We start from the raw sequence: 46,520 nt of genomic DNA on the forward strand, positions 1-46,520 counted from the left end.
CATTTACGTCATTTTCAAAAATACAGCATTTACGAGTGCACCTGCGGAATGTGGGTTACAGGCTTTTACGCGGGCCGGAAGGCGCACGCCTTCGTGCGATTGCAATGCAGGGTTGTCAAAGCAACAGGACAGCCAAGGCAATCGCATGGATCAGGGCGAATTACATGAAGCCATTACGGGTTGAAGAACTCGCCCAACTGGCTGGAATGGGGCTGTCCACATTCCACCATCATTTCAAGGCGCTAACAACACTCAGCCCGCTTCAATTTCAAAAAGGGGTTCGGCTCCATATTGCGCGCAACCGTATGCTGATAGATGGACTGGATGCGGCAAGCGCGGCCTTCGAGGTTGGATATGAAAGCGCCAGCCAGTTTAACCGCGAATATAGCCGTTACTTTGGCCAGCCACCAAAGCGGGATATTCAAAATCTGCGCTCTACGGTATAATTGAAAACGGTCTTCATGGGGTCACGGATACAAAAACTGCCCTACGTACCAGTTCGTCCGTGCAAAATTTCCTCTTGCAAGATGTGTATTTTGTCCAAATTAGCTTTGGTAAGCAAGAGTGAATTCAGCTTTTGGCTCACTTTCTCTAAAATCTCCTTGTAAAAGAACCCAGTGAGTAACTCTAGTGACTGTGAACTTTTCTGTTTGAGAATAGACGTTTTGATTTGCATAAATCTCTAGAGATTCGCCAATATTAGGTACTCTGCTCGCTCATTTGAACAACTGTCACAGATTCTTTATTAAAATCAGGTCTAATATTTAAAACAGAATCATCCAACATTAACGCAACTGGAATCATTGTTATTACCTTATAGTATTACAAATACAATGAATAAGAGGTAAGCCTTGAGGCATTGAAGAAAAATAGATAATTGAGTGCAAGGCGTAAGTAAAATACTGCTAATTTCGGTTGGGAACTCAAGAAGCAAGATGGAGAGCAATACGATAATGTGATGGATATATGGATTGCTTTCGGGTATTTTGCATTATTGACAACACAACAAAGACCTAGCACATATGTGTTGTGTATATCGTGCTAGTTAAATCTTGGGTATTTTAGTTAACAAGGAGTAGGTAAAGAATGATTGTGTACAACAGGGTCAGAGCTACATGGTGTAGTCTGTTCAGACGCTGACATCTCGGTTATTGTCAGAGAGCGAATCAACTCCCGAATCACATCAGTTGCTGGTCTACCTGTGTTGGCACAATATTTTTCAAGTTTTTCGCTTTCAACTGATGCGAGATTTATTGTGATTCGTTTGACAGCCCATTTTTTGTTCATGACTTGTTGTAATAATTAAATTTGAGAAATTATGTAGGCTTATAACGTCAGATGTAATGGTTAACATTTAACAGTTTCAGCCAGATGTTAACCACAGCATACTTGCCGTAAAACTATTTTTAGCACATCATTAGCCAGGGTATTCACCTGTAATTCAAACTTCACTGATAAATTATTTATATAAATTTTAGATTTATTTGATAAAAGGCTATCTCTTTTGCAGATATTGTTATACCAATTCTTTATGAGTCTGCATATAATAAAGCTTGGTGAAACAGAGCTTCAAGGATAAAGTCATACTAAACTGTAAACTGTCTTGTATTTGATTTGTACTTTCCATTCTTGCTCCAGCCATTGGACAATTTGTCTATAACTGCTAAATCCTTCTGGAGATTCTAATCTCGACACTAGCTGTGTCAGCATTTCTCCTTGAATTAAAGGACTTGCCCCTGGTGCAGTTTTTACCTCTAAAAGTTTAGATAGTCCTCCTTGTTTATACCTTTGCAGCCATCTCGTGATTGTTGATCCATCTCTTGCCCAACCTTCGGCTCAATTCTTAATGCTGCGTCACTTGCTCTGTTTTGAGCCACCAGAGCATCTGCAAACGCTCTTTTTCATCTGCTGTTCGCGCATTTTTCAGGCTTTTTGACAAATACTCAGCACTTTCTTGAACTTCTAGGTTGAAAGGGCGTGCCATTGCTTCCTCAAGAGTTTTTTCTTTTATGCTCTCTATTCTACAGTTCTATGCACCTTCACTTAGACTTGGTATAAGTTTTAAACGGACTATTTGGTTGGACGCTTTTCGGAGTGGGTATCAACTTCTCTTTTTAACTGTGCCAAACCCAAGACAGCGCAATTGAATTGTTTAGAGATCGCACTGAGTTGTTTCAAGATGGAGTCGATTTCTTGTACGCGGTTTTCGGCACTCCGCAAATATGCAACGCCTAAATTCTTTTTTAAAACTTGAGTATTTCCCAATTATAATTGTCGGGAAAAGGTTCTATTTCCCAAACTATGCTTTCTCCAGCTTCTAAGGCAACTTCTACGTAGAGTTGTTCTACAGCCGTTGCAGCTACATCTTCATTATTGGGAAAAGGCTGTAAATCTTCGGTAAGTAATCGGAGTTTAAAACCACCGGGAATAGCTGCACCGATTGCGGCATTACGTAATTCAAATCGCCAAATAGTTGCATCTGGCTCACCTTGTGGTCTAATCAAAAGTTCGTAAATTTGACCTGCGATCGCCAACCGACGAGAGAGAATGGTACTTGGTTGTGTGTCTTCCACACCCCGCGCCCCAGCAGCACTAAGTTGTAAATCAAAGCTTCCCCAACCAACAGCCTCAGCAACTTGAGAAACACCGCTTTGCAACCATTGGAGAACTGACCACTGTTCTGGTAATTCTAAGCGTCGTTGATATAAATTTTGTCGCCAACCGCCATGTTGAATTAATCCACCCCACAGTTGAAAAGGGATTTCTTGGCGAGGTGTAAGTATTTCCGGGTTTCCCAGACGGGCAATTAAATTTTGTGCCTGTTGTGATGATAAGCTTGGAATCTCTTGGATAGGGCTACGGGTGGGTTCTTCTGGGCACAATTGACGCGCCATCGCTAAAACGCTGATGTCGTTGATTATATCAGTAGCATCGAGGGAATAAGTGCGATCGCTGGCATCATAACTGCCTTGAGTTTTTAGTTTTTCATGGCTACAATAACCCCAAACCTTAACATAGCCTTCGTCTGGTTCAACTTGCACAGCTAAATAATAATCACCTACCCAACTAGGAATATCCACCCATTCTTGGGGGACTCGCAATTCACTCAAATCAATTGCTTCACTGGGAACTAAGACTAATCTTGTTGTATCAAGCGTGAGTGCAATTCCATTAACCAGTTCCCAGAAACTGGGTAAAGCAGTGGTAGTTGGCCAAACCTTTGTCTGTGATGTCCAGTCTTCTTGCAACCATAGCAAGATAGCACCCAGGCAAAGTTGATTAATATAAGCTTGATAGCGAGAACTAGCATTAGAAAAAGCTTGGCTGTGTAAATCCGCTTGGTTTTGGGTAGTTGTAGGGATTTCCAAAACCATATCTGTTGGGTTAGCGAAAGTAAATACAGTGGTGTCAGTAGTCATAGGGATTGGGGTTGAGGTTCTAGGCTAAATTAACGGAGCTTTGAGGTGGATTAACGAAGCTTTGAGATGGATGAACAAGGTTCTAATATCATGTCCGGATAAATTAGTTATGATTTCCACAATCATTGCACCCCACCCCCAACCCCTCCCCGCTTGCGGGGCTACAGTGTACACACAAGTCGAATTACCCCCCTCAATCCCCCCTTGGAAAGGGGGGAAGCCGGAAATGTAGTTCCCTCCCCTTTCCAAGGGGAGGGTTAGGGTGGGGTAAAACCTTGGTTAATCAGCTATTTCAGACTTATGTATACACCGTAGGCTTGCGGGGAGGGGAGACAAAGCATAGCTTTGGCGGGGTGGGGTGATTCGGGTTTAATAAGTAATCAAGCGGACATGATATAACTCGCCTTGTCCCCAATCCCCACTCCCTTGTCATACACCATAGTAATTTTTCAACCATTCCTCCATTAGTATGTTTATATTCTTGAGTAGGTCTGAAGTAACGGAAATATGCAAACTATCTTTACTCCAATTAGCTAAAAAGCGTAACAAAGTTTCTTGGGCTTTTTTTAGTCGCCGTGAGACAGTATATTGCTGTATTTGTAATTGTTTGGCAATTTTGTCTTGAGTTAATTCTTTAGCATAATAAAGTTGCAAAATTTCTTGTACTTGCGGTTCAAGTTGAGCGATCGCAGCCACTAAAACTTTGTTAATCTCAGTTTGTTGAAAGTTTCTTGTTTGTTCTTCTTCTTGAGCAAGAATTTCATTAATTAGAGATTCTTGTTGTGTTCCAGGAATATTATCAAGCCACTCCCACGAATCATCGCTCCCTTTAGGGATATTGAGAGAGTCAACGGGAAAATAGCGATAGCGGCGTGCGGCTTTAGCAGCAGTTAAAAGCCACTTTTCTAGGGTTTGGGAATTGACTTGCTGACCACTTTGTGAATTATAAGCTTTCGCGATCGCCTCCCAAATCTCATTATCTGGTTGAGAAATTTGGCGAGAAGTACCTTTTTGCGTTGGGATATATATACTTTTGAAACAGTTCCAAGCGAGGACGTAACTGTTAATATCTTCTAGCAATAAACCTGCATTTTGTAAAGACTCCACCAAAAACTTTTTAGTAATTTTTCGTAATAATCCCCAATCGGTACAAATATCAATTTCACGATTTTGGCGTAAATTTTCCCGAATAGCACTGCTAAAGAGGGCAGTAGCGTAGTTTTTTAAAATAAAGCCTCGATCTGGATTAAATCCTTTGAGGACTTTATGAACTTGAGCGATCGCAATCTGAAAACAGTCTGATAGCTTGTACTGAGTACTCGCAAAACTGTTAACTGTTTTTTGGGATGCCCAATAACAGGATTCTTGCAAGTAAGCTGCCAGATGCTCTTTAGCCAGTAGCTTCGTTTCAGATATCAGCCAAAATTTATACCAATACAAAACCCAAAAATGTTCCGAAGTTTCTTGAGACGTGCGGTTGAGATAACTTTGCATACTGCGACGTAATTTTGGTTCCGTCGCCCAACCACTGAAGCGATCGGCGTCAAATTGCACAAAAGTTGAAAAAATTTCAATGATGCTTTGTCGAGGATGCATAAAAAATTGTCACCCAACCTATAGAAAGACTGAAAGCGTTAAAGGACGCCTACACAAACTTTACTACAAGGTGTGAGGATTATATTTCGACTTAAATGAAATATTTTATACTTAGCCAACTGGTAATCGTGTCTACTTATCAATAAGTTACAAAAACAATTACGAATAATGGAGTGTGACTAAAATGTTGAAACGTTCTTTGAGTATTATTGCTGCTAGTAGCATCTTAACTACTGCTTTAATCAATCCTGCTTTAGCTGTACCTGCTGACTTTATTGGTACTTGGGTAAATAAAGATGCCAATACTTCTAATATTACTCGTTTAGTAATTACCTCAGGTGGTAGCAATAAATTAAATATTCAGGTGTTTGGCAAATGTCATCCTAGTAATTGTGATTGGGGAACTGCACCATTAGTTACCTATGGTATTAATGTCCAAGATACTAATCATAAATATGCAACAGCCAACTATAATAAAGGGTTCGCAAATTCCTTGCTAACCTTGGGATATGCTCGTCAAGAATTACTGTTGCAAGGCTATACGCAGTTTTTAGATAATAGCGGCAGACAAAATTACTATTCTCGTGAATACTTTCAAAAGCAAACAAGAGTGAGATAAATAATCACTAAAAATCAGCATCAATTATTACTCTAACAACAATAGAGAAGTTTGCAAGTAAGTGAAGCAGCGCGGTCTTCTCCCAAAGGGAGAGGCTAGCGCCTTTCCTTATCACCAGTAATTAATCGTCCAACTGCAAATAGTCTTTGGGGTAATTTATCATATTCTTCTAACTTGACTAAATTAAAAGCTGGTTATACTAGCAATCTAGAAATATTCTCTTCACAAGTTCCACCATCGCCGCAAGCATTACTCAATAAACAATGGTATCTCCAAGATTTAACTACTTATAATACTGCTGCGTATCCAGAAATCCCTGAAGGGGTGGGGCCATTTCGCGCAAGTTGGGTTTCGACTAACCTTGAATATGAAATTGTTGTTGTTTTAGAAGATAAAGCATGGCGTTGCACCAATACATCTCTAGAACATTTGCAGCTAGAAGAAAAAAGTATTTCGCTGCTGAGAAATTTAGATTTGGTATTTGGCACTGTAACTTGGAGTATTGATAGTAACTTAGAGAGTGCCAATATTGCTCGTATTAACCCTTATCCATCGCTGGAAGAAATACAGTTTGTTTGGTCAGATTTTGCTCCCGCACTTTTGGAGACTATTTTCTCATGATTTATGCAATTGGTCTCGATTCAGATCGCACTTTTTGTCATTTTGTTAACTATGCTGAATCTCATGGTGCCGAAGTCCAAATAATTAATTTACGCGAAGTAATTCAAAATGGAGATTGGAGGCTAGCATTACCCAATGATAATCAAAGCTGGATAAGTTGTTCTAGCCAAAAATATGTATTAAATCCTCATGGTTCTTATTATTGTCGCTTGATTGACCTTTCAACCGTACAATCAGATGTACAAGATGCGATGCGATGGAAAAGTCTTCTTGCTGCACTTTGCTGTTGGCTAGAACATATTCCCGGTAACGTAATTAATCGTCCTGGTGCTGGCGCAAATAATTTCTCAAAACCGCTTCATGAATTTCATCTAAAGTCTTTAGGTTTTCAAGTTGCTGATAGCCTTACTAGTTCCAATCCAGAAGTTCTAGCTGAGTTTGCTAACGCTGGATTGACAATTGTTAAGACAACATCGGGTGTTCGTGCCGATAGTAGACTGGTAAAATCAGAGGAGTTTCTCGATTTTCACCCAGACGCTGGCCCAGTTCATTTGCAAAGATATATAAAGGGCGCTGATGTGCGGGCGCATGTAGTGGGTGATAGAGTTCACGCAGAATTAATAAAATGTCCACAGGTAGACTATCGCCATTTTCATGAAGAAGCTGAGTATATCGAGTGGGAATTACCAGAAGCTTTACACCAAAAAATTATTAATGCAACTGCTGCATTGGGGTTAAAGTTTGCAGGTTGGGATTTTAAAGTTACTGACTCTCTAGAGTACTGGTGTTTAGAAGTTAATCCAATGCCCGGATACGATGGATATGATATTCGGGCAGATGGGAAAATAACCGACTCGCTATTAGCTTTGCTTACAGAAGATATTGCAGGAAATAGTATTAGTTGGTATACAGATTCGCGTAATGAAATTTTCTCAGAACAAATTGTGACATCTGAACAGTGTTATGATATTTGTTCTGTAATTCATAGTTTAAGAGAATTCTGGATAAAACGAGGAAACTCCCCAAAGTTTTTCTATACTTTAGGTACAGCTAGTTACTTAGATTTCTTAAATCAACCTAATTTTTCTAAGGATTATTATACTATAGCTCATGAATATAATTTACTTCTAGAACTACACTTAGGTTGGCTTTATAAGTTAATCAAAAAGTATTTAGAGCAGACGCTTATCAACCCTGTAATGTATAAACCAGATGCAGCGCTGCCCGGTTTTCATATTTGGCAAAATTCTAATCTTATCACTAAACCCAATGCTACCACACACTTCGATTTGCAATACCGAAATCTCAAATGGGATGAAGGTAAACTCGATACTATAAACACAATATCGTTTACTTTACCAATTAAACTGCCGAAAAGTGGGGGTGGGTTGAATGTTTGGGATTTCAACTATATTAATGATTATAGTCAAGCGATCGCAGGTGATGTAGAGATTCTTAAACGATTTAGAACCAAAACTTTTCATGATTACAAAGTTGGTGAAATTGTCTTGCACAGTGGACACACACTTCATCAGATTGCACCAACTACTTGTATTTATCCTGACGATGAAAGAATAACTCTGCAAGGTCATGGATTGTTTTGCGATGGTCAATGGTTACTTTACTGGTAATTACAATCTCCCTAACCTATGACCAGTCTTTGCATATAAAATTTATCGGCTTGGGACTGCAATTCAGTTATTATTAATTCTGTATAGCAATCTTATCTGAGTTGTAATTTTATCCTAAAGTATAAGTCACAGAGCGTTAGGAATGAAGGACTTTTGAGAAAATCTTGGCATCTTTGCAAATATTTTGCTGTTGTTAAGCGGTTATTTAACTTCTTGAATAATCATCAACAATTTGATTTTCCTAAGTTACAACAGTATCTACCTTGTTTACCTGACTTTTCACGGTATCTGGAAAACCTCTCTCTAAATCTCTCTCCTAAAAGGAGAGAGACTTTGAATTTTCCCCCTTCCCGCGTCGGGAAGGGGGTTAGGGGGTTAGGTTAATCGTTAGCTTTTCCACATAACGTGAAAAGTCAGCCTTGTTTACAACGCATTTAGGACTACTGTAATGCCACCAATTGGGATCGCTAGTCGCTCAACTTCAGTCAAACAAGCTGCAACTCCTAAGCTATGGCTAATGTTGGTGGGAGTCAATCAATATCAAGATGACGGACTACCCAGCCTTAGTTATTCAACAGTAGATTGTCAGGGTTTAGCAGAAGCATTGGTAGATGCATCTGCACAATTTACTCAAACAGAGGTAACAATACACCATGATTTTGCATCGCAACCACCATCTTTAGAAAACATCCGTGCTAGTCTCCGGCAAATTACCACTGCGGCTCAACCTATTGATACTATTCTATTTTATTTTTCTGGACATGGGATTGTAGAACCAAACACGCAGCAAGCATTTTTGTGTTTGGCAGATACTCAAAAATCTCATCTCCAAAACACAGCTTTAGCTTTACAAGAACTTTTGCTATTTTTGGGTAATAGCGGAGCGCAAAATCAGCTTGTTTGGTTAGATGCTTGTCATAGTGGCGGGATGACACTTAGAGGTACAACAATAGAATCATTGCTGAATGCTACACCAAAAATGGTTGAAGTATTACAGCAGCGGGCTGCTAAAAGTAAAGGTTTTTATGCTTTGCTTTCCTGTGATGCTAACCAGCAATCTTGGGAGTTTCCCGAATTGGGACATGGAGTGTTTACTTATTATTTAATGAAAGGATTGCAAGGTGAGGCAGCAGATAGCCAAGGCTTAATTTATGTGGATAATTTATATCGATACGTGTATCATCAAACTCTTCAATATATAGATAAAAGTAATCAACAATTGCGGCTGATTAATCAGCAGAAAAAAACTAAAGGAGAAACTCAACTCTTTCGAGAATATCCGTTGCAAACTCCTAAACGAATTGTTGAGGGAGTTGGGGAACTAATTGTAGGAAAAAGATTAACCCAGGCAACTTTTGGAGTGCATCGCCGGATAGGAATAGTAGTAGAGGGATTATCAGTCAGCAAAACAACACTAGATATTAGCAAATTTCTCGGAAGTGCTGGAGATTTTGCACTAGAGTATTTGCCAGCAACAAAAGTATCTGCCGATCGGATCAAAGAAGCGATCGCTCGTCATTTACAACAACCAGCATCAGAAGTTATTCTGCTTTATCTGCGGGGACGAATTGAAGAAACCGATGCAGGCGAATGGTTATTGCTGGCAGAAAATATCCGCATCAAGCGTTCTTGGTTGAAACAACAGCTACGCCTCTGTACCGCTCAACAAATTATTATCCTCGATTGTCCTGTAGCTAATACATCCTTGCAAGATTGGGTAGAAGATTTGCAAATTGACTCCCACCAAGGACAATGTTTAATCGCCTACGCCTCACCTGCTGAGGAACCAGAACGCTTTGCCCAAAAATTTCTCGATACTTTGATGGCGGCAACCCATACAGATGGACTCTCAGCCGCCGGAGCGATCGCTCAACTACAATTATCCTTGGTAGGTAGCGGTGTGACTCTTTACATCTGGTTATCAGGTACGCAAGGCATTATAGAAATTCTCCAAGCAAAAAGTTACACAAATACAGCAGAAACAACCACAGGATTGGATTTGGGAGTATGCCCTTACATGGGGTTAAGTGCTTTTTTGGAAGAAGATAGTCAGTATTTTTACGGCAGAGAAGCTTTAACTCAGCAGTTAATTCACCAACTACGCGATCGCTCTTTTCTAGCCGTTATCGGTGCTTCTGGAAGCGGCAAATCTTCAATTGTGCAAGCTGGTGTAATTCCCCAACTGCGATTGGGTAAACAAATACCTAGTAGCGAACAATGGTGGATTAGAAGCATTCGTCCAGGGGCAAATCCTCTTGAAGCTTTAGCGCGGCGGCTTGGGGGAGTAGGGGAGCAGGGGGCAGGGAGCAGGGGGCAGGGGACAGGGGGCAGGGGGCAGGGGACAGGGGGCAGGGGGCAGGGGGGGCAGGGGGAGAATTATTTTTCATCTTCCTATCTCTTGTTAGAGGGAATATTTCACCAAGGAGTAGAGGGATTTGTTTACTGGATACGTAACCAACCCCATAGAGTTGTAGTGCTAGTGGTAGATCAGTTTGAGGAAATCTTTACCCTGGCTCCAACTTCTGACAGAGAGCTATTTTTAGAATTATTGCTGGGAGCGGTGCAATATGCTGGCGATCGCTTCAAATTAATTATTACTTTACGGGCAGACTTTATTGCCTCCTGTTTAGAAGTACCAGCACTGGCTAAAGCTTTGCAGGATTTGAGCGTGTTAGTTCCACCGAAATTAAGTTTGGATGATTATCGGCGGGTGATTCTCAACCCGGCTCAACAAGTCGGATTAAAAGTAGAACCAGAACTGGTGGAAGTATTGTTGCGGGAGCTAAATCACTCGCCAGGAGATTTGCCGTTACTAGAATTTGTTTTAGAGCAATTATGGCAACATCGAGTTGCTGGTGAGTTGACTTTACAAACCTATCAAGAGCAACTAGGCGGAATTCAAGGAGCATTAGAGCGCTCGTCTCAAGCTGTTTACGAAAGTTTAGATGCCCAAATGCGAGAGTGTGCTAAATGGATTTTTTTATCTTTGACGCAACTAGGTGAGGGTACAGAAGATACTCGCAGACGGGTACATAAATCAGAGTTGATAGTCAAAAAATATCCCGCCGCATTGGTAGAAAAAACCCTCAACGCCTTAACTGCTGCCAAGTTAGTGGTGATGAATTTAGAAGAAGATACAAATATTGCCGAGGGTAGTAAAGGAGACAACAAAACAAGTACCCTTCCGTCTCCCTTGTCCCCTTCGCCGATAACAGTAGAAGTCGCCCATGAAATCCTCATCCGTCATTGGTCAACTTTACGCTGGTGGTTAGAAGAAAATCGCGATCGCTTGCGAAAACAAAGGCAAATTGAACAGGCTTCCCAATTGTGGCTGCAACGTAGTCAGCAAGCTGATTTTTTGTTGCAAGGAGTGCGACTAGCAGAGGCAGAAGATATCTATATTAAATATACCGACGAACTTTCTGCTGATGTACAACGGTTTATTGAAGCTTGTTTAGTACAAAGAAAACAACAGCAACAACAAGAGAAAAGAAGACTCAAGCAAGCCCAAAGGGCTGTAGTTGCATTCAGTGTTTTGGGATTAGCGGCAGTCTGTTTTGGCTCTTTAGCCTATTGGAAATCCCAAGCAGCCCAATTGCGAGAAATTGAAGCATTAAATGCCTCATCTCAAGCTAATCTTTTATCACATCAGCAGCTAGAAGCGTTAATTGCCAGCGTCAAAGCAGGTAAACAGCTAAAAAACACTTTTGGCGCACCAGCCGAGTTGCAAACTCAGACTCTCAATGTTTTACAACAAGTAATTTCTGGAACTCAAGAGCGCAACCGTTTGGAAGGGCATAGTGCTGAAGTATCGAGCGTGAGTTTCAGTCCTGACGGCAAAACAATTGTATCGGCTAGCAACGACAAAACGGCCATAATTTGGGGACAGGATGGCACAAAGCTACGAACATTAACAGGGCATACTGATATAGTGCGGAGTGTCAGTTTTAGCCCAGATGGTCAAATGATTGCAACTGCTAGTTTTGATCGTACTGTGAAGTTGTGGAGAACTAGCGACGGTGGTTTAATTAGAACACTAAAAGGTCATACTGCGGAAGTTCTGAGTTTATCTTGGTCTGCCAACGGTGAGACGATCGCCACTGGTAGCGCCGATCGCACTGCTAAAATTTGGCAAGTTAGCGATGGTCATTTGCTGAGAACTTTTAGTGGTTATAAAGATTTTGTTAATAGTGTCAGTTTTAGCCCTGATGGTGAAATTTTGGCGATCGCTAGTGCAGATAAGACTGTTAAACTTTGGAGGGTTAGCGATGGATTGTTGCAAAAAACCCTACTTGGGCATAGCGCCGCAGTTTCCAGTGTCGCTTTTAGCCCCGATGGTCAAATAGCTTCAGCCAGTGAAGATAAAACCGTGAGACTCTGGCGCAGAGATGGCACACTGCTAAGAAGTATTCCAGCGCACAATGCAGGAGTTCTCAGCGTCAACTTCAGCCATGATGGTCAAACCTTAGCTTCCACCAGCGCTGATAGCACAATCAAACTTTGGAGTTCTAAGGACGGCTTTTTACACCAAACTTTACTAGGACATAGTATTGCAGTCTATAGCGTCAGTTTTAGCCCAGATGACCAGACTTTAGTTTCGGCTGGCGCTGATAAAACTGTTAGACTTTGGCAGCGAGATAATCCTCTATTCAAAACTCTGACAGGATCTCAAGGTCAACTCTATAGTGTGAGTTTTAGCCCCGATGGGCAAACTCTAGCCACCGCAGGCCTTGACACTACGATCAAACTTTGGCGAACTCGTGACGGAACTTTGCGCCAAACTCTGGAAGGTCATAGTACTTCAGTTTATGGACACAGCGATGAAGTCTACGGTTTAGCCTTCAGCCCTGATGGTCAAGTATTAGCCTCAGCGAGTCTTGACCATTACATTAAACTTTGGCGGACTCGTGACGGCTATATGATTAAAACCCTCCTAGGTCATCGCAGCAATGTCAATAGTCTCAGCTTTAGCCCTAATAGTCAAATTCTGGCAAGCGCCAGTGCTGATATGACCATTAAACTTTGGAATATTCAAAGAAAAGCTTTAATTAAAACTCTCCAAGGACACACGGCTGAAGTTTTGAGCGTTAGTTTCAGCCCTGATGGTCAAGTATTAGCCTCAGCTGGTAGAGATAACAAAGTTTTGCTTTGGAGAGTTAAGGATGGCAAGTTACTGTATAATTTGCCAGGACATACTAATGCTGTCAACGCCATCAGTTTTAGTCGTGATGGTCAAGTACTCGCCTCGGCTAGTGCTGATAAAACTATCAAACTCTGGCAAGTCAGCAATGGAACTTTACTACAAACTCTTACAGGACATACTGATGGCGTCTACAGCGTCAGCTTTAGTCCTGATGGCAAGATAATAGCCTCAGCGAGCGGTGATGGAAGCATTAAACTTTGGAACCGTGATGGCAGAGAACTCAAAACTCTCCCAGGTCATACTGATGCAGTATTGAGCGTCAGTTTTAGCCCTGATGGGAAATTTTTGGCTTCTGCCAGTTTTGATGGTACAGCTAAACTTTGGCGTCTTTTTAGCACAGAACTGCAAACCCAAGATTTAGACAATCTACTGATTCGCAGTTGTAAATTGCTAAAGGATTACCTCAAAACTAACCCGAATATTAGCGACCAAGAACGGGGTTGGCTATGTTCTGATTGACGGAGCTAGAATTGATCGTATCTTGTAAACCTGTACCCAGCTTTTGCAACAATGTATCTCTGCGAGGAGGTCTGGGCCCTGGTCCTTTCACCGGCGAGTTACCACCGGTTGGCCCCGGTGATTGTTCATCTCCTGGGTTCCTGAGTTGATTCTCAATTACAGGAGTTTGAAACTCCCCTTTTACCACAACTTGTTGTAAATTACCAACTTTGGGTGTAATAAGTTGTACGGGATTTGCCAAAGTAGGTAAGGCAGTGAATAATATCGTTGGTAATGCGATCGCTAAACCCAAAATTTGCTTTTGCATATCAAGCCTTTTTCCTGTTTAATATATACTTTCAGCTGAACTACTAGGGAGCGTGTACCTCTGTAGATACTTAGCTACAAAGGCAAGCAACAGTATTCCAGATTTTGGGTTTAAAACCCTTCACTGACTTAATAGATCCAGTTGAGTTTTTTTATGCAGTTTTCTGAGTAGTGTTTCCAGAACTTATGTCTATTAAATAATTAAAGCGATCGCCGCCAAACAATTATAGCGAAATCGTCCCAATGTCCCTATGCACATTTGGGTTGCACCGCGCGTTACGCGCCAAATCAAGCGGGAGCGCAGTGATTCTAAATGTCAAGTTTTACGGTACTCAACTGTTTCACCATCTCCGGATCACGATGGTCGAAGAAGCTGCTAACCTTCATATCTAGCGAGATAATTGCATCCATATCTTCAGGGCTAAGTTCAAAATCGAAAATGTTGAAGTTCTCAACAATCCTTTCCTTACGAACTGACTTTGGAATCACCACGATTCCTCTCTGGGTCAGCCAGCGCAGGATCACTTGAGCAACGGTTTTCTTGTATTTCTCAGCGATCGCAAGCAGCAGTTCATTTTTGAAAATGTTGTTCTTGCCTTCAGCAAACGGTCCCCAGGATTCAATCTGAACATTGTTTTCCTCTAAAAACTTCTGGGTTTCAATTTGCTGATGGAAGGGATGGGTCTCAATTTGATTGACCGCAGGAACGACTTCGTTATGAACCATCAGATCCATTAAGCGATCGGGTTGGAAATTGCTAACACCGATGGCTCTAATCTTGCCTTCTCGATAAAGTTCTTCCATTGCTCGCCACGAGCCATAGATATCGCCGTAGGGTTGATGAATCAGATAAAGATCCAGATAATTCAATTGCAATCTTTTGAGCGATCGCTCAAACGCCTTCTTTGTATTTTCGTAGCCAGTATCCTGAATCCAAAGTTTGGTGGTGACAAAGATATCTTCTCTTGGCACACCACTTTTTTCAATGGCTTTGCCAACGGCTCCTTCGTTTTGATAAGCAGCGGCGGTATCAATTAAACGATAGCCCGCACGTATTGCTTCATATACGCTTCTTTCACACTCTTCGAGGTCAGTTACCTGGTAGACACCGAACCCTAAAATGGGCATCTCGACACCATTATTCAGTACAACCTTTTGCATTATTTCTCTCCAAATTGTGCTTTTTCCTTCAATGAGCGGTCAGTAGCCTTGTGATGATTCGTGGTTGACCTCTGCCACTTGATCGCAACCAGCCATAATGGTTTGGGTCTGGTCTAAGGGATAGTTATGCCAGACCCAAAAACTGCAATCAATGTTTAGCGACCAGTCATTTGCTCCAGCTTTTCGGGGTATCTCGCCCCTTGCACCGTAATTTGGGAGGCGGCATCATCGATGTCACGCAGATCGTCGGGCGTGAGTTCGACGGAGACTGCCCCAATGTTTTCGTCCAAGCGATGCAGCTTCGTGGTGCCTGGGATCGGAACAATCCACGGCTTTTGGGCCAGCAGCCAGGCAAGTGCAATCTGAGCAGGTGTCACCTGTTTCTGTTCGGCAATGCTACCGAGCAGATTAATCAGGGCTTGATTCGCCTTGAGAGCTTCCGGCGTAAAGCGAGGCAAGGTGCTGCGGAAGTCGGAACTGTCGAAAGTGGCGTTTTCGTCGATCTTACCAGTGAGAAAGCCCTTGCCCAACGGGCTGTAAGGGACAAAGCCGATTCCGAGTTCCTCAAGGGTCGGTATCACTTCTTTCTCAGGAGTCCTCGTCCACAGCGAGTATTCGCTCTGGAGAGCAGTGACTGGCTGAACTGCATGCGCGCGACGAATCGTTTGCACTCCTGCTTCCGAGAGTCCAAAGTGCTTCACCTTACCTGCCTGAATCAGTTCCTTTACCGCTCCTGCCACGTCTTCGATCGGCACGTTCGGGTCAACCCGGTGCTGATAGAGTAGGTCGATTGTCTCGACCTTGAGTCGCTTGAGCGAACCCTCAACGGCCTGCTTGATTTGCTCCGGCCGGCTATTCAGGCTGGGCGAACCCTTCATCCCGCGAGGATCGGAATTAGGACTCAGGTCGAATCCGAATTTGGTGGCAATGATCACTTGCCCCCGAAAGGGAGCGAGGGCTTCGCCCACAAGCTCTTCGTTGGTGAACGGGCCGTAGACCTCGGCGGTGTCAAAGAATGTAACGCCACGTTCGACGGCGGCCCCCAGAAGAGCGGTCATCTCCTGCGTGTCTTTGGGTGGGCCATAAGAAAAGCTCATTCCCATGCAGCCCAGCCCGATAGCCGAGACTTCCAGATTACTGTTTCCAAGTGTGCGCTTTTGCATTATTTGAACTCCTGTCTTTGATTTAAAGGTCGAACTGTCTTAACCTAAGATCGGGTCTGGTATTGCCGCAGCAGTCGTTTATCTCGCGTATGTAGTCTTCTACAGCGGCCGAAATGTCAATGAGAGAACATATTCTTCGTTAGTCAATCGCGATCGTCACCATTACTCCGTCGCCACTTCCTGAAGGCATTTCAACGCGTTCAGTGTTCGGGGATATCCCACCCAAGGCAACAATTGTGTAATCAGATCCAGCAGTATATCTTTGCCGTTGCCGACATTCAGGTTGCCTTGAATGTGCCCCTTTATCTGTGATTCCACCCCGCCCAGAGCAATGAGGATAGACAGTGTGATCAGCTCCCTGACTCTTATGTCTACACCATTGCGGGTGTAATAATCGCCAAAGCAATTGGCAGACAGAAACCTTTGAATGTGCAGCTGCTCTTTGGGCGATCGCTGATACATTTGATCGATCGTTTCGCCGAATACAGCTTTCTGTATTGCCAGCCCTTTGTCGTAGCGTGTTTCCGGGCTGGTGGTAGATTGCCCTTCTAAAGGTAATTGAATACCTCTGCTGGACATCACTTCATTCGTGGCATGAACGAAGTCAAATGCTTTCGCCATACCCACGTAGGGTACCGACTGATACAGGATCTCCTTGATTTCAATCGGCGTTACTCCGACATTGAGCGCAGCGCCCACCATAACCCTGTATTCGTTGACTGCCTGGCTGCCGATGATAGATGCCAGAATCAGCACGACTCTTGTCTTTGTATCCAGCTTGCTCTCAGCAATTACTTCGTCGAAGGCGAAGTTGTCAAAGACTTCGATCAGTTCAGGGTCGGTTACTATCAGGGTCGATTTGTGGTTTGGAAAGAGTTCCTCATGGTTTTTATCTGCCGCTTCACTTATCCTTACAGAGTCCTGCTGCTGTGTATTTGTCATCCGCACCTCCTTATTGGGGTTAAAATTCTATGGTCAGCGATTCCGTCTACAATCCCGTTCGCTTTTCCAACTCTTCTGGATAGCGATCGCCTTCGACTGTAATTTGCGCCAATGCCGCGTCGATGCTTTGCAATTCGTCCTGCGTCAGTTCGATGTCTGCTGCGCCAATGTTTTCTTCCAACCGATACAGTTTAGTCGTACCAGGAATGGGCACAATCCACGGTTTTTGCGCCAGTATTCAGGACAGGGCGATTTGCGCTGCTGTAGCTTTCTTCTGGTTCGCCACCTCTTTCAACAAATCCACCAAGAACTGGTTGGCATCGAGAGCCTCCGGCGTAAACCGGGGAACAATGCTGCGAAAGTCGGATTTGTCGAATTTCGCGTCCTTGCTGATACTGCCTGTCAAGAAACCTTTACCCAAAGGACTAAATGGCACAAAACCGATTCCCAACTCTTCCAGGGTAGGCAACAAGGCTTCTTCCGGACGCCGCCACCACAGGGAGTACTCGCTCTGAACGGCAGTTAACGGTTGGACTGCGTGTGCCCGACGCACGGTCTGTACACCTGCTTCTGAAAGCCCCCAATGTTTGATTTTGCCTTCACCGATCAAATCCTTGATGGTTCCGGCTACGTCTTCGATCGGCACTTGGGTATCCACGCGGTGCTGGTAGTACAAGTCAATTACATCGGTCTTTAAGCGCTTCAGCGAACCTTCTACGGATTCCCTGATTCCTGATGGATGACTGTCCTGCACCTGCTTGCCGTCGTGTAACTTGATGCCGAACTTCGTGGCAATGACGACGCGATCGCGGTAAGGTTTGAGCGCTTCGCCCACCAATTCTTCATTGGTGAATGGCCCATACATTTCGGCTGTATCAAAGAGGGTGACGCCACGCTCCACCGCGGCTTGGAGCAGGGAGATGCTTTCTTTCTTGTCGAGGGTATGGCTGTAGGCATAGTTCAACCCCATACAGCCTAGCCCGATCGCCGAGACTTCTAAGTTACTGTTTCCAAGTTTGCGCTTTTGCATTGTTACTCCTTTGAGGTTCTACCTCGGTTATGCAGATTTAAGGGATGCCATATCGATACAGAAGCGGTATTTCACATCGGACTTGAGCAGGCGATCGTAGGCTTGGTTGACCTTTTGGATCGGGATAACTTCGACATCTGCGGTGATGTTATGTTCGCCACAAAAGTCGAGCATTTCTTGGGTTTCGGGAATGCCACCGATGTTTGAGCCAGAGAGATTGCGGCGCGCCATAATCAGGCTAAATGCCGAAACATCCAGGGGAATCGGGGAAGCGCCAACCAAAGTGAGGTTGCCATCGAGGCGGAGCAGGTTGAGATAGGCGTTGATGTCGTGCTTGGCGGAAACGGTGTCGAGGATGAAATCGAAGCTGCCAGCGTGCTTTTGCATCTCTTCGGCATTGCGGGAGACGACCACTTCGTCGGCACCCAGGCGGAGCGCGTCTTCCGTCTTGTCGGGTGAGGTGGTGAAGACGACAACGTGGGCACCAAACGCACGGGCAAACTTCACGCCCATGTGTCCCAGCCCCCCAAGACCGACTATACCAACTTTCTTACCCTTGGTGACACCCCAGTGACGCATGGGTGAATAGGTTGTGATTCCAGCACACAGAAGTGGTGCAACCCCGGCGAGATCGAGGTTGGAGGGAACGCGCAGCACGAAGCGTTCATCAACGACAATGCTATCGGAGTAGCCCCCATAAGTAACGCCACCAAGATGCTTGTCTGGAGAGTTGAAGGTGAGGATCTGATTCGGGCAGAAATTCTCAAGGCCAGCTTTGCAATTAGGACAGGTACCATCCGAATCGACTAAGCAACCGACCGCCGCGAGGTCGCCGGGCTTATACTTGGTAACTGCCGAGCCGACCTGGGTGACACGTCCCACGATCTCATGACCGGGGACAATCGGGTAGTTCGTGGACATGAAATCGCTCCACTCGTTACGCACTGAATGGAGGTCGGAGTGGCAGATGCCACAGAAGAGGATTTCGATCTGAACATCGCGTTCGGTTGGATCGCGCCGGGCGATCGTGTCGGAAGCGAGCGGTGCAGTTGCACTGGCTGCGGAGTAAGCTTTGGCGTTGTACATAAATTGATGCTCCAATCTGGAAGATAAGCTGGTTTCCTTCTACTCGGTCTTGAATCTGTCCTGGTATTGTCGCTGAACTTTTTCATTCAATCCACGGGCTTGCCGTCGAGTAACTCCTGAGTGGCGATACGCGACAATGCTTTGTTGTCGTGCGTTTAGGGTTTGATCGAGTTGGCGACGAACATTACTGCACCGTTTGGCCGCCGTCGATGACCATAGCGTGCCCAACGACGAAGGCAGCCGCGTCCGAGCAAAGCCAGACGACGGCCGCAGCGATCTCCTCGGGCTTGCCCATCCGTCCGACCGGCTCCTCCGCAATCACCTTTGCGCGTCCTTCGTCCGTACCGCCAGTGAAACGACCCATCATCGGGGTGTCGATGTAGCCAGGACAGACGGCGTTGACGCGGATGTTCTGTGCGGCGTAGTCGAGGGCCGCTGCCTTGGTCAGTCCGATCACGCCATGTTTGGCGGCGGTGTACGCAGGGCTGCCCTTGATGCCGATGATTCCTGCGCCCGAAGACGTATTGACGATCGCACCGCGTCCCTGCTTGAGGATCAGTGGGATCTCGTGTTTCATGCACAGGAAAACGCTGCGGAGGTTGATGTCGATAATCCGGTTCCACTCTTCCTCCTCGTACTCCGCAGTCGGAGCCGCCTTCTTCGGCTCGATGCCCGCGTTGTTGAAGGCGAAGTCCAGCCGCCCGAAAGCTTCAACGGTCTTGTCCAGCGCAGCCTTCACGTCCTCAGCCCGCGTTACATCACACCTGACGGCGATCGCCCGACCGCCGAGTTCCTCGATCATGCGTGCTGTTTCTTGATTGCTCGGTTCTGAAACATCAGCAACCACCACGCTGGCACCCTCACGGGCAAACGCCAGCGCTGTAGCTCGACCGATACCGCTCGCTGCTCCGGTCACAAACGCAACCTTTTCTCTGTAGTTTCCATTCTCGTTCGTCGCCACTATTTTCCTCCTTCGATTCTTCGCTTAACAAGGTCTTAAAACCACCGGATGTGGTGATTAGCTGGAGTACTGCTTGTCGCTGACCTTTTCCATCCAGTCCACGGTCTTGCCGTCGAGCTGTTCCTGAATGGCGATGTGTGTCATTGCCGTGGTTGAGGTAGCACCGTGCCAATGCTTCTCACCTGGCGAGAACCAGATCGTGTCCCCCGGTCGGATTTGCTCGATCGCGCCGCCCCAGCGCTGTGCGAGACCGCAGCCAGCCGTCACGATCAGGGTCTGTCCCAACGGGTGGGTGTGCCATGCTGTCCGAGCACCAGGCTCGAACGTGACACTGGCACTAAGTGTGCGTGCTGGATCGTGCGCCTCGAACAGGGGGTCAATGCGGACAGTGCCTGTAAAATACTCAGCCGCTCCTTTGGCGGAAGGCTGTGAGCCACTTCTTTTGATGTCCATTTCCTTAATTCTTTTACTTGATGCCATTTGGGTGGCTGCCCCAATCGTAGAGATTGAGCATTTATCGCTTCTCTATCAATAGGGATGGATTTTTTAAGAAGCAAGGTTAGCCTTGATGCCGTTTTGGTTGTCAGTAGGTGAATCTCTTACCCAATCAAAACTGAGTTTTCTCTTGAATAAAAATCCAGACGCTTGCAAGAAGCCGGAATCGTTTTTCATTGCTTTAGCTTCATCTTAGGCATTTTGGAGGACAAGCAATAAAACGATCGTCTAAGATCGTTGTACAATCCTGCAAACTTAGAAATGAACGCTGCCAAAACGAGTGAAAAGTCCAATATCGATTTAATGAACGATCCGCAGGCAAAGCGCGAGGCAGACAGAGCGCAAGCCAACAGAGACGAACTGAAAGAGCGTATTGCACAAGCTATTCGTCATGATGGGACGATTGAGCCGCTCAAAGGTTTGCACTTCAACCGCTCCTCCTCGCCTTCGGAATGCCTTCATAGTGTCTCTGTTCCTGCCTTTTGTGCGATCGCTCAGGGCAGCAAAGAAGTTTTTCTGGGTAGCGATCGCTATCATTACGACCCGATGCATTATCTGCTTGCTACGGTTGAACTACCGATTGTCAGCCAAATTCTGGAAGCGTCTAAGGAGCAACCGTATCTTAGCGTTCGCCTCGATCTTGACCCCACCCTCGTTGGCTCAGTGATGGTCGAGGCAGGGTATCCCTCATCGCGCAACCGTGCTGATGTGAAAGCGATCGACGTAAGTCCGTTGAATACAAATCTGTTGGATGCTGTGGTGCGGCTCGTCAGGCTTCTAGATTCCCCTGCTGAAGCTCATGTTCTCGCACCACTGATTAAGCGGGAAATTATTTACCGACTCTTGATGGGAGAGCAAGGTAATCGGCTCCGTCATATTGCAGTTCTGGGTGGCTATACCTACCATATCGCCAGAGCAGTCGCGCGACTTCGTAAAGACTTTAACGAGCCGATCAAGATTGAAAGCATTGCACGAGAGATGGGAATGAGTGTATCGGGCTTTCACCATCACTTCAAGTCTGTCACTGCAATGAGTCCCTTGCAGTTCCAGAAGCAACTGCGGCTCCAAGAGGCTCGCCGTCTGATGCTAGGGGAAAGCCTTGACGCTAGCAGTGCTGCCTACCGAGTGGGGTATGACGATGCCTCGCACTTCAACCGGGAGTACAAGCGGCTCTTTGGTGCCCCACCGATGCGCGATGTGGAGCGGCTGCGAGAAGCTGCTAGGGAGACTGCTAGTTCAATATGATCGGAACCAGCCCTTTCAAGGTCTTGTAATTTTCCTCAAATTATAGTTAGTTGAAAAAATCGGCTCTCCTAGACTAGTTATAGAAAATTAATACTTGATATCAGATTAAGTCCTTATATAGTAAGGGATTCAAGAATCAGAAAGCATATTTTATTAAATCTTTGATTCTGTTTTAGCTAAACCTAGTTACATCAGGTGTTTTAACTGTTTTTTATTATTAATTTATCAAACGAAGTCTGGGAGAGCCAAAAAATCTAGTATTTTGTGAGTTATTTAATCTACTTTATTTACAAATTTTTTGACTGCAAAAATAATAAATTCTGTTGTCTTTATAAAAGAATACGCTTGGGTTAGCGCCAAAAATCTTAAACTAGACATCTTGGAAAAGTAACTTTTGCAAGATGTTGGCGTGCATGTTAAAAGTTACTGGGTTTGGGAAAATTCCATACCTTTACCCATTACCCTTTTCCCCATAATACCAAGAAGTCTACTGTGTAGGTTACGGAGCCACTGCGCCCTTGCGGTTTCCCGACTTGTCCGCGCAGCGCGTCTCTCCTTCTCCTTTTGGAAGAGGCTAGCGCTAAGGGACAAGCAAGTGGCGTTTGAGGAACGGAACCCAACATTTTCATAGCTTTGTTGGGTTGCGCTTTGCTTAACCTGAACTGGATTGCTTTATCAAACAATAGTTTGAAATACTTTTATCAAATTCCCAAAAGTATCTAACTGCACATATTTGTTATTATAAATAATTTTATAACCTAACAACTAGTGAGGACGTAACGTATGACTATTAAAGGGTCCAAGGATAATCTTCTATTAAATAGATAAATAATTTGAGATTCGGCAAATTAATTAGTGAGATGTATGTTATGGTTTTTATAGGAATCAAACAAGTGAAAACACAAAAAGACTTCAAAACAAGTTTGAGGCAAGCTCAATAAAGTTTTTTTGCTCTGGTAAGTCCCCTTCAATTAGCTACATCTTTTTTTAACGAAAATCTAAAACTAGATTGAGTAGGATAGTAGCCTTTGTAACAACTTGAAGTCAATCAAAATTTATCTGGGTATGAGCCAATAAGAGTTGGCTAACCTAGCTAGAGCATTACCCGCCAAAGGCAATTACTCTTGGAGTCTGGGAAGAAAGACTCTTAGTACAGCCTGACAATTCAATAGAAATACAGAATATTTACTGACTTAGTCTTGTGGGAGTAAACATTTCCAACCGGGAACTAAGTTGAAGCAGTTACCGACTTTTGGAACGAAAACTTCAAGCAGAATGGTGTCGTTCCATAATTTCTAGGAATTTAGCCATACTGTCAAAAGTCACCAAGATATTATTTAAGCCAGAGTATCAGATGTTGCCTGTGTAGGTATTATATTACTGCATCGGTAACTATCACTTTTAGGCTAGAATTTATCTTGCTGCATCAATCACGAAACGAGAAGCGCTATAGATTTTCTTGGTTACTTGACATCAGCAAAATCAGAAAAGTTGTAGCGACCATTTAAGAGTGGATTGCAATTTGGTTGGTTGTGTGGTTCAAGGAACAAATCTGCGTTCATTTGAATTCCTGCTGCAACCACTCTTGAGGCTTGAGCAACCATTTGGAATTCATTACAACAACTGATAATGCTGAAGTCATAGTTTCAAAGGCTTTGTTATTAGGAGATTAGATTTCTCTATCTCTTAAGCCATCGGTTCGTGGGTAAATATGTTCTGATTTTAACTGTTTTTGCCAGGGTGCGATTGCCAACAGGCTCTACTTCCCTACGACACCAAGGGCGAATATTTTACATCAAGCTTCCGACTCATCAACTAAATCATTGTAGGAAAACACAACCATGACTGAGCAAAAGATTAGACAAATAGCTTTCTATGGTAAAGGCGGTATTGGTAAATCTACCACTTCTCAAAACACCTTAGCAGCAATGGCTGAAATGGGTCAACGCATTCTAATTGTCGGTTGCGACCCTAAAGCTGACTCTACTCGTTTGATGCTACACAGTAAAGCTCAAACAAGCGTTCTTCAATTGGCTGCTGAACGTGGCGCTGTAGAAGATATTGAACTCGAAGAAGTAATGCTGACCGGTTTCCGCGATGTACGTTGCGTAGAATCTGGTGGTCCTGAACCTGGTGTGGGTTGCGCTGGTCGTGGTATTATCACCGCTATCAACTTCTTAGAAGAAAACGGTGCTTACAAAGATGTTGATTTTGTAAGTTACGACGTTTTGGGTGACGTTGTATGCGGTGGTTTCGCTATGCCTATCCGTGAAGGTAAGGCACAAGAAATCTACATCGTTACCTCTGGTGAAATGATGGCAATGTATGCAGCTAACAACATTGCTCGTGGTGTTCTCAAATATGCTCACACAGGCGGCGTGCGCTTGGGTGGTCTGATTTGTAACAGCCGTAACGTTGACCGAGAAATCGATTTAATCGAAACCTTGGCGAAACGTTTGAACACCCAAATGATTCACTACGTACCTCGTGACAACATTGTTCAACACGCAGAATTGCGCCGGATGACTGTTAACGAGTACGCACCTGACAGCAATCAAAGTAACGAATATCGGACATTGGCTACCAAGATTATCGACAACAGGAACCTCACTGTCCCCACCCCTATTGAGATGGAAGAGTTAGAAGAATTGTTGATTGAATTCGGTATCCTGGAAAGCGACGAAAATACCGCAATGCTAGTTGGTAAGTCTGCAACTGAAGCACCTGTTTAAAGTATTGCTAAGTAAATAATGGTTTAGGGTGGGCAGCAGCCCACCTTTTTCCCAATGTTTGCATTTCTTTGTTTGAATCCTTAATAGAAATATATAGCGATTAGTTATTTTTAATCAGAAGCTAGTAAAGGATTTGTTAACAACAATGACAGCTATACATCCTTACTCCCAAGTAGAAACATCTCGCAGCAAATTAGGAATTTCTCCTTGAGATAAGGGAAACTCTAGTAAAGTTTCTCTAATACCCAAATATCCAGATTCAGCAAACGATAAAAGCATTCGTGAAAGCGCTAGCCAAACCTCTGGTTCGTATTCCCAATCACGATAACGCGAAGCTTGACCAGCAATTGAACGTAGTGCCCAAAAATAAGAATTTCTCACCACCGAACCACCCTTCTTAAACTCTGGTAAATCTTCGTGGTGGATCAAAAGTATTTTATTTTCAATTCTGGCTCTCATAGCAATTTTAGATTTTAGATTTTAGATTAAAAATAAATTTTAAGTAGGGCTATTATGGTTTTAGTTTAACGCACTATGTTGTATGGCGGAGCGTCGTCTTTACCAAAAAAATGCTGTAAAATATCACTTTCCTATAAGGGAAGGAAAGTGAGGTTTTCCAAATCATGTGAAAAGACATAAGAATGTAGAGACTTTGCAATGAAAAAATACTCTACATTCAATACCTAAAAATTGGCGCTTAAACCCACACGAAAAGTAAATCCAGGGCTATATATGCGATTAACTCGCTCATATTGTTCACCAAGTAGATTTTCTAAGTAAACTGTTAGTCCTAAGTTGCTAGTTAGAGGTATACGTCCGCTCAAATCTAAATTCACAAAAGACGGTGCAAAATCTGTAGGCTTGTCAGTAGGGTTAGCGAATATGGATCTGCGAGCGCCACTATTGTAGGTAACATACAAGTTAGCTTGCCAACCTGAATTTTGATAACCCACACCAGTTTGCAGTACAGAGTAGGGAATCAAACCTAATTGTAAACCTTTCTCTGTCCCTGTTTTTATTTGAGAATCTGTATAAGTATAGTTGAGGAAAGTTGACCAGCCAGTGGCAATTTTGAATTGCAATGCAGCCTCTAAACCATTGGTATCTACTAATCCAATGTTTGCCCATTTTCCGGCGATGACTCCCAAGCGATCGCCTATACTACTACCAAAGTAAGTAAACTGTCCAATCAGATTTTGAGAAAAATTAACATCGACTCCCGCAGTCCAAGTTGAGCCAATTTCTGGGCTTAAATCAGAATTAGGTTCCCAACCATGAACTGTATCATAAACATACAACTGATCTAATCCAGGATTACGTTGTCCCCCTGCCCAACTTCCACGCACTGCTACTATTGGTGTGACAGCATAACGTAAGCCAACACTAGGGTTGAGATAATTTCCAAATTGGCTGTCAAAACTTTGTCTTAGCCCTAAATCTATCAGAAAATTATCGCTAATATTCCAAGTATTGACAGCGAATAAAGCTGCATTGAACAAACTCCGATCTTCAGTTTCGTTATTGGAAATCCTACTAGGATTTGTACTCAAAACATCACCGATTAAGTCGGTGTTTTTCAAATCTAATCCCCAGCGCAATTTATTATTGGCAGTAATTTTCCACTCATGATCTACCCTGGCTGTAAGTTGTTGAGTATCTAAAGCTCCTGTACGGTAAAATGATCCTGTAGGCCCATAAGTGCTGAAATAATCTTGGTTATAACCAATTGAGGTTGTCAGGTTAGAGCTTTCGCCATTACCTAACCGAGTTTTCCAAGATAAGCCAAGATTTAAACCATCGTGGTCTAATCTATCTCTTTGGAGAGGAAACCCAAAATAAATTAAGCCGCGACGACTGCTGAGTGTAGTAACATCTAAATTCAATGAATTTTTCTGATCTAAATCTACTCCAATGCTACCAAAGTATGTACTTGTCGCTGTGTCTGCATTTGATAAAAACCCCTTTTCATCACGATTTGCTGCACCTACAGGAACGGGATAACGGTTATCTGTAAAGAATCTTTCAAAGCTAAAGTTGTACTTTACCTTATCAGATGAACCACCATAAGTTACTTGTTGATTATTTAAATTCAATGAGCCAAATTCTGCACTACCACTCAATTTAGGTTTGCCATAACCTTCTTTGGTGATGATATTGACAACTCCTCCAAAGGCTGAGGAACCAAATAAAGCGGAGGCGGTGCCGCTATATAATTCCACTCGTTCAATCGCCTCTACAGGAATACTATTTAAATCAGTGCCACCATGATAAGTGTTGACATTAGTGTTAATTTGTCTACCATTAATCAAAAATACAGACTGATTAATTGAGGCTCCCCGGTAGTATGTACCTGTGTGAGTATCTGCACCATGACCTACATCATTGATTGCAAAACCAGGCATTCTTTTCAAAATATCGGCTAAACTTGCAGCACCCTGCTTTTTAATTTCTTCTCGATCAATTACGTAAGTTGGAGTAGATTGAGGTCGGTTATCTGGTTCTGCGATCGCTTCTATAGAAATGTCTGCATCATCGCTCGGAGTTTGCTCTGTTTCTGGCTGAGTTTCTTCTGGATTAACTTGAATCGGTACAGATTCTTGAGTTAATAATTCGGCATTAGTAGCGGGTAGCTCAACTTCACTCAAACTCGGAATATCTAAAATGACTTCGGTTGATTTATTAGTATTTCTCTGCTCAATTTCACTCTCAGCAGCATAACTAGGAGACGCTATCAGTAAACTCGGTAAAGCAACTGTTAGCAACAAAAAATCCTTTTTCACGTTCTCTTTCACACCAAGTAAAAACAGTCACTACGTAGCATTGTTGCTGTAATAGTAAAATCGTGTCAAAAGACACGCTGTCATATTTCCCCAGTTCAGATGAGACTATTTGTTAATTCAGTATGTGTTAAACTCTAGACGCGATCGTATTTAAATAAGGCAGAAGGGGATTAGACCCCGGATGATTTGGAGCTATGTGAAAAGCCATACCTTGCGAGAAACTGAGGCAACAGTGACGGTTTAAAACCCTTGCTTTTTAGCGTTATTGCATCCTGCCGTAGGCAGCGCTTTACTTAAGCAGCTCGCGTAATGTGTCGCAGACAGGGCAGTTTTCCTTCAGCCTGTTGCCCTCAACATTAATTTTTCAAACTTAAGGAATAGAGATTTCTATTACTAATGATAGAGCAAATAATATTATTTAGAACTTAAATTGTAACGTTAGGGATTGTAACGAATTATTAGGAATTTTTTTAAATTTTAACTAATCATTCAAAAAAGTAAAAGTCAATAATATTATTTGCTGAAAAACTAAATTATTCCAGATTTGCTTATGTATGTAGCTTTATGGCCGGGGAATGTATATCCTTTAGGTGCAACTTGGGATGGGAAAGGGACAAACTTTGCTTTATTTTCGGAAAATGCAACAGGGGTAGATCTTTGTTTATTTGATAACGATGACGAAGAGATTCGTATACCTTTGACAGAAAAAAACAATTTTGTTTGGCATGGTTACTTACCAGGAGTTGGCCCAGGTCAAAAGTATGGGTTTAGAGTACATGGGATGTGGGCACCGGAGGTAGGTCATCGATTTAATCCAAATAAACTATTAATTGACCCCTACGCTAAAGCAATTGACGGTGAATTTAGTAATGATCCTTCTGTCTTTGGCTACTCTCTAGACGCTGAGGAAAAAGACTTAGTTTTTTCTGAACTAGATGATGCCAAAATAATGCCCAAGTGTGTTGTGGTCGATCAATCTTTTGATTGGGAAGGCGATCAACTTCTTGGTACACCTTGGTATAGAACTGTTATTTATGAAACTCACGTCAAAGGTTTTACTAAACTACATCCAGCTATTCCAGAAGAGTTGCGCGGCACTTATGCCGGGTTAGCGCATCCTGCTGCAATTCAACATTTACTGCAATTAGGAATTACAGCAGTTGAGTTGATGCCAGTACATCATTTTCTATCTCATCCGGGACATTTAGAAGGAAAAGGATTAAGCAATTACTGGGGCTACGATTCCATCAATTATTTTGCTCCCTATTCTAGTTACAGTGCTAGTGGGACGGTGGGACAACAAGTCACTGAATTCAAGCAAATGGTCAAGGCACTACATTTTGCTGGAATTGAAGTGATCTTAGATGTAGTCTACAATCACACTGGCGAAGGAAATCATTTCGGGCCAACGTTATCTTTACGAGGTATTGATAATTCTGTATATTACCGTTTGGTAAAGGACGATCCTCGTTACTACATGGACTTTACAGGCTGTGGTAACTCTCTGAATGTGCGTCATGCTCAAGTTCTGAAGTTAATCATGGATAGCCTGCGCTATTGGGTAATAGAAATGCATGTAGATGGCTTCCGCTTTGATTTGGCCTCGGCGCTGGCACGAGAATTATATGAGGTAGATAACCTATCAGCTTTCTTTGATATTATTCATCAAGACCCAATCTTGGCAGATGTAAAACTCATTGCTGAACCTTGGGACTTAGGAGAAGGCGGCTATCAAGTCGGTAATTTTCCACTGCGTTGGTCTGAGTGGAATGGTAGATATCGGGATACAGTCAGAGATTTTTGGCGTGGTGTAGATGATAGTTTAGGACAATTTGCTTACTGTTTTACCGGTAGCCCTGACCTATATCAAACCAACGGGCGCAACCCAAATGCAAGTATTAATTTCATAACTGCTCATGATGGTTTCACGTTAAATGATTTGGTCAGTTATAACGAAAAGCATAACGAGGCAAACGGGGAAGATAATAGAGATGGTGAAAGCCATAATAGATCCTGGAATTGTGGTGTAGAAGGTGAAACCGACGATCCAGAAGTAATGCGTTTGCGCGAACGGCAACGACGAAACTTTTTAGCAACCCTAATGTTATCTCAAGGTGTCCCAATGCTATTAGAAGGGGATGAAATTGGCTGTAGTCAAAAGGGAAATAATAATGTCTACTGCCAAGATAATGAGATTTCCTGGCGGCATTGGGATTTGCATAAAGCAAACTCGGATTTACTAGACTTTACACGCGAACTAATTAATTTTCGCCATCAGCATCCAGTATTCCGACGACGTAAATGGTTTCAAGGTCGCCCCATTCACGGTTCAGGCATTAATGATATTGCTTGGTTTAATGCTGATGGCAGTGAAATGACTGAGAAGCAGTGGCTAGTTAGTTATGCCAAAGTAATGGAGATTTTTTTGAATGGCCAGGGAATTGCTACTCCAGGCGATCGTGGTGAGCGGATTATTGATGAAAGTTTTCTGCTATTTTTTAACGCTCACTACGAGTTAATTGACTTTGCTTTGCCCAATGAATTTAAAGAGAAGGTCTGGGAGATAGTAATTGACACTAATGAACCTCGCTTTTTAGAGCGGGGAAAATTAGTTTCAGGCTCTCAAACTTTACCAGTTACAGATCGCTCTCTGATGGTGTTACGCCTTATTAGTTAGTCATAAGAGAAGAAAAGATGCTCAACTTTATAGAAAAATATATTTTTCTATAAAGTTGCTAAAATGCTTCAACAATTTTTACTTGTAACTCTAATTAGAAAACGCAGAGCTTCATTTACAGCTTCCGAATTGGGAAACATTTTGGCAATATCAGGTTCTAAAAAAACTGTCAATTTTTCAATATTATTAAAATTATATTCACCATTTATCATATTGGTGTTTGTCAAACTCTGATTTGATTGAGGTTGATTCTGCATGATGCTTGTTTGGCAAGATGCAGTATTTAATTTATTAGCCAGTGATTCCCAACTAGTAACTTTTGATTAGGGAAAGCTATAACAGCGCAAACCGACCATAATTACCAGACGAATAGAAAGTGCAATCGAGTTTTTCATTCTTCCTGTTTTCCTAGATATACTTCAATTACACGAGAGTCATTTTGCACTTCTTCAAAATTTCCTTCGCACAGCACCGAACCTTCATGTAATACTGTTACTTTCTTAGCAATTTGGCGCACAAATTCCATATCATGTTCAATTACTAAAATTGAATGGCTCTGCGCTAGTGCTAAAAGTAGTTCGCCAATATTATAGGTTTCTTCATCTGTTAAACCAGCAACGGGTTCATCAACAAGTAATAAATCAGGTGACTGTGCTACTAACATCCCAATTTCTAAACGTTGCTTTTCTCCGTGAGAAAGTAAAGCTGCTCTGATATCGGCTTTTGGCGTTAAACCGATGGTTTCTAATAATCCTTTAATATTATTCTTTTCAACAGACTTGGAATGTTCAAACAAAGTAGAAAAGACATTTTTTTTCTTGTTACTAGTAATTTCTAAATTTTCACGGGGCGTTAGATTCAGGTAAATTCGGGGTGTTTGAAACTTGCGTCCAATTCCCAATCGGGCAATTTTATATTCAGGTAAAGAACGCAGATTTCTTCCTTTGAATAAAACTCGCCCCACAGTTGGCTGAACTTTCCCCGTAATCACATCCAAAAACGTTGTCTTTCCCGCACCATTGGGGCCAATTACTACTCGTAATTCACCCACATCCATACTAAAATTAAGCTGATTTAAAGCCTTAAAACCGTCAAAACTAACAGTTACGTTTTCAGTTTCCAATATTTTCGCGTTCATGTTGCACTTCCGGGTCTTCTTCCAAGGTGGGATATGTAGAAATTTCTTGACGGCGGTTGAAAAGAGAAATATTCTGGCTACGCAACCATCCCACGATACCGTCAGGAAGCACTGTGACGACTATCAAAAATAGTGCGCCTTGGAAAAATAGCCAGATTTCAGCAAATTGTTCACTTAAAAAAGTGCGGGCATAATTTACTAACAAAGTTCCGACAATTGCGCCAATTAAAGTAGCGCGTCCGCCTACTGCTACCCAAATCACCATTTCAATGGAAAAGGCAATATCCATTGCTCTGGGTGATACTGAACCACTTTGAATAGTGTAAAATGCTCCTGCTATACCTGCGATCGCACCTGAAACTGCGAACACCAACACCTTAAAATCTGTAGGGTCATAGCCAGAAAATCTTACCCGACTTTCATCATCACGAATCGCTATCAACAATCTCCCAAAGCGTCCAGTTGTCAACCAGCGACAAATGCCGTAGGTGGCTGCGAGAAATATTACCGTCAGCGTGTAGAAAACAAACTGCGTCTTGGCATTGCTGACCGTTGCGCCAAACAAAGTTGTAAAATCTATCAGTCCGTTCGTGCCGTTGAAAAATTGTTGTTGACCATTAAAAAAGTTGAAAAATACAATAGTTCCGGCTTGAGTCAAGATAGAAAAATAAACTCCCTTGAGGCGATTTCGGAAAACTAAATATCCCAACAAACCCGCCAATAACCCCGGAATTAGTACCACCAAAGCTATTGTCAAAGGAAAAGAATAAAAAGGTTGCCAAAAACTGGGAAGTTCTGTAACCCCATAAAGCCCCATGAAATCAGGCAATTCTCCACTAGGGACTTGCAGTTTCAGGTACATTGCGATCGCATATCCACCCAAACCAAAGAAAATACCATGTCCCAAACTTAGTAAACCAGTATAACCCCAAATCAGATCGATACCCAAAGCTGCGATCGCCAGCGACAAAAATCGCCCCAACAAATTCAGGCGAAACTCCGACAGCAACAGTGGCATAATGATAATGAGGAAAAGTGCGATCGCAACCACCACCCCCACCTCAATTAATAACCCTCCTCCCCTCTTCCTCATTCTCTGCGTCCTCTGCGTCTCTGCGGTTCGTTAAACATCAACAGTACGTCCCTTCTGCGGAAAAATCCCCCCAGGCTTCCACTGTAAAAACACAATAATCAGCGCAAACACCATCACCTTAGCCATACTCGTCGTCGCAAAAAAAGTAAACAAATCAGCCAAAGGCTTAACAGGACTCAACAACAAAGCCAGAGTCCCAGAACCAATTAAAAAATTAGCCGTACCAATACCCAAAGCAGCCACAATCGTCCCGGCTAAATTGCCCACACCTCCAACGACAACCACCATAAAAGTATCAATAATATAGTTTTGTCCCGTATTTGGCCCTACAGAACCAAGCAAACTAATCGCACATCCAGCCACACCAGCTAAACCAGAACCCAGTGCAAAAGTAATCGCATCAACCTTTTGAGTTGGGATACCCAAACAAGCACTCATACTCCGGTTTTGCGTCACAGCCCGAATTCTTAAACCCCAGCTAGAACGTTGTAAAAATAAATAAATTCCTGCCACACAGATTATTGTTAAAGCAATAATAAATAACCTGGCAAAGGGCAATTGCACACCACCTAAAGAGATTCCTGCTTGTAACCAAGTCGGTGCTGTAACATCGACATTTTGAGCGCCAAACCAAGGTTGAGTTACTGCTAACTGATAAGTTTGACTCAATAAATTTCCTGTTGTGATTGTCACCCCCAGCGATAATAAAAATATCACCGCCACAATCCAGTTACGAACCCTTCCCAAATCTGTGCGGGAATTTAAAATCCATAAACCTCCAAAAAACAACACAGAAAATAGGCCTAGACCAATTATCAATACCCAATTCACACTACGGACAAACTGCTGAAAAATTAAACTTACTCCCCAAGTTGCCAATAGAGTTTCTAATGGGCGTCCATAGAGATAACGAATCACGCCTTTTTCTAGAATTAATCCCACAGCAGCCGTGAAGATAAAAGCAATAATCAAAGCCAAAAATATATAGACTTCAAACCACACCCCACCCAATTGTTTGCAAACATTTTGCACAACATAAGTTGTATAAGCACCGAACATCATCAATTCACCATGCGCCATATTGATGACGCCCATCAATCCAAATATAATCGCTAGTCCCAACGCAGCAATTAATAATACTGCGCCAATACTAATACCATTAAATACAGCTTCTAAGAATCCTGCTAACACTTATTTCTCCACAACAGCTATCAGCTTTTTTAGTCATTAGTCCTTTGTCCTTTGTTGCTTGTAACTATTAACCGATGACTAATGATTAATGACTAATGACTAATGACTAATGATTAATGACTAATGACTAATGATTAATGACTAATGACTAATGACTAATGACTAATGAGTTAAACTTTCTTGAACTTACCACCCTTAGCAGGGTCACTCCAATCACAAGCAAATCCTTTAGTTTCTTTCACAAATTGATTCCAAGGAACTGGCTCAACTGCTGTTGGAGTAGCATAGACAATATCAAACAAACCATCTTGTCTAACTTGACCAATCCGCACAATTTTGGATATGTGATGATTGGCATCCATTGTCACTTTACCTTCAGGTGCATCTAGAGTTTGACCATAAGCCGCAGCACTTACTTTAGCTATGTCTGTAGTACCAGCTTTTTGTACTGCTTGTTTCCACAAATAAACTGCAATATACGCTGCTTCCATTGGGTCATTTGTCACCCGATTTTCACCGTATTCTTTTTTGAAAGCTGCTACAAACTTCTTATTAGCAGGTGTGTCTACTGTTTGGAAATAGTTCCAAGCTGCATAATGGCCTTTGAGATACTCTACACCAATTGCTTTTACTTCTTCTTCAGCAATGCTTACAGACATAGAGGGATATTTATCTGGTGTCAATCCAGCCCCTTTTAATTGTTTGAAGAAAGCAACGTTGCTATCACCATTTAAGGTGTTGTAAATCACGCCACCATTGGGCAAATTTTGTTTGATTTTAGTGATAATTGGTGTAACTTCTGTGTTACCAAGAGGTAAATAATCCTCACCAACTGTTTTTCCGCCTAAAGCTTCTAGTTGAGCTTTAATGATGGTATTAGCTGTCCGGGGAAAAACGTAGTCAGAGCCGACTAAGAAGAATTCTTTGCCCTTATTTTTTAACAGCCAATCAACAGATGGTTCAATTTGTTGGTTTGGTGCAGCGCCAGTGTAGAAAATATTTTTAGAACACTCTTGACCTTCATATTGCACAGGATACCAGAGCATGTGGTTTTTGCTCTCGAATACTGGCTTAACGTTCTTGCGGCTAGCAGAAGTCCAACAACCAAAGACGACAGCGACTTTATCTTGATCGATTAGCTTGGTTGCTTTTTCTCTAAAAGTATCCCAGTTAGAAGCACCATCTTCGGTAATTGCTTCAATTTGTTTACCTAGAACACCACCAGCAGCGTTAATTTCTTTGATTGCTAATTTCTCAGCATCAACAACGCTTTTTTCACTAATAGACATCGTACCACTCAGAGAGTGCAAAATACCTACTTTTATGGTGTCACCAGCAGTCGCCGCCGCTGGTGAAGCCGTGGGAGGTGCGGCTGGACTCTGTGTCGCAGTTGGAGAATTATTCGCGCAAGCTTTCAAAAAAAAGCTGCTTCCAAAAGTTAAAGAACCGTAAATTATAAACTTGCGTCGGTTAAATTGTCTTCTCATCTTTTTATGAATTTTCCTCTTGATGAATCAGCCAACTTATAGAAAGCTGACAATATCAATCTTTAAAATGTGATATTAGTGCGATAGTTTACTAGTAAAAAGTGACGCCTTATACAAAAAAGTTTGTTTTTGTAATAAAAAACAAACTTTATAAGATTAAGCTTTGTGAACTTTATAAAGATTCTCGTATCTATGCAAATACTTATGAAACAACAAAACCCTTCTCTTCCACGAACATCTGAGATTATAGACAGTTAAAAACTGCTAAGTATCTAGGCATAAATAAATTTCAAGTTTGTAGTAAGGACTTTAGTCCTGAGAATCCTTGCTCTGAGCGATAAATCGCTCAGTACAAACTAGGAGTTTATTTTATGTTTAATTATGTCTACCTACTTATCTCTTTTCAAAATTCTGGTCTGTGCTGAACAGATAGCTGGTTAACACAGCAATAGTTTTAATCGTTAAGTCAGGTTAAAATATTCTACGTACACTGCTATTATTCAGATACTCCTGGTTCAATCCGTGCCCCAAGCTGGAGAACCCGTCCAAGATCGTCAGCGTTTCGCCAGGTTTCAATTATCTTACCGTCGGCAATATAATGAATGAAGGTAGCAGTGAATGTCTGTTGACGTCCGTGACTTGGTATGCCAAGAAAACTCTCCTGGATGCAGGTATTAGTCGCACGCACAACAACTTTGTCACCTTCGGCGATTACGTCTTCAATTCTCCATTTCTGCTGGATAGGCCCAAATGAACCAAAGAGTTTGCGTACCCCTTCAGGGCCAAGGGGTAGTCCTGGTAAACCACCGTGCATTTTCCAAGTTGGGGCGGTTATCTCGCAAATTTCTTCGATTTTATGCTCGCTAATAAGTTCAATCCACCGTTGAGCAATTATTTTGTTGTCCTCAATGGAAGACATTGCTACTATTCCTTTACTGAAAATTAGGCGAACTCTAATTATTTATTTAGACAGACAAGATGCACTATTGTCAATTAACCAAGTTTGAGATTTAATTAAAATTCAGTGCAACGCTTAATGTGTCAGCATCATTAATATTTATGTCTTTAACTACGGGGCTTTTAGATTAGCATTTGTGTAATAATTTCTTCTTCCTGACCAGTTGCAAAACTAGCAAAGCGCTTTGCCAAAGGTGGTATCAGTACTAGGGGATTGCTAAATCCAGAGAAAACATGAACCCCTTCAAATCCTGGGATAGCACCAATTAAGGGAAGTTGATTGCTACTAAATGCCACTAAGCAGTGATACCAAGTTCCTGGTAAATCCTTCAATGCTGGTAAAATTTGACCAACACTTTTTCGCAACCATTTTTCGCTTACGTCTGAGTTTACCTTGGCTTGAGGATCTGCGATCGCACGGCTAATCTGCCCAATGCGGATACTACCATCTTGAAACTGAATTGCACCCACATCTAAAATCGGCGGTACTAACTCATTACCAAGTTCATCCCATAATTCATCAACTTGAGTAGATTCAGCTTCTAGTTGAAACCGTTGCTGATTCGCTGGCATAACTAAGGTGCGTAACCTGACATCAACGGCTGGGGTTTCAATTATTTCTGCGTGGGTAAAATACAGCTTGATGGAAATACCAGCAGATTTTAAAAGCTGGCGGCTGAGTCCACCCGCACAGATGACAACATTAGCGCTGTGAAAAGTTGCAGTGGTGGTTTGGACACCATCTTGCAATACTTGCAATACTTGGGTAATCTGCATTTCACCCCCAGCCCGCTCAAAAGCTTGGATGTAAGCTTGTGCCGTTTTTTCTGGGTGAATATGACCGTGTTTGACAGTTAAAGCACCAGATATCGCCTCTCGATTTAGCTGCGGTTCCAACTCACAAGCTTCTTGAATACTGAGTAAACGGGGTGGAATGGCACAATGATTATATGATGCTGCAGTTGTTTCTGGGTCGTTATGGGCTGAAATAGTCAGTAATAAATCTAATTCCCGAAATTGGATATCAGCATCTAACTCTTGAGATAGGTTATGATAACGTGCGATCGCTTCTTTGCACAATAGCCGAGTTAGTGGTGTAGTACCCGACCAATAGGCAAGCCCACCATAACTATAGCGAGTTGCATTCTGTGGTCTGCTGTGTTGCTCCAACAAAAGTACAGAAAAGCCAGTTTTAACCAGTTCATAAGCGAGTGCAGCACCCGTAATTCCGCCACCAACCACAATCCAGTCGTAGGTTTTCATATTAAATATCTTTCTTAATTACGAATTACGTTAGCGTAGCGGTAGCGAGTCCGCGTTCGCTTTTAGCGTCTCGTAGAGAGCGTCATTACGAATTACTATAAGTTGCTTGTAAACGTTGTAAAAGATATTCTCCCGCCAGGATAGGGGGATAGATAGGTGATTGTTCTTTCTGGCAACTCTCCAAACAAGCAATTTCTGTATCATCATTAGGATGACAGAAAAAAGCCATAGAATACCGCGACTGATTCATCCTATTATCACTGGGAATCATCACTCGATGCTTAGTTGAGCAAAACTGATGATTTGTCCACCGTTGCATTAAATCGCCAGTATTGACTATTACAGTATCAGGAATTGTAGGTGCGACAATCCACTCTCCAGATGCTGTCTGTACTTCTAACCCGCCAATGTCATCTTGGAAAAGTAAGGTAATACTGCCATAATCGGAATGCTCACCAGCACGCACTTGTCCGGGTTGTGGTGGTGTCTGCAATGGCGGATAGTGTAATAGTCGCAAGGTATGATTTTGTTGATTATGTTTTATAGTAAAAAAATCTTCTGGCAATTCCAACGCCAACGCATAAGCTTGTAATATCGTGTTAGCAAGTCCTGTACAATTATCATAAAAGGTGACAAGAGAAGCATCTATCCCTACCGCTTGTTTGTTTACATTAAATGCCTCTTTTAAGTCGCCTGGTTGATTGGGGTTAAGACGTTCTCTCTCAATGCCAACGTAACCCATATTACTAAATTCATCAATCCAAGCTTGCTTTTGCTTAACTTCTAAAGGTAAATTGAAAAAAAATTTGCTGTGAGTGAATACTTCCTTGATTAGGTCTTTTGATATTCCTAAATTTTGCAAGTACATGAAGCCAATTTCATGACAAGCTTCATAGATTTGTTTGATGACAACTTGCCGATTTGCTGCGTTGCCCTTAGTAAAATTAGTGAAATCAATTACTGGAATTCTGACCATTGATTTAAAACACCACATCTTTACGCAACTTCAGATTTTGAATGCGAGTATCTTCGGTAGCTGGTACATCCTCCTGAGCAAATGGAATCTGCTTAAAGTTAGCAGCCAGATATTCTGCTAATGCATCTTGTTCAGAACCATCAGCAGCAAAGGTAGCTAAACCTGTACGTTTAGCATCTTTTGATGTCAAATCAACCCGTTCAGTTTTGGGAAAAGGATAACCATCACCACCATTTGCTAGGAAGTTTAAGGTGACAGCGCGGAAGATGCGAGTAGAGTCACCCACTAACTCTGCATTTTTCACCACTACATCAATAATTTTGCCTTTTCCATCTTTGATAGCCAGGGATTTAACACGCTTACCTGCTGGCAAGTCTGGGTCAAAGCTAAAGGCTAATCCCGCTACTTGGGGAAAACTGCCAGGGGTCGCACCAGGTGCGATCGTTGCTACACTGTGTTCAATCACTGCCATTAGTTCTTTAGCATTCAAAGTCACTAAAGTCAAACCATTGTTGAACCGTAAAGCATTGGCGATATCAAGTTGGGAAATGTCTTTTTCTTTCTTACCTGCTACAGGATTTGCTTGGGGTGGCAGTTTGATAACATCTTGTGAGCGAGTCGAACCTGGGGGAAAGGTATAGATACCAATATTGTCACGGATACCACCACCATTTTTGATGGAAATGACAGTTTTAGGATCGTATCGTTTCGCGATCGCTAAATTAGCTTCAGCTGTCAAATTCCCTAAATTGGTTTCTTGAGTGCGGACATCACCCCGCCAGCCGTTGAGGAAAACATTGGTTTTTCCAAAAATCTGACCATCTTGGGCAATAATCACTTTTTTGAGTGCTTCTGTAATGGCAACAATTTTGGCATCGGGTTTCCCGCCTACAGCTGCTACACCTTGGGAATCAGTCGCATAAGCACCGCTAATTTTGGGGTCAATACTATTAGGAATAATTACTCCCTTGGCATCAAAGTTAACTACTAAACGACCAACATAACGATAGTTTCCATCGGTATTAACTACCGCTATCGGATTACCATCTGCGGCTTTTTTGATGATTGGATAAATTCCAGCAGATTTATCACCCACTCGCAGACGGTCTGTTTTGTCGGCTAATAAGGTATTGGAACCGCCAGCAATAATAATGTCTACTCCCTTAAGTGATTGTGCTAGCTTTTGCTCAATGGTAATTTGCTGCATGTGTGCTAACAGAATTACTTTATTAATCTCCGGGTTTTTTGTTAGCAGTGTATCAACAGAAGTTTGAATTTCAGCAGCTAAGGCGGCAATATCTGCGGCATCACGGTTATTAAATTTTTTAGGCAACACAGTCACACCACCGGGAGAAGAAATAGTCCGCAGTGTGGGAGTTGTCGCCCCAACTACAGCAATTTTTTCACCATTGACGGTAATTATGGTGCTACGGGCAATTTTATTCGGAATTTTACTTGCCTCTTGTCCCTCAGCAGTAACTAATTTTGCCAGGTCTTTATCAGTGCTGAAGTCCAGATTCGCTCTGAGATAAGGAAATTTTGTACCTGGGTAATCTTCTTTAGCACGGAGTAAGTCGGCAACAACACCCGTACCTAAATCAAATTCGTGATTGCCAAATGCGATCGCATCAAAACCAAGAGCATTTAAAATTAAAATATCTCCTCGTCCCTGACCACCAAAAACTGTGTCACTGGCAAATAAAAAGGGGCTGGGAATATAAGCATCTCCAGATGAAAGGATTAAGGTATTAGGATAATCAGGTTTACCGTCATGATTAACATCCTGCTTTTTGAGTGCATTCAACACTGCCGAAAAGTTCGGTGCATCCTTCAGCGCTGGGACACCTGCTTCTTGGTCGGAAGTATGTAAAAGTTGTAGTGTAAACCCTGACTTCTGTGCTGTTTTGACTTGCGCTACACCAACAGTAGTTCCTAACAATAAAAAGATGCTAGATATAATTAGCCAACTTAACTGGCTAGCGTTTAAATCTCGGCGATTAAACTTACTGAAAAATTGACTTTTACGATCTAAAAAAGACATAATAATAAATTTTAGATTTCACCAGTAGTGAATAATTTTCTAGTGTCTATAATTTAGGTATACCCATTTAAGTTTTGGCAAGCGCTCACTAATGCGATCGCTACCTTCAATCATGAACCGTAGCATCGGGCATGATTGCTCCCTGGAAATCAACGTTAGTGAGAATAGCTCCGGTTAAGTCTGCTCCTTGTAGATTAGCCTTGCGCAGAATCGCACCATTGAGGTCTGCATAGCTCAAGTCTGCTCTTTGCAAACTGGCTCCACTCAGGTCTGTCGCCAAATTTCCCCACTGGATGCTTCGACTCAGGTCTGCCCGACATAGCTTCGCTCCATCTAAGTTGGCATGATGTATACAAGCTGCTCTCAGGTCAGCATAGCTCAAGTCTGCCCCAGTTAAAACCGCATATCCCAAATCTGTGCGTTGATTGGAACTGGGACGTAAGTCTGCTTGAATTAGTAGAGAAGCAGAAAGTTTTGCACCATTCAAATTAGCACCACATAAACTAGTTTTTAGTAAGTTAGCTTTGTCTAGGCGTGTATTAACCAGCTTTGCCCCAGTCAAATCAGCCTCACGCAAAATGGCACAATACAAGTCTGCTTCACTTAAGTCTATTCCCCAAAGGATCGCTTCACTCAGGTTGGCCCCTCGCAAACATGCTTGGTTGAAGTTGGTTTTACCCAGCCGTGTTTGACGTAAATCGGCATCGCTAAAATCTGCGCCTCTGAGGTTTGCATTCGTTAACTCTGCTTCTTGCAAATTTACTCGCTGAAAGTTTCTTTCTCCAGCAGCATAGCGTTTGAGAATTTCATCCACGTCCATTATAGTTACAACCTTTAATTTACAATTGCTGCTTGGTGTGACTTAAAGCACACTAAGTCAATGAGTTTCCCTTGTGGTGAGAAAAACATTGTCATTTTTCAAGCAAATGGGCTTTGATATTTCAGACAAGTAAGCCGAGTCAATCAGTCCTTGCATTGATGATTTTGTGACTTCTTTAACGCTTCTTCAAAGCTTTGCTGCTTTCTTTATCAACGTAGTATCGAAGGTTTTTTCAGCATAGGGGAAATTTCCCATATTTCCAATACTTCTGTTTAAAATCGCTTAACCTGGCGGGGCTGCTTCTTCAAAGGGACGGATAATCGCCGGGGCTGGTGTAACTTCTGGTTTAAAGATTCCCTGCAATGCTTGTTCTAAGGTTTGTGCCATGACAATCCGGTTTTCGTAAGCCACTACTACCCGTACCAAGGTTGGCAGACTATTCTGTGTTGCTTCTAGATAGATTGGCTCGACATACAGCAGCGATTGCTCAATCGGAATTACTAGTAGATTGCCTTGAATCGCTCTCGAACCCTGGCGATTCCACAAGGAAATTTGCTGAGAAATAACTGGATCTTGGTTAATCCGCGCCTCGATTTGCTCTGTTCCGTAAATCAGGCGTTCTTTAGGAAAGACATATAGCACTAGCCTACCGTAGTTTTTGCCATCCGATCGCGCCGCTAACCAAGCGATTAAATTAGTCCGCTGTCTGGGAGTATAGGGTAAAAACAGAAGAAATTCTTCAAAGTCTACGGTGGGTAAACTAGTAATCAAATAATACGGCTCTACCGGACGGGGTTCAGTGCCATAGATTTCATTAGGAATCTGCCACTGGTCTTCCCGGTTGTAAAATACTTGGGCGTCGGTCATGTGGTAGGTCATCAACCGCTCAGATTGAATTTTGAAGAAGTCCACTGGATACCGGATATGACTGCGGAGAGTCACTGGCATAGTATTGAGCGGTTTGAAGGTGTTGGGAAATATTTTTGACCAAGTGGCAATGATGGGATCGTTGGGATCGGCAATATAAAAATTAACGCTGCCGTTGTAAGCATCAATCACTACCTTGATCGAGTTACGAATGTAGTTGATACCATCGCCACCAGTGTCTGAGTAGGGATAGCGATCGCTCGTTGTGTAGGCATCAACAATCCAGTAAAGATAACTGGGATTACTGGGGAAATCTTGATTAGCGGTAGTAGCAACTAAATAGGGGTCGCTGTCAAATTTTAGGAAGGGTGCGATCGCTTGAATTCTTTCCTTGACATTTCGCCGCAATAGCACCCTTGTCTCTGGCAAAAAGTCTCGCGTCAGCACCATCTGCCAATCTTTCAAATACGTGGCAAACAGCCAGCGTCGCCATGCTGAACCGATTTCAACACCACCCAGACCATCGTAAGAGTTGTAAACATTGTCACTACCGCTAGGATAGTCTAACTCTCTAACTCTTGTGCCAGTCATTACATAGGTATTGGCGATTTCACCGTAATAAATTCGTGGTTGCCCAATCGGAATACTTTCACGAATGGCTTTACTGGAAGTTGTGAGAGCGCTACTATCACCGCTAATATCTTTGACAAAATATTCTGGTAGACCACCCGCCCCAACTGTATTAACTGGGCTAACAGTAAACCCAAAACCGTGGGTATAAATTAAATGGTGGTTAACCCATGTTTGAGCTTCCTGTGGTACACCAGTGTAGTCTAATTCTCGTGCGGCAATCAGTACCTGCCGCCGTTCTGTTGATTCAATTGCTTCCTGCTTAGGTTCTGGTAGTTTTTGAGAGGGTTGGCGTGAAGTTGCATCTGTTTTCAGAGTATATCGATCGATATCGGCATCGGGAAACCGATAATACGGTCGAATTTGTTGCAGCTGACGGTTAGTTTCTAACAGTGGTCGCTGATCCCAAAGGCGAATATTCCGAATTGTCAAGTCATTCTTTTGAATGTCAGCTTCAGTCAATGTTCCTTGCGGGTTAAAGGTTCTGACATCGATCGCCTCTAAATCAAATGCTTGGCGAGTCAAGGCAATAGTCCGCTGAATGTAGGGTTGCTCTCGTTGCAACTCATTAGGTTGGACAATTAAATATTGCACCACAGTAGGTAAAACAACATCAGCAGCTACAACTAATACTAGATAAACCCCTAACCCGTAAAAGACAAAGCGACGATACTCAGATTTGGGTTTCCAGAAAAATGTTCGCCCAAGTAGATAAAAGGCGATCGCTACTGCCGCAACGCACAAAACGGTGTAAGCTGGCAACTGGGCTGTCACATCGGTATAGCTAGCACCATAACTCACTCCCCGGTTAGAATACACCAGTTCATAGCGACTCAGCCCATAACTCAGAGCCACTACCAGCATCAACAAGCCACCCATACCGAATAAATGACGCTGCTGCTGGGGCGAAAAACCAGAGAAAATCCCCTGACTTAAACTATCTGCCGACAAGAGATAAGTGAGGGTAACGGCGACAAAGCCATACAAACATAATCCCATCAGCCAGAGTTCTAGCAGTTCCCAAAAGGGTAAGGAAAATACGTAAAAGCTGATATCTCGACCAAATAAAGGCTCAGTGCTGTTGAAAAGGGTGGGGTGGAAATATTGCAGTACCTTGGGCCAGTGTCGGAATATGATGAAGGCAAAAATGGGACTGAAAAGAATTGCGAGCGCAGTGAGTAAAAATTGGGGATAGATTAAGATGGCGATCGCTACTCCCCCAATTAAACCGAGATACCAGACTTGAGAGACAATCTGCCTCAAAAGCTGCCAGATTGTCTCCGGTCGAAATAGGGCGGGAATGGGTAGAATAGCCTGATTAACTGGAGAATGCCAGTAGAAAAGAGCAATTTGACCATAGTGAGCCAGCATTAACCCAATCAACAAGCTCAGTATCAGAGTTAAGGGTAATAACCAGCGCAATCTGAATGCTTGAAAGCGTTGTGACCCAAGTATCTGGGTTTCATTGCGTCTTGGATAATTAGGACTGAGAAAATTTGTTAATTCTCTGTTGACTTCTGCTTGCTCAATCTTTACAGACTGGGAATATTTTAGCCGTTGTGCTAAAGCCAGGTTTAGCAGTAGATAGGCGGCAGTTATTCCAGCCACGACTACCCACAAAATACCACGAGTTACCAGCCTCAACAAAAATGCTTGGAGATAGCCGACTTCCCGAAACCAAAAAATCTCTGCTCCCAGACGGGAACCCAGATCCAGAAGTAGCCACAGCCCGAAAAATCCGATTAATAGCCTATAGCCCCATTTCCAATACATTGATATGTAATTTAAGAAGAACGCCAATTCTCTATTTGCAAGCTGTTTACTCTTTGAAATTCTCGAATATTAGATGTTACAACAATATGATTGTGAGTTAGTTGCTGTTGCTGCGATCAATACATCATAAGAACCGATAGGAGTACCCGCTGTTTTCAAAATACTTCTAATTTGGGCAGCTTGTTCTGCTTCTTCCACACTAAAAGGTAAAATCGTAATCGAACCTAACAATGCTTCAATCAATGATTGGATTTTTAAGGCACGTTGAGGATTGATTGCTAATCCATACTTAATCTCCATTACTGTTAAGGAGGAAATAAAAATATCTGTGGGAGTAGTAGACTTTAATAGCTTGAGAGTATTTTTTTCTCCCTTGACAAAATCACTAATTACGCAGGTATCGAGTAAATAACCCATCATTAAAACTCGATTTCGTTAGGTGGTAGCAGTTCGTCTCGGTAGGACTCAAAAATAATACTTTCTACTACACCTTGATGTTGCATAATAGTTTCTGGCCAAGTCATGGGTTTTGTTTCTAAGAAAGTAACAAAGACTTTGCTTTCAGTAATACCTTGTGGTTTTTCAGCTAGTTCGATTTTGCCGTTTTTATAAATTCCTTCAATGGTTCGTAGCATTGTTTTTACCTCCTATCGAAATTCTAGTAGTATTTATTACCGAACTGGTAGTTCATGATGCCTTGTCAAACTCAATATAGAGGTGCTTCAGTGTCCGCATGAGTACGTTCGGTAAATATTGGTATCCTTCTTGTGCCAAGCGAATGTCCTTCAGGCGTAGCAGCAAACGCTGATATGCGATCTGCATTTCCTTACGAGCAAGCATAGCACCCAAACAAAAATGAATGCCATGACCAAAAGATAGGTGGTTGCTGGCATTATGGCGGCGCACATCGAAACGCTCACCCTCAATAAATTTTAGCGAGTCGCGGTTAGCAGCATCGAAGCGGAGCATCACTAAAGACCCAGCTTTGAGATCGACGTCTTGGAGCTTTGTATCTTCCGTTACAACTCGCCACATTCCTGCTGTCGGACTTTGCATTCGTAAAACTTCTTCAACAAAGTTCTCTACCAGGGAAATATCTGTTTGTAACAACTTCATCTGCTCTTTGTTGTTTGTCAGCAACAACATCCCACCTGCGATCGCACTGGTGACAGTCTCGTTGCCTGCCACTAATATTTGCTGAATTATACTCAGTAGTTCAGCAGTGTCGAGCGATCGCTCTCCATCCACTTTTGCCTGTACCAAGTCAGTAATCAAATCATCTTGAGGCTGTTTTTGGCGTGACTCGATGACATCATGAAAATAATGCTGGAAAGCAACAACATCTTTAGCACACTCGATTTCCTGCTCTCTAGAAAGTAAGTTACCTAAACGCGCAATAAAAGCATCAGACCATTGCTTGAACTTCGGCAAATCTGCTTGTGGCACACCTAACTGTTGAGCAATAACTTTGAGCGGTAAGGGTACGGCAAACTCACTGACAAATTCACACTTGCCGCGATCGATAAAGCTGTCAATCAGTTCATCAACAATCTGTTCAATCAAGTCACGCATTTTATTGATACGCGACGAAGTGAATGCCTTATTCACCAACGAGCGAAATCGCTCGTGTTCTGGTGGATCTGCCGTCAGTAGGGTGTTCATCTGAGGCCAGCCAAGAGCCGAAATTTTCTGCAACTCCTGATCGTGTTGTTCTTTGCCAGCTAGTAAAGTCGAGAAATTGCTAGAAAATACTCTTGTATCCTTAAGAATTTCGATCGCTAAGTCATAGCGAGTAACAAGAAAGAGTTTTGCTTCTGTTGTGGGACTTGGTAGCTCCATAATTGGTGCTTGCTCCTGTGCCAGCTTGTAGAATTCATAAGGGCACACAAGCACTTCTGGGTCAAAGAAGTTGTAGTCTGACAGATGCTTCATGCTTCTAATGGTGGTCAGTGATGGTTTGCTTTGACTCAAAATGAGCCAACATCATCTTAACAAGTTACTTACCGTCGGCTCATTTTTGAGGGATTAGAGGTAATACCATTTTGGATTTTAGATTTTAGATTTTGGATTGTGCAACATCCATTGAACCTATCCCACTAATACCGAAATATGGTAATCTACTTCTCGTATGAGAGGGGTGTATCTGTGTATGGCTGGG

The 46,520-nt window shown here is 42.7% G+C and carries 38 protein-coding genes and 1 pseudogene; 8 read left to right on the forward strand and 31 right to left on the reverse strand.

Annotated features, from left to right (window positions below):
• Nucleotides 1-446: AraC family transcriptional regulator (locus tag HWQ43_RS02570; RefSeq protein WP_292729828.1), on the forward strand; the 446-nt coding region annotated here is incomplete at its 5' end.
• 619 nt (nt 447-1,065) lie between these two features.
• On the opposite strand, the gene HWQ43_RS02575 is transcribed toward HWQ43_RS02570, so the two are convergent.
• The 6 genes from HWQ43_RS02575 to HWQ43_RS02595 form a co-directional block, all read right to left on the reverse strand.
• Nucleotides 1,066-1,287: a CopG family transcriptional regulator gene (locus tag HWQ43_RS02575; protein WP_292729831.1), complete on the reverse strand. Its 222-nt coding sequence runs from the start codon at nt 1,285-1,287 to the stop codon at nt 1,066-1,068.
• 294 nt (nt 1,288-1,581) lie between these two features.
• Nucleotides 1,582-1,806: a helix-turn-helix domain-containing protein gene (locus tag HWQ43_RS02580; RefSeq protein WP_292729924.1), complete on the reverse strand. Its 225-nt coding sequence runs from the start codon at nt 1,804-1,806 to the stop codon at nt 1,582-1,584.
• A 37-nt stretch (nt 1,807-1,843) separates the two neighbouring features.
• Nucleotides 1,844-1,984: a hypothetical protein gene (locus HWQ43_RS02585; protein ID WP_292729834.1), complete on the reverse strand. Its 141-nt coding sequence runs from the start codon at nt 1,982-1,984 to the stop codon at nt 1,844-1,846.
• A gap of 86 nt (nt 1,985-2,070) precedes the next feature.
• Nucleotides 2,071-2,265: a DnaB-like helicase C-terminal domain-containing protein gene (locus HWQ43_RS33675; RefSeq protein WP_366932769.1), complete on the reverse strand. Its 195-nt coding sequence runs from the start codon at nt 2,263-2,265 to the stop codon at nt 2,071-2,073.
• Nucleotides 2,244-3,419, reverse strand: coding sequence for a DUF1822 family protein (locus HWQ43_RS02590; RefSeq protein ID WP_292729837.1), 1,176 nt, complete (start codon nt 3,417-3,419; stop codon nt 2,244-2,246). Before HWQ43_RS02590 ends, HWQ43_RS33675 begins: the two co-directional genes overlap by 22 nt.
• A 429-nt stretch (nt 3,420-3,848) precedes the next feature.
• Nucleotides 3,849-5,015 carry a sigma-70 family RNA polymerase sigma factor gene (locus HWQ43_RS02595; protein WP_292729840.1) on the reverse strand — a complete coding sequence of 389 codons (1,167 nt, stop codon included), beginning with the start codon at nt 5,013-5,015 and terminating at the stop codon, nt 3,849-3,851.
• 184 nt (nt 5,016-5,199) lie between these two features.
• On the opposite strand from HWQ43_RS02595, the gene HWQ43_RS02600 reads away from it, so the two are divergent.
• From HWQ43_RS02600 to HWQ43_RS02615, 4 genes are all read left to right on the forward strand, one after another.
• A complete protein-coding gene (locus HWQ43_RS02600; protein WP_292729843.1) occupies nt 5,200-5,634 on the forward strand; it encodes a hypothetical protein in 435 nt (144 codons plus the stop codon).
• A 174-nt stretch (nt 5,635-5,808) separates the two neighbouring features.
• Nucleotides 5,809-6,255, forward strand: a complete 447-nt coding sequence (locus HWQ43_RS02605; protein ID WP_292729845.1) for a hypothetical protein — start codon at nt 5,809-5,811, stop codon at nt 6,253-6,255.
• Nucleotides 6,252-7,886 carry a hypothetical protein gene (locus tag HWQ43_RS02610; protein ID WP_292729847.1) on the forward strand — a complete coding sequence of 545 codons (1,635 nt, stop codon included), beginning with the start codon at nt 6,252-6,254 and terminating at the stop codon, nt 7,884-7,886. Before HWQ43_RS02605 ends, HWQ43_RS02610 begins: the two co-directional genes overlap by 4 nt.
• 448 nt (nt 7,887-8,334) lie before the next feature.
• Nucleotides 8,335-13,548 carry a caspase family protein gene (locus tag HWQ43_RS02615; protein ID WP_292729850.1) on the forward strand — a complete coding sequence of 1,738 codons (5,214 nt, stop codon included), beginning with the start codon at nt 8,335-8,337 and terminating at the stop codon, nt 13,546-13,548.
• Here HWQ43_RS02615 and HWQ43_RS02620 read toward each other — a convergent pair.
• The 9 genes and pseudogenes from HWQ43_RS02620 to HWQ43_RS02665 all read right to left on the reverse strand — a co-directional run bounded on the left by HWQ43_RS02620 (nt 13,511) and on the right by HWQ43_RS02665 (nt 20,869).
• Nucleotides 13,511-13,855, reverse strand: a complete 345-nt coding sequence (locus tag HWQ43_RS02620; RefSeq protein WP_292729853.1) for a hypothetical protein — start codon at nt 13,853-13,855, stop codon at nt 13,511-13,513. The genes HWQ43_RS02615 and HWQ43_RS02620 overlap by 38 nt on opposite strands.
• Nucleotides 13,856-14,163: 308 nt before the next feature.
• Complete coding sequence (locus HWQ43_RS02625) at nt 14,164-15,015, reverse strand: aldo/keto reductase (protein WP_292729855.1); 852 nt, start codon at nt 15,013-15,015, stop codon at nt 14,164-14,166.
• A 155-nt stretch (nt 15,016-15,170) separates the two neighbouring features.
• On the reverse strand, nt 15,171-16,178 hold the full coding sequence (locus HWQ43_RS02630; protein ID WP_292729857.1) for an aldo/keto reductase: 1,008 nt from the start codon (nt 16,176-16,178) through the stop codon (nt 15,171-15,173).
• 162 nt (nt 16,179-16,340) lie between these two features.
• Nucleotides 16,341-17,120 carry a carboxymuconolactone decarboxylase family protein gene (locus HWQ43_RS02635; RefSeq protein ID WP_292729859.1) on the reverse strand — a complete coding sequence of 260 codons (780 nt, stop codon included), beginning with the start codon at nt 17,118-17,120 and terminating at the stop codon, nt 16,341-16,343.
• A gap of 46 nt (nt 17,121-17,166) precedes the next feature.
• Nucleotides 17,167-18,150: pseudogene (locus HWQ43_RS02645) on the reverse strand (aldo/keto reductase).
• Between the two features lie 27 nt (nt 18,151-18,177).
• Nucleotides 18,178-19,236: an NAD(P)-dependent alcohol dehydrogenase gene (locus HWQ43_RS02650; RefSeq protein ID WP_292729867.1), complete on the reverse strand. Its 1,059-nt coding sequence runs from the start codon at nt 19,234-19,236 to the stop codon at nt 18,178-18,180.
• Between the two features lie 184 nt (nt 19,237-19,420).
• A complete protein-coding gene (locus tag HWQ43_RS02655) occupies nt 19,421-20,197 on the reverse strand; it encodes an SDR family oxidoreductase (protein ID WP_292729870.1) in 777 nt (258 codons plus the stop codon).
• 57 nt (nt 20,198-20,254) lie between these two features.
• On the reverse strand, nt 20,255-20,677 hold the full coding sequence (locus HWQ43_RS02660; protein WP_292729873.1) for a cupin domain-containing protein: 423 nt from the start codon (nt 20,675-20,677) through the stop codon (nt 20,255-20,257).
• Between the two features lie 66 nt (nt 20,678-20,743).
• Nucleotides 20,744-20,869, reverse strand: a complete 126-nt coding sequence (locus HWQ43_RS02665; RefSeq protein ID WP_292729876.1) for a hypothetical protein — start codon at nt 20,867-20,869, stop codon at nt 20,744-20,746.
• 84 nt (nt 20,870-20,953) lie between these two features.
• On the opposite strand from HWQ43_RS02665, the gene HWQ43_RS02670 reads away from it, so the two are divergent.
• Nucleotides 20,954-21,937: an AraC family transcriptional regulator gene (locus tag HWQ43_RS02670; protein ID WP_292729879.1), complete on the forward strand. Its 984-nt coding sequence runs from the start codon at nt 20,954-20,956 to the stop codon at nt 21,935-21,937.
• Between the two features lie 1,463 nt (nt 21,938-23,400).
• On the opposite strand, the gene HWQ43_RS02675 is transcribed toward HWQ43_RS02670, so the two are convergent.
• Nucleotides 23,401-23,541 carry a hypothetical protein gene (locus HWQ43_RS02675; RefSeq protein ID WP_292729882.1) on the reverse strand — a complete coding sequence of 47 codons (141 nt, stop codon included), beginning with the start codon at nt 23,539-23,541 and terminating at the stop codon, nt 23,401-23,403.
• Nucleotides 23,542-23,778: 237 nt separating this feature from the next.
• On the opposite strand from HWQ43_RS02675, the gene nifH reads away from it, so the two are divergent.
• Complete coding sequence (nifH, locus tag HWQ43_RS02680; RefSeq protein ID WP_190941952.1) at nt 23,779-24,669, forward strand: nitrogenase iron protein; 891 nt, start codon at nt 23,779-23,781, stop codon at nt 24,667-24,669.
• A gap of 162 nt (nt 24,670-24,831) precedes the next feature.
• On the opposite strand, the gene HWQ43_RS02685 is transcribed toward nifH, so the two are convergent.
• Entirely contained in the window at nt 24,832-25,128 is a 297-nt protein-coding gene (locus HWQ43_RS02685) for a hypothetical protein (protein WP_292729887.1), read from the reverse strand.
• A 224-nt stretch (nt 25,129-25,352) separates the two neighbouring features.
• Nucleotides 25,353-27,449 carry a TonB-dependent receptor gene (locus tag HWQ43_RS02690; protein ID WP_292729890.1) on the reverse strand — a complete coding sequence of 699 codons (2,097 nt, stop codon included), beginning with the start codon at nt 27,447-27,449 and terminating at the stop codon, nt 25,353-25,355.
• A gap of 550 nt (nt 27,450-27,999) precedes the next feature.
• Between HWQ43_RS02690 and glgX the strand changes: the two genes are divergently transcribed.
• Complete coding sequence (gene glgX, locus HWQ43_RS02695; protein ID WP_292729892.1) at nt 28,000-30,126, forward strand: glycogen debranching protein GlgX; 2,127 nt, start codon at nt 28,000-28,002, stop codon at nt 30,124-30,126.
• Between the two features lie 391 nt (nt 30,127-30,517).
• Here glgX and urtD read toward each other — a convergent pair whose 3' ends face one another.
• The 13 genes from urtD to HWQ43_RS02760 all read right to left on the reverse strand — a co-directional run bounded on the left by urtD (nt 30,518) and on the right by HWQ43_RS02760 (nt 46,294).
• On the reverse strand, nt 30,518-31,264 hold the full coding sequence (gene urtD / locus HWQ43_RS02700) for an urea ABC transporter ATP-binding protein UrtD (RefSeq protein WP_292729895.1): 747 nt from the start codon (nt 31,262-31,264) through the stop codon (nt 30,518-30,520).
• Nucleotides 31,239-32,357, reverse strand: a complete 1,119-nt coding sequence (gene urtC / locus HWQ43_RS02705; RefSeq protein ID WP_292729897.1) for an urea ABC transporter permease subunit UrtC — start codon at nt 32,355-32,357, stop codon at nt 31,239-31,241. The genes urtD and urtC overlap by 26 nt, the downstream gene beginning before the upstream one ends.
• 30 nt (nt 32,358-32,387) lie before the next feature.
• The gene (urtB, locus tag HWQ43_RS02710; RefSeq protein WP_292729899.1) at nt 32,388-33,548 is read right to left on the reverse strand and encodes an urea ABC transporter permease subunit UrtB; all 1,161 of its coding nucleotides are present in this window, start codon (nt 33,546-33,548) and stop codon (nt 32,388-32,390) included.
• 170 nt (nt 33,549-33,718) lie between these two features.
• Nucleotides 33,719-35,035, reverse strand: a complete 1,317-nt coding sequence (urtA, locus tag HWQ43_RS02715; RefSeq protein WP_292729901.1) for an urea ABC transporter substrate-binding protein — start codon at nt 35,033-35,035, stop codon at nt 33,719-33,721.
• A 496-nt stretch (nt 35,036-35,531) separates the two neighbouring features.
• Entirely contained in the window at nt 35,532-35,954 is a 423-nt protein-coding gene (locus HWQ43_RS02720) for an ester cyclase (RefSeq protein ID WP_292729903.1), read from the reverse strand.
• 161 nt (nt 35,955-36,115) lie between these two features.
• A complete protein-coding gene (locus HWQ43_RS02725; protein WP_292729905.1) occupies nt 36,116-37,255 on the reverse strand; it encodes an FAD-binding oxidoreductase in 1,140 nt (379 codons plus the stop codon).
• Nucleotides 37,256-37,340: 85 nt separating this feature from the next.
• Entirely contained in the window at nt 37,341-38,231 is an 891-nt protein-coding gene (locus HWQ43_RS02730; protein ID WP_292729907.1) for a 2OG-Fe(II) oxygenase family protein, read from the reverse strand.
• A gap of 4 nt (nt 38,232-38,235) precedes the next feature.
• Nucleotides 38,236-40,272 (reverse strand): bifunctional metallophosphatase/5'-nucleotidase, encoded by a 2,037-nt coding sequence (locus HWQ43_RS02735; protein ID WP_292729909.1) that lies wholly within the window; start codon nt 40,270-40,272, stop codon nt 38,236-38,238.
• 106 nt (nt 40,273-40,378) lie between these two features.
• On the reverse strand, nt 40,379-41,092 hold the full coding sequence (locus tag HWQ43_RS02740) for a pentapeptide repeat-containing protein (protein ID WP_292729911.1): 714 nt from the start codon (nt 41,090-41,092) through the stop codon (nt 40,379-40,381).
• A 282-nt stretch (nt 41,093-41,374) separates the two neighbouring features.
• Nucleotides 41,375-44,362, reverse strand: coding sequence for a UPF0182 family protein (locus tag HWQ43_RS02745; RefSeq protein WP_292729915.1), 2,988 nt, complete (start codon nt 44,360-44,362; stop codon nt 41,375-41,377).
• Between the two features lie 69 nt (nt 44,363-44,431).
• On the reverse strand, nt 44,432-44,782 hold the full coding sequence (locus HWQ43_RS02750) for a PIN domain-containing protein (RefSeq protein WP_292729918.1): 351 nt from the start codon (nt 44,780-44,782) through the stop codon (nt 44,432-44,434).
• Complete coding sequence (locus HWQ43_RS02755; protein ID WP_289799833.1) at nt 44,782-44,997, reverse strand: hypothetical protein; 216 nt, start codon at nt 44,995-44,997, stop codon at nt 44,782-44,784. The genes HWQ43_RS02750 and HWQ43_RS02755 overlap by 1 nt, the downstream gene beginning before the upstream one ends.
• Nucleotides 44,998-45,049: 52 nt before the next feature.
• Nucleotides 45,050-46,294 carry a cytochrome P450 gene (locus HWQ43_RS02760; protein ID WP_292729922.1) on the reverse strand — a complete coding sequence of 415 codons (1,245 nt, stop codon included), beginning with the start codon at nt 46,292-46,294 and terminating at the stop codon, nt 45,050-45,052.
• Nucleotides 46,295-46,520: the final 226 nt, after the last annotated feature.

It is taken from the genome of Nostoc sp. JL31, assembly GCF_017114965.1.
Taxonomy (GTDB): Bacteria; Cyanobacteriota; Cyanobacteriia; order Cyanobacteriales; family Nostocaceae; genus Nostoc; species Nostoc punctiforme_A.

What these genes read in the sequence shown, in the direction of transcription:
- HWQ43_RS02670 (WP_292729879.1), top strand. Translation starts at nt 20,954, where the DNA reads ATGAACGCTGCCAAAACGAGTGAAAAGTCCAATATCGATTTAATGAAC.
- HWQ43_RS02675 (WP_292729882.1), bottom strand. Translation starts at nt 23,541, where the DNA reads ATGGTTGCTCAAGCCTCAAGAGTGGTTGCAGCAGGAATTCAAATGAAC.
- HWQ43_RS02660 (WP_292729873.1), bottom strand. Translation starts at nt 20,677, where the DNA reads ATGGCATCAAGTAAAAGAATTAAGGAAATGGACATCAAAAGAAGTGGC.
- HWQ43_RS02595 (WP_292729840.1), bottom strand. Translation starts at nt 5,015, where the DNA reads ATGCATCCTCGACAAAGCATCATTGAAATTTTTTCAACTTTTGTGCAA.
- HWQ43_RS02750 (WP_292729918.1), bottom strand. Translation starts at nt 44,782, where the DNA reads ATGATGGGTTATTTACTCGATACCTGCGTAATTAGTGATTTTGTCAAG.
- urtD (WP_292729895.1), bottom strand. Translation starts at nt 31,264, where the DNA reads ATGAACGCGAAAATATTGGAAACTGAAAACGTAACTGTTAGTTTTGAC.
- HWQ43_RS02755 (WP_289799833.1), bottom strand. Translation starts at nt 44,997, where the DNA reads ATGCTACGAACCATTGAAGGAATTTATAAAAACGGCAAAATCGAACTA.
- HWQ43_RS02725 (WP_292729905.1), bottom strand. Translation starts at nt 37,255, where the DNA reads ATGAAAACCTACGACTGGATTGTGGTTGGTGGCGGAATTACGGGTGCT.
- HWQ43_RS02730 (WP_292729907.1), bottom strand. Translation starts at nt 38,231, where the DNA reads ATGGTCAGAATTCCAGTAATTGATTTCACTAATTTTACTAAGGGCAAC.
- HWQ43_RS02650 (WP_292729867.1), bottom strand. Translation starts at nt 19,236, where the DNA reads ATGTACAACGCCAAAGCTTACTCCGCAGCCAGTGCAACTGCACCGCTC.
- HWQ43_RS02665 (WP_292729876.1), bottom strand. Translation starts at nt 20,869, where the DNA reads ATGAAAAACGATTCCGGCTTCTTGCAAGCGTCTGGATTTTTATTCAAG.
- HWQ43_RS02600 (WP_292729843.1), top strand. Translation starts at nt 5,200, where the DNA reads ATGTTGAAACGTTCTTTGAGTATTATTGCTGCTAGTAGCATCTTAACT.
- urtA (WP_292729901.1), bottom strand. Translation starts at nt 35,035, where the DNA reads ATGAGAAGACAATTTAACCGACGCAAGTTTATAATTTACGGTTCTTTA.
- HWQ43_RS02590 (WP_292729837.1), bottom strand. Translation starts at nt 3,419, where the DNA reads ATGACTACTGACACCACTGTATTTACTTTCGCTAACCCAACAGATATG.
- HWQ43_RS02615 (WP_292729850.1), top strand. Translation starts at nt 8,335, where the DNA reads ATGCCACCAATTGGGATCGCTAGTCGCTCAACTTCAGTCAAACAAGCT.
- HWQ43_RS02575 (WP_292729831.1), bottom strand. Translation starts at nt 1,287, where the DNA reads ATGAACAAAAAATGGGCTGTCAAACGAATCACAATAAATCTCGCATCA.
- urtC (WP_292729897.1), bottom strand. Translation starts at nt 32,357, where the DNA reads ATGAGGAAGAGGGGAGGAGGGTTATTAATTGAGGTGGGGGTGGTGGTT.
- HWQ43_RS02625 (WP_292729855.1), bottom strand. Translation starts at nt 15,015, where the DNA reads ATGCAAAAGGTTGTACTGAATAATGGTGTCGAGATGCCCATTTTAGGG.
- HWQ43_RS02720 (WP_292729903.1), bottom strand. Translation starts at nt 35,954, where the DNA reads ATGTCTTCCATTGAGGACAACAAAATAATTGCTCAACGGTGGATTGAA.
- HWQ43_RS02745 (WP_292729915.1), bottom strand. Translation starts at nt 44,362, where the DNA reads ATGTATTGGAAATGGGGCTATAGGCTATTAATCGGATTTTTCGGGCTG.
- nifH (WP_190941952.1), top strand. Translation starts at nt 23,779, where the DNA reads ATGACTGAGCAAAAGATTAGACAAATAGCTTTCTATGGTAAAGGCGGT.
- glgX (WP_292729892.1), top strand. Translation starts at nt 28,000, where the DNA reads ATGTATGTAGCTTTATGGCCGGGGAATGTATATCCTTTAGGTGCAACT.
- HWQ43_RS02635 (WP_292729859.1), bottom strand. Translation starts at nt 17,120, where the DNA reads ATGACAAATACACAGCAGCAGGACTCTGTAAGGATAAGTGAAGCGGCA.
- HWQ43_RS02585 (WP_292729834.1), bottom strand. Translation starts at nt 1,984, where the DNA reads ATGGCACGCCCTTTCAACCTAGAAGTTCAAGAAAGTGCTGAGTATTTG.
- HWQ43_RS02760 (WP_292729922.1), bottom strand. Translation starts at nt 46,294, where the DNA reads ATGAAGCATCTGTCAGACTACAACTTCTTTGACCCAGAAGTGCTTGTG.
- HWQ43_RS02740 (WP_292729911.1), bottom strand. Translation starts at nt 41,092, where the DNA reads ATGGACGTGGATGAAATTCTCAAACGCTATGCTGCTGGAGAAAGAAAC.
- HWQ43_RS02630 (WP_292729857.1), bottom strand. Translation starts at nt 16,178, where the DNA reads ATGCAAAAGCGCACACTTGGAAACAGTAATCTGGAAGTCTCGGCTATC.
- HWQ43_RS02735 (WP_292729909.1), bottom strand. Translation starts at nt 40,272, where the DNA reads ATGTCTTTTTTAGATCGTAAAAGTCAATTTTTCAGTAAGTTTAATCGC.
- HWQ43_RS02685 (WP_292729887.1), bottom strand. Translation starts at nt 25,128, where the DNA reads ATGAGAGCCAGAATTGAAAATAAAATACTTTTGATCCACCACGAAGAT.
- HWQ43_RS02620 (WP_292729853.1), bottom strand. Translation starts at nt 13,855, where the DNA reads ATGCAAAAGCAAATTTTGGGTTTAGCGATCGCATTACCAACGATATTA.
- HWQ43_RS02610 (WP_292729847.1), top strand. Translation starts at nt 6,252, where the DNA reads ATGATTTATGCAATTGGTCTCGATTCAGATCGCACTTTTTGTCATTTT.